We start from the raw sequence: 52,063 nt of genomic DNA, 5'->3' as shown, positions 1-52,063 counted from the left end.
TCGCGACCCGCTACGACAAGACCGCCGAGTCCTACCAGGCAGCCGTCGCCCTCGCATCGCTCCTGATGTGGGCGTGACAATTGAAGACAACCCCTCGGGCGCGGTCCGCCACGAGGGCAAGCGGACGGCCGGCGGACGCGTCACCGACACCCTTGTCGTCGATCTCGCGCGCGTGGAGGGCGCCATCGAACGCATCGTCCTCGCCGCCTCCACGGACAGCGGGACGTTCGGGCAGGTCCCCGGCCTCTACATCGAGGTCACCGACGCGACCTCCGGCCAGGTCGTCGCCCGCTTCGACACCCCCGGCGCGACCGTGGAGACGGCCTTCGTGCTCGGTGAGCTCTACCGCCGCCAGGGTGGCTGGAAGTTCCGTGCCGTCGGCCAGGGTTACGGCAGCGGACTCGAGGGCCTGGCAACGGACTTCGGCATCACCGTGGACGAGCCGCAGCACGCCGCGCCGGCGACGGCCCCGGCTCCGACGACGGCCCCCCTGGCCCCGCCGCCCCCTCCCGCTCCGGCGCCCGCGACCATGCCGCCGCCCGCTGCTCCACCCGCTGCTCCCCCCGCGCCCGCCGCCCAGCCGGTCCGCCTGTCCAAGGTCACCCTCACCAAGGCGGCCCCTTCCGTCTCGCTGGCCAAGCAGGGCGGCAGCTCCGGAACCCTGCGGGTGAACCTCAACTGGCAGGTGCGCAAACAGTCCCCGGGCCGCATCGGCCGGTGGGGCGGCGGCCCGAACCTCGACCTCGACCTGGGCGCCCTGTACGAACTCGCCGACGGCCGCAAGGGAGTCGTCCAGGCCCTCGGCAACGCCTTCGGCTCGCTCCACCGGCCGCCGTACATCCACCTCGACGCCGACGACCGCACCGGAGCCATGGCGAGTGGCGAGAACCTCTCCGTCAACCTCGACCACACGCGGGACTTCCGGCGGGTCCTCGTCTTCGTCACCATCTACGAAGGCGCCAGGTCATTCGCCGACCTGCACGCCACCGTCACCCTCCAGCCGCAGTACGGCGCCCCCGTCGAGTTCTCCCTGGACGAGTGCACCGTCCCCTCCCCGGTGTGCGCGCTCGCCCTGATCACCAACACCGGCGGCGACCTCGTCGTCCAGCGCGAGGCGCGGTACCTGGTGCCGGAGCGCGGCGTGAGCCCGCAGCGGACCATGGACCAGGCCTACGGGTGGGGCATGAACTGGACGCCGGGCCGCAAGTGAGCGGGCTCAGCCCTCGTCGGGCACGGCGTCCGGGCGGACGTAGGTGCGGCCCTTCCAGGCCGCTCCGCGCCCGCGGTGGTGCCGCACCGCGGAGTCGACCGTCATCAGCAGGTACAGGAACGCGGTGAACGGCAGCAGCGGAGCGAGCCACAGCGGCTGCCGGTAGTAGCGCAGCATCGGCACGTACGTGCCCGCCATCACCGCCCACGCCAGCCCGCCCGTGGCCGCCGTCGCCGTACTGCCGCCCGCCACGCCCGCGACGACCGCGGCGGGCGGCACCAGGTACACCAGGGCGAGTCCGGCGACCGTACCGAGGAGCAGCAGCGGGCGGTGCCGCAGCTGGGCGTAGGCACTGCGCGCGACCATCCGCCACAGGTCGTGCAGCCGCGGATAGGGGCGCACGCTGTCCACCCGGTCGGCCAGCCCCAGCCACACACGGCCACCGGCGTGCTTCACCGCGCGCGCGAGCGCGACGTCGTCGATGACGGCATGCCGGATCGCGTCCGGGACGCGGGCCTCGTCCACCGTGCCCGCCCGGAGCAGGACACAGCCGCCCGCCGCCGCGGCCGTACGCGATCCCTCCCGGCCGATCCACCGGAAGGGGTACAGCTGGGCGAAGAAGTAGACGAACGCCGGGACCACGAGCCGCTCCCACGCACTCTCCACCCGCAGCCTCGCCATCTGCGACACCACGTCGAAGCCGCCGGTCCGGGCCGCCGCGACCAGCTCGCGCAGGCTGTCGGGGGCGTGCGCGATGTCCGCGTCCGTCAGCAGCAGATAAGCGGGCTCACGCGCGCGTGCCAGCCCGATGCCGTACCGCAGCGCCCACAGCTTGCCCGTCCAGCCGGCCGGCGGCTCACCGGGCGACCCGACGGTCAGCGGCAGTCCGCCGTGCCGCCGGGACAGTTCGCGGGCGAGGTCTCCGGTGCCGTCCGTGCTCCCGTCGTCCACCAGGAAGACCTCGGCCCGCCCCGGATAGTCCTGCGCCAGCAGGGACGGCAGGGCGGCGGGCAGCACCTCGGCCTCGTCGCGGGCCGGTACGACCACACAGACCGGCGGCCACGCGTCCGGTTCCCGGCGCCGCGGCAACCGGACGTCCGTGCGCCAGAAGAAGCCCTGGCCGAGCAGCAGCCAGCACCAGGCGGCCAGCGACACGACGGTGATCCACAGGAAGGTGCTCACGGCCGCAGTCTGCCCCACCGGACAGGCTCACAAGAGCGCATCGTCTATCGTGGCCGGGTGAAGATCGCGCTCATGGACTCCGGAATCGGCCTGCTGGCGGCCACCGCAGCGGTACGGCGCCTGCGGCCCGACGCGGATCTCGTGCTCTCCCTGGACCCCGACGGCATGCCATGGGGACCGCGCACCCCCGAGGACCTCACCCGGCGCGCACTGGCCGTCGCCGAGGCCGCCGCGGCCCACCGGCCCGACGCGCTGATCATCGGCTGCAACACCGCCACGGTGCACGCCCTGCCGACGCTGCGGGCCCGTCTGGAGCCCGGCATACCGGTCATCGGCACGGTCCCGGCCATCAAGCCGGCCGCGGCCGGCGGCGGCCCCGTCGCGATCTGGGCGACCCCCGCCACCACGGGCAGCGCCTACCAGCGCGGACTCATCGAGGCGTTCGCCGGCGACGTCCGGGTGACCGAGGTGCCCTGCTGGGGTCTCGCCGAGGCCGTCGAACGGGCGGACGAGACGGCCATCGACGCTGCCGTCGCCGCGGCAGCCCGGCTCACCCCCGACGATGTGACGACCGTCGTCCTTGGCTGCACCCATTACGAACTGGTGGCGGAACGTATCCGCACCTCCCTCCAGCGGCCCGTCGCCGCCCCGCTCGTCCTGCACGGCTCCGCCGGCGCGGTGGCCGCCCAGGCCCTGCGTCGTCTCGGTGAGGAGCCCGCGCCCGAGGCGTCCGCCGACGGCACTCTCACGGTCCTGCTGAGCGGCCGGCAGAGCGACCGGCTGCCCACGTCCGCGCTGCACTACGCCGAAGGGCGACTGCTGCCGCCCGTCGGCGCGGTCGCCGACCACAGGTGACACGCCCGGAGTGACGCCCGCCCCCGGCGGCCGACGCCCTGTCCGGGCCGTACGCATCTGTCACTGAGGCGTACGAATCCGTCTCCGGGCCGCGTGAGGCGGTCCGCGGGCCACACGAATCCGTCCCGGGGTGTGTGAAACAGCCTCCGGGCAGCGCCGAGGCCTGTGCGGTCGCGCCGAGGCCGGTGCGCATCGCACCTGAGCCCGGTGCGGGCCGCGCCGAGCGGTCACCCTCCGCGAGCGGGTACCACCTCAGCGAAACCTGAGTAACCTCGTGAACATGAGGGACCACCCCCACGCCGACGAGGGCCCCCAGCCCGACGTCTGGACCGGGCGCGCCACCAATCGCGTCCAGTGGCTGCTGGCGCTGGTCGGCGCCGCCTGCCTGGCACTCGGCATCGAGCTGGCTGTCGACTCGGCCTGGAACTCCGGCGTCGCCGCGCTCGCGATGTCCGTCGTGGGCTGCATCGCCGCCGGCCTGCTCGTCATCTTCGGCACGCTCGCCTTCGTGCACGTCGACCTCAAACTCGACAGGGAATGCCTGGAAGTGCGCTGCGGCCACATAGGGCTGCCGCGCCGCCGCATCCCGCTCTCCGCCGTGGCCGGCGCGGACTTCGCCGCCCTCGTCACCCCCCGGCAGTGGGGCGGCTGGGGATACCGCTGGCGCCCCGAGATGGGCACCGCGGTCGTCGTGCGCCGCGGCGAGGGCATCGTGCTGCGCCTGTGGGACGGCCACACGTTCACCATCACCGTGGACGACGCGGAATCAGCCGTACGGGTCATCAGGGACCGACTGCGGACGATCACACCGGGACCGGCTCGCTGACCCGTCCCGAGCGGGTCCGCCGAGCCGTACCGGGCCACGTCCGGGCCGTACGCGACCTTGCCGGGCTCCGTATTGCAAGGACGAACGGCCGGCACGCGGACTCACCCGGACGGGCGGTCGGCACGCGCAGGAAGCGGCGGCGGGCGCGGTGCCCGAACGGATCGCCCGCGGGCCGTTCAGAGCGGCGGCGTCGCCCCGGCGCCCGCCCACGGCCGGGCCGTCGCCCATCCCGCCAGCAGCCCCGCGCCCGCCGTCACCGCCGTGAAGCTCAGCGCGTTGCCCACCGAGGCGAGGGCGGCCAGCACCGTCAGGGTCACGGCCGCGGTCAGCGCGACCGGCGTGGAGCGAGGGGTGCGCCACAGCGCGTACAGCAGCCAGCAGAACACCGCGGCCAGCAGGAACAGTCCGACCGGACCCTGCTCCGCCGCCTGCTGGAGCGGAGCCGAGTGCGGTGTGCCGTCGGCCGACAGCAGCGGCGTCGGCCGGACCGAAGCTCCGAACCGGCCGGGACCGGCACCCAGGACGCCGTACCCGCCCGCCAGGTGCAGCGCGTCCCGCCACAGCCGCACCCGGTGCGGCGTCAACCGCTCCTCCAGCACCCCGGCGAGGCCGTCGGGCAGCGCGTCCGCGGCGACCGCCCACACCGTGCCCGCCACCAAGGCCGCCGCGACGGCGTACCCCACCAGCCACGCGCCCCGGCGGTGCGCCGAGCCCGCGGCCAGCGAACACGCCAGGACCACCGCGCCGGCCGCGCTTCCGGCCACCGACCCCAGCACGGCCCCGGCCGGCACGACCGTGCAGGCCAGCGCCCACAGCCCCAGCCGCCGTACCGGTACGGCCGTCGCCCAGGCCGCACAACACGCGGCCCCGGCGGCCAGCGCCAGGAGGGCGGCCGTGGCACCGGCGTGCCCGAGCGGGGCGGTGTACCAGGGACCGGGGGACAGCCCGGGCAGTGCCACCGCCAGCACGAGCCCGGCCACCGCGCCGGCGCAGGGCGCGGCCACCGGCAGCAGCGCCCCGGTGACCCGTCCCGTGGCGTAGCAGGCGGCCACGGCGAGTACCGCGAGCAGCGTGCCCTCGGGTCGCCCGTCGTGGGCCGCCGCGGTGATCAGCGACCACCCCGCGCAGGCTCCCAACAGGGCCATTCCCGTCCCGTCGGAAGCGCTTCTTCGTATGTCGCGGACGTCCACGCCGTACGTACCGGCCGCGGATCCCGTTCCCGTCGACCCCACCCCTCGCCCCTCGTACCCCGTCCCCGAGCTGTGGCAGGCCACGGCGGCGGGCCGGTCCGGCCGCGCCGCCGAGGCTGGGCACACCGTAACGGCTGAGAGGCGATTCGGGGACGAGTCCCCACAGAAACGCCGTGCAGCCCACCGGTCCCGTGCCGCCCTTCCGACCCGCACGGGCGGAGGCCACCGACCTCGGCCGGCGGCACGGTCGCGGGGCCGGCCGACCGGACCGCCATTGCGCGGCAGATGGCACCGACCAGCGACAACCGCCGGGTCACCGGCACCGAACCGCGCTGTCGGCGGTGATGTCGCCCGCCGTACACTCACCCGGGTGACCGTCACCGCAACTTCCGTGGACCAGCCGGACCAGCTCCAGCCGCAGCCCGCGCCCGGCGCGCGCGGCGGCCGGCTGCTGCGCCTGGTCCCGGCCGCCGCCTCCGCGCTCTGCGGGGTGCTGCTCTACGTCAGCTTCCCGCCGCGCACTCTGTGGTGGCTGGCCCTGCCCGCCTTCGCCGGCCTCGGCTGGGTGTTGCGCGGCCGGACCTGGAAGGCGGCCCTGGGGCTCGGCTACCTCTTCGGGCTCGGCTTCCTGCTGCCGCTGCTGGTGTGGACCGGTGTGGAGGTCGGGCCGGTGCCCTGGCTGGCCCTGGCCGCCGTGGAAGCGGTCTTCGTCGCCCTGGTCGCCGTGGGGGTCGCCGCCGTCTCCAGGCTGCCGGTCTGGCCGGTGTGGGCCGCCGCCATGTGGATCGCCGGCGAAGCGGTACGCGCGCGCGTGCCCTTCCGCGGCTTCCCCTGGGGCAAGATCGCGTTCGGTCAGGCGGACGGCGTCTTCCTGCCGCTCGCCGCGGTGGGCGGCAGCCCGGTGCTCGGGTTCGCGGTCGTACTGTGCGGATTCGGCCTGTACGAGGCGGGGCGGCTGATCGCCGAGCGGCCCCGGACCCGGGTCGTGCGGCGCGTCGCCGCGACCGCCGCGCTGCTGAGCGTCGCCGTACCTGTGGCCGGCGCGATCGCCGCCCGCGCGCTGGTGAGCGACAGCGCGGAGAAGGGCACGGCCACCGTGGCGGTCATCCAGGGCAACGTGCCGCGCTCCGGACTCGAGTTCAACGCCCAGCGGCGGGCCGTGCTCGACTACCACGCGCGCGAGACGCACAAGCTGGCCGTCGACGTCAGGGCCGGCAGGGCCGCGAGGCCTGACTTCGTCCTGTGGCCGGAGAACTCCTCCGACATCGATCCCTTCGAGTATCCCGACGCCGCCCTCGTCATCGAGCAGGCGGCGAAGGACATCGGCGTCCCCGTCTCCGTCGGCGGTGTGGTGGAGCGGGACGGCGAACTGCTCAACGAGCAGATCCTCTGGGACCCGGTCAAGGGCCCCACGCAGACCTACGACAAGCGGCAGATCCAGCCCTTCGGCGAGTACCTTCCGCTGCGCTCGTTCATCGGCGCGATCAACTCGAACTGGACCAGCATGGTCCACCAGGACATCAGCCCGGGCCGCAAGCCGGGCGTGTTCGACTTCGACGGCGTCAAGGTCGGCCTGGCCACCTGCTACGAGGCCGCCTTCGACTGGGCCGTACGGGACACGGTGACGCACGGCGCACAGATGATCTCCGTGCCGAGCAACAACGCCACCTTCGACCGCAGCGAGATGACCTACCAGCAGCTCGCCATGTCCCGCATCCGCGCCGTGGAGCACAGCCGCACGGTGACCGTGCCGGTGACCAGTGGGGTGAGTGCGATGATCATGCCGGATGGGCGGATCACTCAGAAGACCGGCATGTTCGTGCCCGCCTACCTCGTCCAGAAGGTACCGCTGCGCACCTCCACGACCCCCGCGACGAAGCTGGGCATCCTTCCGGAGATGGCGCTGGTGCTGGTCGCGGCGGGCGGGATCGGCTGGGCGGTCGGGTCCGGCCTGCGCGCCCGGCGCGCCGGCGCCGCGTAGCCGTACGGCCGTCGGAGGGCGGCCGGCACTCGCCGAACGGCCGCCGTACGACCACGACCGCCGGACACCGGCCGTACGGACCGTTACCAGGACCGCAGGTACGCCCCGGGGAGCGGGCAGGAGTGGCGGTGAGCGGGCAGGAGTGACCGGGGACGGGGGACCGGCCCCGCTGGGGTCGGCCCCACTAGGGTCGGATCATGGCTACTCCTGATTTCATCCGCACCCTACGGGCCTCCGCCGGTCAGCAACTGCTCTGGCTGCCCGGGGTCAGCGCGATCGTCTTCGACGACGAGGGCCGCGTGCTGCTCGGCCGGCGGACCGACACGCGCAAGTGGTCGGTGATCGGAGGCATCCCGGAGCCGGGTGAGCAGCCCGCCGCCTGTGCCGTGCGCGAGGTCTTCGAGGAGACGGCGGTGCACTGCGTCGCCGAACGGGTCGTGCTGGTCCAGGCACTGGAACCGGTCACCTACCCCAACGGCGACACCTGCCAGTACATGGACATCACCATTCGCTGCCGGGCGGTGGGCGGAGAGGCCCGCGTCAACGACGACGAGTCGCTGGACGTCGGCTGGTTCTCCGTGGACGCACTGCCCCCGCTCGACGAGTTCGGGCTCTTCCGGATCAAGCAGGCCATGTCCGACGCGCCCACATGGTTCGACCCTACGACTGTCGGTTGAAGTATGGGGCGTCGCCACATGTGGTGACCGTTGGGTTCCGCTTAGGGTCGGCACATGACCTCGCCCACCCCCCTGCCCGGCCCCGGCCCTCGTGTCCAGCCCCTCGCCCTCGACCTCGGCGGCCGTACCGCTCTGGTCACCGGTGCCGCCAGCGGCATCGGCCGCGCCTGCGCGCTGCGGCTCGCCGCCGCCGGGGCCGAGGTGCGCGCCGTCGACCGGGACGCCGCCGGCCTGGCCGAGCTGGCCGCACAGGCGGAACGGGCCGCCGGGCAGCGGGCCGGCGGCCTCGCGGGAACCGTCGTACCGCGGGTCGTGGACCTCACCGACCTGGACGCAGCCGAACGCGCCGCCGCCGGAACCGATGTGCTGGTCAACAACGCCGGGCTGCAACTCGTGCGCCCGATCGAGGAGTTCCCGCCCGAGGTGTTCCACACGGTGCTGACCGTGATGCTGGAGGCACCGTTCCGCCTCATCCGCGGCGCCCTCCCGCACATGTACGCGCAGGGCTGGGGCCGGGTCGTCAACGTGTCCTCCGTCCATGGTCTGCGTGCCTCGGCCTTCAAGTCCGCCTATGTGGCCGCCAAACATGGCCTAGAAGGACTGTCCAAGACGGCCGCGCTGGAAGGCGCTGCCCACGGAGTGACCTCCAACTGTGTCAATCCGGCCTATGTGCGCACCCCACTGGTCGAGAAGCAGATCGCCGACCAGGCCCAGGCGCACGGCATCCCCGAGGAGCGCGTGCTGTCCGAGGTCCTGCTGAAGGACAGCGCGGTACAGCGGCTCATCGAACCCGAAGAGGTCGCCGAGGCGGTGGCCTACCTGTGCAGCCCCCAGGCGTCCTTCGTCACCGGTACCTCCCTCGTCCTGGACGGCGGGTGGACAGCCCACTAACCAGCCCGGCCGCACCGGATCCGGCAGTTGTCCACAGGGCTGCCGGGCCGGGCGGCCGATACGGAATCCTGTGACCATGTCCCGCGAACACCTCCAGCCGGCACCCAGCGGCAGCGCCGAGGTCCCGTACCTCGACCTGCTGGCCCGCGACGCCTCCGCGGAGGCCTACGAGCAGCCCGTGCTGCTCGCCCGAGCCGAGGGCGAGCCGGCCGGCCGGATCGCCGCGCTCGAAGAGGCCAGACTGCTCGCCCTGCGCGTGCGCGCGGAACTGGAAGGGCGCCGGCGCCGCGAGGCGGAGCTGTCCGCGCTGTTCGAGACCGCCCACGACCTCGCCGGTCTCCGCGACCTGGACGCCGTCCTCCAGGCGATCGTGCAGCGCGCCCGCTCCCTGCTCGGCACCGACATCGCCTACCTGAGCCTCAACGACCCGGCACGCGGCGACACCTACATGCGGGTCACGGAGGGCTCCGTCTCCGCCCGCTTCCAGCAGCTGCGCCTCGGCATGGGGGAGGGGCTCGGCGGACTCGTCGCCCAGACCGCGCGGCCGTACGTCACCGACGACTACTTCCAGGACGACCGGTTCCAGCACACCCTCGCCATCGACGGCGGCGTCCGCGACGAGGGCCTGGTCGCCATCCTCGGCGTCCCCCTCATGCTGGGCCCGCACGTGATCGGTGTCCTCTTCGCCGCGGACCGGCGGGCCCGCATCTTCGAACGCGGGCAGATCGCCCTGCTCGGCTCCTTCGCCGCGCTCGCGGCAGCGGCCATCGACACCGCCAACCTGCTCACCGAGACCCGCTCGGCCCTGGCCGGGCTGGAGCGCGCCAACGAGATCATCCGGGACCGCAGCGCCGTCATAGAACGCGCCTCCGACGTGCACGACCGGCTCGCCGAACTCGTCCTGCGCGGCGGCGGGGTCCACGACGTGGCCGCGGCCGTCTCCCAGGTCCTCGACGGCACCGTGGAGTTCACCGAGGCGCAGACGGCACCGGCCGCGGCCCTGGAAGCATCCCGCGCCGAGGGCCACGCCGTACGGCACGGCAGCGACTGGATCGCCGCGGTGGCCGCCGGCGGCGAACTCCTCGGCGCGCTGGTCCTGCGCGGTCACCCCGGACTGGACCCGGTCGACCAACGCACCCTGGAACGGGCCGCGATGGTCACCTCGCTGCTCCTGCTCGCCCGCCGTTCCGCCGCCGAGGCCGAACAACGCGTGCGCGGCGAGCTGCTCGACGATCTGCTGGACGCGCGCGACCGGGACCCGCGCCTGCTGCGCGAACGCGCCAGCCGCCTCCACGCCGACCTCGACGCCACCCACGTCGTCCTCGCCGCCCGGCTCGACGGCCCGGCGGCCGACGCCGACGAGGAGGCCGCGGCACGTCGCCGGCTGTGGTCCGCCGCCTCCCACCTCGCCGCCACCCGGCACGGTCTGGCCGCCGCCCGTGACGGCGGCACCGTCCTGCTGATGCCCCTCGGCACCGGCGACACCGCCACCGAGGTCGCCCGCCGTGCCGCCCGCCAGCTGGGCACGGCCGTCCACCAGCCCGTCACGGTCGGTGCCTCGGCACCCGTCACCGCCCTCACCGCGCACCCCGAGACGGTGGCGGCCGCCTACGCCGAGGGCCGCCGCTGCCTGGACGCGCTGCACCTGCTGGGCCGGGCCGGTGACGGCGCGGCGGCCGAGGACTTCGGCTTCCTCGGCCTCCTCCTCGCGGGCGAACGGGACATCGCCGGCTTCGTCGACCGCACCATCGGCCCGGTGGTCTCGTACGACAGACGGCGCGGCACGGAACTGCTGCGCACCCTGGAGGCGTACTTCGCCGGCGGGACGAGCCCGGCCCGCACCAAGGACGCGCTGCACGTCCACGTGAACACGGTGGCGCAGCGGCTGGAGCGCGTGGGCCGCCTGCTCGGCGCGGACTGGCAGACCCCGGCCCGCGCCCTGGAAATCCAACTGGCGCTGAGACTGCACCGGTTGGCCACGCCGGGGCGGCCCTGACCGGCCTCCTCACGGAAGCCGGCCGGAGCCGTCCCGGGACGCCGTCCCGGTCAGACGGTAGGGGCCTGCGCGGCCGAGGCGGCCTTCGGAGCCTCCCCGCCCACACTCGCACCCTCGGCCTCCGTGAGGTCGCGGTGGCGTGTCTCCCGGGAGAGGGCCACCGCGACCAGGGTCAGTACGGCGGCGGCGATCACGTACAGGGCGATCGGAGTGGAACTGTCGTAGTCGGAGAGCAGCGCGGTCGCGATGAGGGGGGCCGGCGCACCGGCGGCGACCGAGGCGAACTGGGCGCCGATGGACGCACCCGAGTAACGCATCCGGGTGGCGAACATCTCGGCGAAGAACGCGGCCTGCGGTGCGTACATGGCCCCGTGCAGCACGAGTCCGACGGTCACGGCCAGCACCAGGTACCCGAACGACCCGGTGTCCACGAGTGCGAAGAACGGGAACGCCCACAGGCCGACACCGGCCGCGCCGAACAGGTAGACGGGCCGCCGTCCCACCCGGTCCGACAGCGCGCCCCAGGCCGGGATGACGGCGAAGTGCACGGCGGAGGCGACGAGTACGGCGTTGAGCGCGGTCTGCTTCGAGACGCCGGCCGAGGTGGTGGCGTAGACGAGGATGAACGCGGTGATGACGTAGTAGCTGATGTTCTCCGCCATCCGCGCACCCATCGCCACGAGCACGTCCCGCCAGTGGTGGCGCAGCACGGCGACGAGCGGCAGCGTCTCCGTCCCGCCGTCCTTCCGGGCCTCGGCCCGCTCCAGTGCCTGCTTGAAGACGGGGGATTCGTCGACAGACAACCGGATCCACAGACCGACGACGACGAGCACGCCGGAGAGCAGGAACGGGATGCGCCAGCCCCAGGTGCCGAAGGCGTCGTCGGACAGCACGGCGGTCAGCAGTGACAGCACACCGGTGGCCAGCAGCTGCCCCGCCGGGGCACCGGTCTGCGGCCACGAGGCCCAGAAACCGCGCCGCCGCGCGTCCCCGTGCTCCGACACCAGCAGCACGGCGCCGCCCCACTCACCACCGAGCGCGAACCCCTGTACCAGCCTCAGCGCGGTGAGCAGCACGGGCGCGGCGCTGCCGACGGTCGCGTGGGTCGGCAGCAGCCCGATGGCGAACGTCGCCCCGCCCATCAGCACCAGACTGAGCACCAGCAGCTTCTTCCGGCCCAGCCGGTCACCGTAGTGCCCGAACACGAGCGCCCCCAGCGGACGCGCCGCGAACCCGACGGCGTACGTCAGGAACGACAACAGCGTCCCGACCAGCGGATCGGAGTCCGGGAAGAACACCTTGTTGAACACCAGCGCGGCGGCGGATCCGTAGAGAAAGAAGTCGTACCACTCGATGGTGGTGCCGATGAGGGACGCGGCGACGATGCGCTTGAGACTGGACGGAGCTGGTGGAGCGGTTGCGGGCGACGACATCGGCACCACTTCCTGGGGTGTGACGGGGACGTTTGCGTGTCGCCACACCGTAGGAATCCGCAGGTCAGACGCACATGTGGCGGGGCAACATAGTTCGGGGGTCGGCTATGCGTGCGGCCACCATGCCGGCTCGTGGAAAGACGGTTCAGGGAACCGATGGTGGTCGAAACGGGTGCCGTCCGGGACGCGTAGTTCAGGGTGCATTTGGCTTGGGGGTGGGTTCTCGCTCGCCGGGCCGCGCTTTAGGCTGCGACCGCTCCGGAGTCTGGTGATCATTTGGAGGGTGTGCAGGATGAACCGAGCTCTCATGACCGCATTGGCGGCAGCAGCGTTGGTCGTGTCCGGGGGCAGCACCACCGCCTCCGCTCACGATGCCCCGCCGCGAACCACGCACGGTCCTTGCCAGTACACCCGGACCCCGGACGAGCCGGCGGCGCGGTGGGTTCCCCTGCCGCCCGACCCGCGGCACACCCCCAGTCACGGCACGGTCGGTATGGCTGTCCGGACCAGCCAGGGCCCGCTCCCACTGAGTCTGGACCGGGCGAAGGCGCCGTGCACGGTCCAGAGCTTCGTGCACCTGGCGCGGCACCGATTCTACGACCGTACGGTGTGCCATCGGCTGACGGCGTATCCGACGCTGAAGGTCCTGCAGTGTGGCGACCCGACCGGCACCGGCGAGGGTGGGCCGGGTTACGAGTACAAGGACGAGCTGCCGGTGGACCTGCCGCCGGCACCGAGCGATCCGACCGGCGTCCGTCGCCTTTACGGGCGCGGTTTGCTGGCGATGGCCAACGCCGGGCCGAACACGAACGGTTCGCAGTTCTTCGTCGTCTACGGCGACTCCGCGCTGCGACCCAACTACACGGTGTTCGGCACCGTCGGTGCAGCCGGCCTGAAGACGCTCGACAAGATCGCTGCTGGTGGTATCGAGCCGACTACGCAGGACCCGGCGCCCCTCGACGGCACGCCCGTGCTGCGGACCGAGCTGCACAACGTCCGGCCGTCGTGGCGGCCCTGATGAACTACGGTGCCGTCACCGTGGGTCCAGCGTGTCTGGTCTCACGGTGACGTGAAGGAGCCGTTGCCGACGTCCGCGCTGGGAGTTGGTTCACATGTAGGCCAGGCCGCCGCCGTTCGAGTCGATGACCACTTGCCCTCCTAGGATCTTCGTGGTGCGACTTCTGGGAGTGGAATAGGGTGCGGGCCCTACGCCGCCGAGGACTGGTTCATGTGGCCGGCACGGCGGCGCCCGCTGCGGCGCGAGCGTGGTTCGGCGAAACGCGGAGGACGTCGTACGGCGAGCGCCGAGCGGCGGGTCGCGGGCCGCCTCCGTTCGCGACGTCGTGCAGGACCGGTGGCGCGATCAGGCCTCGGCCACCGGCGTCACGGCCCGCGACGAATGTGTCAGGAGGTCTTCCGAAGCCGCCGAGGCGGCCGATACCCGCATCGACGTCGAGCTGACGGTTCAGGACGGCACGCTGGACGTCTGGCTCGGCCTCGACAGGGTGGACGTCCGGGCGGCTTGCGACGATTTCGCCCGCCTGCTGCCGCACACCCTCCCGTACACCGACGGCCTGGTCGGTGACGACCATGTACTGCTGCGCCTGCACGGCGATCTCGATACAGATCCCCTTCATCCCTTGGCCGCCGCAGGCATGGATGCCTGGGCCCGGCCGACGCCGGGACGGCGAAAACTTGGTATGCGGAGCCGACGGGACCAGGTAACGTCTTGCTCATGTTCTTCCAGACGCCGATTTACGAGTGAGAGCGTGATGGGCTCCTGCTGACGTCCTTCGACGTCGCCGTGTCCGTCCCCCACCGATGAATCCGTAGATCACTTCACAACATTCCGGGAGAACCCGTGAGCAAGAACATCAACAACCCCGTGGGCATGGGCGGCGGCCAGCGCAAGAAGCTGTCCCGCGCCGAACGGCGAAACAACGGTCCGCACCGCAACCTCGACCGCCAGGGTGCCGCCGACCAGAAGACGGAGCTGGTGCGCAAGATGCGCGAGAAGGCAGGCACAGCCGAGGGCGCCGGGCAGACGGGCGACAACACCGCACAGAGCTGACGCACCGCCACCGCAGGGCGGCACCGCACGGAGCAGGGCCCGGACCGCGACACGTGGTCCGGGCCCTGCTGACGTACCGGGCGCGGCCTGCCCCGCTCAGCTCTCGGCCGAGCACCCGTGTCTCAGCCGACCAACCGGGGCAGCCGCAGATCCAGGAGCCACGTCACCGCCACCACCCCGAGCTGCACCAGCAGCGACGCCACCAGCGCGTTCCCCGCGCCCAGCCGTGACGGCCCCAGCTTCAAGGGCGCCTATATCGGCCTCGGGGAACATCGGTACAGCGGTTAACGCTAAGCCGGTGCTCATGGTCCCTACCACAGGCCCGGCGGCAAGGTTCGGTAGAAGATCCCTGAGCGGCTGCAGGCGCCGATAGCGTCGCGTTCATGCCAGTAAGTTCCTGACCGATGAGCAGGCGGCGTCGTACGGCAAATTCAACGAGGAGCCGACCCGGCCGGAGTTGGAGCGGTTCTTTTTCTTGGACGACGAGGATCGCAAGCTGATCGCGAAGCGGCGTGGGGACCACAGTCGGCTCGGGTTCGCTCTCCGGATGTGCACCGTGCGTTACATCGGCCGGTTCCTCCCGGACGACCCGCTGGACGTGCCGTGGGTCGTGGTCGAGCACCTGGCCGCGCAGCTCGGCATCGAGGATGTCTCGTGCGGTGAAGCGGTACACCGAGCGCAAGCCGACGGCGTACGAGCACGCATGGGAGATCCGGGACGCCTACGAGTACCGCGAGTACGAGGACGCGGAGTGGTCGCGCCGGTTCCGTACCTTCCTGCACGGGCGGGCGTGGACGCACGCCGAAGGGCCGGTGGCGCTGTTCAACCAGGCGGTGGGCTGGCTGCGCCGTCACCGGGTACTGCTGCCCGGGGTGAGCGTGCTGGCCCGGCAGGTGTCGGAGGCCAGGAAGGTCGCCGAGAAGCGGCTGCACGCCACGGTCGCAGGAGCCGCCCGCCGCGCCGACCCGGCGCTGCCCGGCGAGTCGGTGGCGACGCTCAAGACGCCGGAGGGCTCGCGGTTCTCGGAGCTGGAGCGGCTGCGCCGGCCGCCGACGCGGACGACCGGGACGGCGTTCGCCCGCGCGCTGGAACGCGTGGACGAGATCGGCGCGTACCGGCTGGGGCGGCTGAGGCTGTCGCAGATCCCGCCGAACCGGATGGCGGCGCTGGCCCGGTACGCGCTGGGGTCGAAGGCGCCGCTGCTGGAGCGGGCGGCGGAGCCGAAGCGCACGGCGATGCTCACCGCGGTGATGCGGCACCTGGAGGCGAAGGCGATCGACGAGGCCCTGGACCTGTTCCAGGTCCTCATGGCCACCCGGCTGCTGAACACGGCGAAGCGGAAGACGGAGAAGGAACGGCTGTCGACGCTGCCGCAGCTGGAGAAGGCGTCGCGCACGCTCGCGCGGGCGGCGAAGGTGCTGTTCGAAGAACTGGAGCTGGTCGAGGAGCACGGCGGATCTGGACGTGGCCGCGCTGTGGGTGGCTCTGGAGGAGGTCGCCCCACGCGCCGCCGTGATGAGCGCCGCGGCCACCGTGGTGACCCTGGTGCCTGAGGACGAGAACACGACCGACGTCGCGATGCGGGCCGCGCTGGCGACCCGGTACGCCACGGTGCGCCCGTTCCTCGCTCTGCTGGGCGAGTCGAAGGCGCTGGACGCGGCGAGCGCCGGGAAGCGGGTCCTGGCCGGGGTGCGCGGGCTGCCGGCGCTGGCGCGACGCAAGGTGGGGGTCAAGCCTCTGCTGCCGCCCGAGGTGGACGACAAGCTCGTGCCGCCCGCGTGGCGCAAGGCGGTGTACGCCAACCCCGACCTGCCGCAGGGCGCGGTGGACCGGGACGCGTACGTGGTGTGCGTGCTGGAGCAGCTGCACCGGGCCCTGAACAACCGCGACGTCTTCGCCTCGCCCTCACACCGCTGGTCCAACCCGCGGGCCCGCCTGGGACGCGGTCGAGGAGGACGTGCTGCGCGGCCTGGACGCCGGATGGAAGCAGCTCGCCGAACGACTGGAAGAGGCGGGGCCAGCGGCGAAGGTCTCCATCGAGGTGCAGGACGACGGGCGAGTGAAGCTGAACGTCGACAAGCTCGGCGCGCTCGGCGAGCCGAAGTCCCTGACCTGGCTGCGCAAGCGGGTCGAGAAGATGCTCCCGAAGTTCGACCTGCCGGACCTGCTGTTCGAGGTTCACGCCTGGACCGGCTTCCTCAACGCCTTCGTCCATCTCGGCGACGGCACCACCCGGATGAAGGACCTGTCCACCTCGGTGGTCGCGCTGCTGGTGTCGGAGGCGTGCAGCATCGGTCTGGCGCCGGTGGCAGATCCCGGCTACGAGGCACTGACCCGGGCCCGGCTCGTGCACGTCGACCAGTACTACCTACGGGCTGACACGATCGCCGCGGCTGATCGAGGCCCAGGCCGCCGTGCCCATCGTGAAGTTCTGGGGCGAGGGGCTGCTTGCCTCGGTGGATGGGCTGCGGTTCGTCGTCCCTGTGCGGACCGTGAGCGCGGCGCCGTCGCCGAAGTACTTCGGCTTCAAGCGGGGCATCACCTGGCTCAACGCGGTCAATGACCAGGTCGCAGGCATCGGGCAGATGGTGGTATCGGGCACCCCGCGCGACTCCCTGCACATCCTGGACGCGCTGCTGAACCTGGACGGCGGGGTGAAGCCGGAGATGGTGGCCACGGACAACGCCTCATACTCCGACATGGTGTTTGGCCTGTTCAAGATTCTCGGCTACAACTTCAGTCCGCGGTTCCGCGACCTGGACGACCAGCGGTTCTGGCGGGCCACCATGCCCGGCGTCGAGACGGGCACGTACGGCGCGGTGGAGGACCTGGCGCGCAACCGCGTGAACCTGCACAAGGTGATCACGCACTGGCCGGACATGCTGAAGGTCGCCGGTTCCCTGGTCACCAACCAGGTCCGCGCCTACGACCCACTGCGCATGTTCGGGCGTGAGGGGCGCCCGACTCCGCTGGGTGCGGCGTTCGCCGAGTACGGGCGGATCGCCAGGACCGAGCACCTGCTGCGTGTGGTCGACCCGGTCGACGACACCTACCGGCGGCGGATGAACCGGCAGCTCACCGTGCAGGAATCCCGCCACAAGCCGGCCCGGGACGTGTGCCACGGCAAACGCGGCACCATCCACCAGGCGTACCGCGACGGGATGGAGGACCAACTCGGCGCGCTCGGCCTGGTCCTCAACGCCATCGTGCTCTGGACCACCCGCTACATCGACGCCGCCGTCGCCCAGCTGAAGGCCGAGGGCCACGAGATCCGTGACGAGGACATCGCCCGGCTCTCCCCGCTCAAGCACCGCAACCTGAACCTGCTCGGCCGCTACAGCTTCACCGCCAGCGTCCCAGCCGCCGGCGCCCTGCGTCCGCTGCGCGACCCGGATGCGCCCGAGCTGGACGAGGACGAAGAGGGCGAGGAGTGAGCACGAGGGCGCTGCGTCCCGGTCGGCGCTCAACCTGATGCGTACCTACATCATGGTTGGCATCGACCCGCTGGCTGGGGAGGCTGGACCGCTTGCCCAGAGTTGGCCGGGCCAGCGGCGAGGACCGTGTCGAGTATGCCTCGCGACGTCTGCAGGTCCTTGATCGCGTGGGTGATGCGCTCGCGCTCGCGGCGTAGCTCCGCCACCACGTCGGAGCACACCGGCGCGAGGGCCGAGCCGTCATCACGGACGCACGGGAGGACCTGGGCGATGGTTGTGGTCGGAAGTCCGGCGGCGAGCAGGGTGCGGATGCGCCGGACGGTGTCCACGTCCGTGTCGGTGTAGACCCGATAGCCGCTCGGCAGCCTCGTCGGCGCCAGCAGGCCCTGCTCCTCGTAGTAGCGCAGCAGCCGCTCGCTGACCCCGGTCCGGCGGACCATCTCCCCGATGCGCATGTGATCTGCACCTCACCGCATTGACTCTCACAGCGATGTGAGACTTTAGCGTTCCGGTCATGAATACCAGCACCGCGCCCCTGGAGACCGAGACCACCGTCCCCTCAGTACGGCACTGCGGCGCCGCCCTGGCGGTCCTGACCGCCTGTGTATTCGTCGTGGGCACTGCCGAGTGGGTCATGGTCGGGCTGCTGCCGGAGCTGTCGGCCGACTGGCACCGTCCGCTGCCGACGGTAGGTTCCTTGGTGACGTGGTACGCCCTGGTCGTCACGGTCGCCGGGCCGCTGGTGACGGTGGGGATGCTGCGGCTGGCGCGGCGCCACGCACTGCTGGTGCTGCTGGGCGTGTTCGTCGCCGGCAACCTCGCCGCGGCCCTGGCAGGCAGCTTCAACGCCCTGGTGGCGGCCCGGATGCTGACCGCGCTCACCCACAGCACCGCCTTCGCCACGGCGATGGTGATCGCCGTGGCCATGATGCCGGCGGCCCGCCGTGGGCGCGCCATCGCCGTCGTGACGGCCGGCTGGAATCTGGCAACGGTCCTCGGTGCACCGCTGGGCACCTGGATCGGTGACCACTACGGCTGGCGCATCACCTTCTGGGCCATCACGGCTCTCGCCGCTCTCGTCCTTTGCAGCGTGACTGTGCTCGTCAAGCCACCCGCTCTGCGCGAAATCCCTCGCCCTCTGGACGAGGTGCGGGGCCTGCTCCGGCCCCGGGTAGGACTGGTGCTGACGATCATCGCGGTCGCCCAGGCCGCGCTGTTCACCGCCTACACCTACATCGCGCCTCTCCTGCAGCAGGTCAGCGACTTCACCGCGTCCGCCGTCACCACCCTGCTCGCTCTGTTCGGGCTGGGCGCGGTAGCCGGCAATGTCCTCGGCGGCCGCCTGGCCGACCGCGCCCCGTGGGCCGGACTGTGCTCGCTGCTGGTCGCCCTGGCCGGTGTGCTCGCCGCCTTTAGCTTCACCAGCCGCATCCAGTGGACGTCGGCCTTCACCGTGCTCGTCCTCGGTGTGGTTGCCGCCGCCCTCATCCCACTGCTGCAGGAGAGGGCTCTGGCCGCCGCACCCGCAGCGCCCACCCTGGTCACCGCGATCAGCGCCTCCGCGTTCAACCTCGGCGTCGCCGGCGGCTCCCAGCTCGGCGGATATGCCCTCACGACCGGCCTGTCCCTCACCGATCTTCCCTGGACCGGCGCCCTGCTCGCCGCTGGCGCCGTGCTCATCGCGGCCGTCACTGCCCAGAACCATCACACCCGCCAGCAGTGATCACCTACTGCCGTACATCCGAAGGAGACACGAAGATGTCCGTTCCCCTGCCCGCCTCCAGGCTCGGCCGCATTGTCCGCGGCACCGGCCCCGGTCTGCTTCTCGCCCACGGCGCCGGCGGCGGCATCGACGCCAACTACGGCCCCATCATGGACACCCTGACCGCCGAGCACACCGTGATCGGCCCGGACTATCCCGGCAGCGGCCGCACCGAACGCTCCGAAGAACCACTCACCCTCGACGGCCTCGCCGACGAACTGGTCGCCACCGCCGTCGAAGAAGGCATGAACACCTTTGCCATTGCCGGGTACTCGCTGGGCAGTCCGGTCGCCATCCGGGCCGCGACCCGCCACCCCGACCGCGTCACCGCCCTGGTCCTCACCGCCGGCTTCGCCCATCCCAACCCGCGCTTCCTGCTCGCTGCCAAGCTGTGGCGTGACCTACTCCGCGCCGGGGATCTGGAGCAGCTGGCCGCCTACGTCTCATTGATCGGTCTCAGCGCACCTGCTCTGGAGGCCATCGGTCAGGACGACCTCGACACCGCCCTCAGGACCACCGCAGCCACCATCCCGCCCGGCACGCCGGAGCACATCGACCTGATCATCGACCACGTCGATGTCCGCGCCGACCTCGCCACGCTGACCGTGCCGACCCTCGTCATCTCCACCACGCTCGACCAGCTCGTCACCCCGCAGCACCACCGGCAGCTCGCCGATGCCATCCCGGGAGCACGCTACGCCGAGGTCGCAGCCGGCCACCTGCCGTTCGTCGAGCAGCCTGCAGAATGGGGCGTCCTCATCCGCGACTTCCTTCGCGACTGTCACACCTGACGGCCGCCGGGCAGCCTGCCGGCGACCTCCTCGGTGACGTCGTCGGCAGGCTGGCTGTCCTCAAAGGATCGTTTGACGACAGGCCGCCGGAGCGTCCGATGAACCCGTGCAATCGGCGGGTTCGAGGCGGCGCGAATCCAATCAGATCCGATGGCGATTGCTGACAGGCGTTGACGACAGATAGGGACCATTCCTCCATACGGAAGAGGCCCTCGGTGGCGAACCTGGTCTACAAGCGGGTCTCGACGGACCAGCAGTCCACCGCCCGGCAGAACCTCGTCCTGGACGAGGCTGGCATCGAGGACCCGATCGTCTTCGAGGAGGATGGCGGCACCTCGAGCCGCCTCCACCCGCTCCAGCGCCCGAAGTTCCGCGAGCTGCTGACCTACGCACGGCCAGGTGACACCGTGCACATCTCCGAGATGTTCCGCCTCGTCCGCGGCACCGGCCACATCCTCGACGTACTCGACGTCCTCCACCGCGACCGCCTCGCCCTGCGCATCCACGACGGCGCCTTCTCCGCCATGGCCCTCACCGCCCGCCACCCCCGCACCGGCGAGCTGCTGTCCACCGTGAAGTTCATGGTGCGGACCCTCGCCGCCGCCGGCGAACTCCAGCGCGACCTCCGGCGCGAGCTGACCTACGACGGACTGCGCGCCGCCGAGACCAAGGGCAGCAAGGGGACGTCGCCCCGCCTTGGCGGCCGCGAAGACCGCCGACGTGCGCGCCGCGTACCTGGAAGGCCGGTCCATCGCCGCCCTCGCCCGTGACCACGGCGTCAGCCGCGGTGCGATCCGCACGGCTGTCGCCGACCTTCTGCCCGACCGCATCGCCACCGAGAAGGTGCCGAGGCGGCACGCGTGGTGGACCGGGACGGCGCGGTGCTGCTCGACATCCCCGACGACGGCGGGGCGGGCCGCCCCGAGGTGCTCCGCGGCGACCTGCGCCGGATCCTGCTCGACTCCCTGCCCGACGGATCGGTCCAGTGGGGACACAAGGTCACCGGTGTCCGGTCCCTCGGCGAAGGCCGACACGAACTGACTTTCGCCGACGGCTCGACCGTCACCAGCGGTCTTCTCGTCGGTGCCGACGGAGCGTGGTCGAAGGTCAGGCCGCTGCTCTCCGACGCCGAGCCGGAATACGTGGGCACGACGTTCGTCGAGACCTACCTCTACGACGTCGACAGGCGGCACCCGGCGACGGCCGAGGTCGTGGGCAGGGGCGCCATGTACGCACTCGCTCCGGGAAGGGGGATCGTCGCGCACCGCGAGGCGGGGGACGTCCTTCACACCTACGTCGAGCTGAACCGCTCGGCCGACTGGATCGCCGGCATCGACTTCACCGACGCCGCCGCGGCGAGCGCACGGATCGCGGCCGAGTTCGACGGGTGGGCTCCGCACCTCACCGCGCTGATCACCGACGGCGAGACCGCTCCGGTCGCGCGCATGATCCACACGCTGCCGGACGGACATCGGTGGGACCACGTGCCAGGGGTGACGCTCCTCGGTGACGCCGCCCACCTGATGCCGCCGTCCGGTGACGGCGCGAACCTGGCGATGTTCGACGGTGCCGAGCTCGGCAAGGCGATCGCCGCCCACGCCGACGACGTCGAAGCGGCACTCACCGCCTACGAAGAGGCCCTGTTCCCGCGCAGTGAGACCTTCTACGCGGACGCGCGCGAAATACTGGACCTCTGCCTCGGCGACCGCGCGCCCTTCGGCTTCATCGACTTCTTCGGTGGTGACCGGCAAACGCGGTAGCGGCGGGCTTCGGTCCAGGGGCGCGCCTGCAAGCCGCTCGGGTCGTCCGCAGGGGCGGAGGGGGCCGCCAGGGTCGGGACGCTCGCCTTGGAGGGGGTGCGGGGTGCCATCACTGCGCATCCGACACGCATCCGACAAGCAGCTCCGGACCACCGGCCGACCCCGTTGCCGGTTGTGAGTCGGCACGTTCGGATGCCGCTGTCGGTTCGGTGCCGGCTTCCCGCCCGAGTGTGCGGTGGGACGGCAGGTCTCGGCCCGGATCGGACGACTCGTCATACCGTTCGGCGGTGGTGCCGATGAGGCTCGCGGCGACCGATGTGGGGGAGTGTCGTCCGGGACGCGTAGTTCGCTCCGGTGTGGTGGCGCGGGGCTGGCCCCCGTGCCGCTTCGGTGCTGACGAGGCCGTCTGCTGCGACTGAGCGCAGGCCGGCGCCCTTTGGCCCTGGTGCCGACCCCCCGGTGCCGGGCGGCCGTTTCTGACTGGCGGTGAGTCAGGCGGTTCGTGCCGATTCGCTACGAAGATACCTGTCTCGGTGATGTGTGCCGTATCACTCCTCTAGAGGTCGTCCAAGTTGTCTTAGTCACAGCGGATATGTCCCTTTGGCGTCCATGCTGGGCGGGGACGGCGGCTCCCGAAGTGGAGCCCCTCGGCATGGGCGGGAGCTTCCGAAGTGGCCCATGCCGCAGCTCCCGTGACGTTCCCCTCGCTACCCCTGGAAAGGTGCCCCTCATGGCCGCTTACCTCTGTCCTCCTGCCGTGATACACGGCGAGCACGCCGTGGAGACCAGCCAGATCGTGGCGGAGGTGCGCGACCGGCACCCGCACGCGGCGTGGGCTCCGCGGATCGACGGCATCGCGGCCGGCACGGGCATCGAGACCCGTGGGTGGATGCTGCCGCTGGAGACCGCCGTCGCGCCCGGTGACGGCAGCGGCCTGCGGGCCGTCGGCATCGGGCCGGCCCAAGAGGCGCTGGCCCGCGACGGGTTCACCGAGCAGGACGCGCACCGCGTGATCGCCGCCCTGGAGGCGATACCCGCGCCGCAGACCGTCCAGGAACGCACCGCGCCGGCCTGGGAGGCCGTGCAGTCCTACGGGGAGCGTGCGGCGCGCGGGGCCCTGCAGATCGCGGGGCTGGACGCCGCAGACGTCGACTGCCTGATCACCAGTCACTCCACCACCCCGGCGCTGCCGGGACTGGACATCGCCCTCGCCAACAGGCTCCCGCTCCGCAAGGACGTGATGCTGCTGCCGGCCACGCAGTGGGCCTGTGTCGCGGGCACCCGTTCCCTGGCCCTGGCGGCGGATCTGGTGGCCGCGGACCCCGACCGGGTCGTCCTGGTCGTGATCGCGGAGGCGTTGAGCACGACCTACCAGCCCGCGGACGACACGCTCGAGTCCCTGATCGTCCGGCTGCTGTTCGCGGACACCGCGGTCGCCGCGGTGGTCACGGGCCGCCCCAGGCGCGAGTCGGTGCTGCGGCTGGACGCCGCCTGGCACCACACCCTGCCCGGCACCCAGGACCTGCACCGCCTGGACACACGGGCGGACGGCACCCACTTCGTGATGGACCGGCGCGGGCCGCGCGCCGTACAGGAGACGGTCACCGCGATGTGGGAGTGGCTGCGCCTCCGTTACCGGGACGACCCCGACTCCTGGCACCCCGACGTGCTGCTCGCGCACCCCGGTGGGACCCGGGTACTGGAGTACATGGAGCAGACGATGCCCGAAGCGTGGCCGTCGGGGCTGCTGGACTACAGCCGGGACAGCTACACCAGCGGCAACCGCGGAGGCGCCGCCGTGTTCGACATCCTCAGGCGGGCGCACGACGCCGGGCAGAAGCCGGGCGATCGCGCCGTAGTGTACGCGGCGGCACCTGGCCTCACCGCCACCGCCCTGGAAGGGGCGTGGGTGTAGGGCGAGCCCACGCCACCCGTACCGGCGAGGGGAGCGCCCGCGTCACCGGCCACGCCACCGGTAGCGCCGAGGGCGTCGGCCGTACCGTCGGTGGCGCGACGCCGCCGCCCTCGCCGCGCTCCGGGACGCCGCCCCCGCCCCGCGTCACCTTGCGACTTCCGCCCAGACCACCTTGCCGGTGTCCGTCCACCGCACCCCCCACCGGCTGGTGAGCCTGTGCACGACGTGCAGGCCACGCCCGCCGTCGTCGAGGAGGCCGCCCCGGCTCAGACGCGGCCTGCCGTTGCCGGTGTCGCCCACCTCGCACAGCAGACCGTGACCGGTTCTGATCAGCCGTACCGTGATGGGTCCGGTGGCGAAGCGCACCGCGTTCGTGACCAGCTCGTCGATCAGCAGCGGCACGTCGTCCCGGGTGTCGTCCCTGGCCTGCCATCGCCGCAGCAGAGCGGAGACGTACGCGCGGGCACGGGCGGGCGCGTCGTCGCGGGCCGGTAGCCGCCAGGTGACGGTGTCCCCCTTGCGGTAGCCGATCATGCGCGCGAACAGCAGGGTCACGTCGTCGCGCCGGCACACGGGCGTCAACGAGGAGACGACGTGCCGTGCGGCCTGCTGCAAGGCGTCCCAGGGGTGCACCGTGGACACGGCATCCGCGAGTCTGCCGATGCCCTCGTCGATCGACAGGGCCGGATCCTCCACCAGGCCGTCGGTGTAGAGGGCGAGCAGGGAGCCCGGGGGTGTGTCGAACGTGTGCACGTCGAACGGCTCCCGCAGCGCGAACTCCGCGCCCAGTCCGGGGTGGGGGCGGACGGCGAGCGGGCCCGCCTGTCCGTTCGCGAGCACCAGGATCGGGGGGAGGTGGCCGGCGCTGGAGAGAGCCACGCGGTGGCTGACCGGATCGTAGAGGGCGATGCAGCAGGTGGAGCCGAGGGCGCTGTAGCCGGCCGCCAGCCCGGACTCCGCGTCGTCCAGCAGCGTCACGGTCTCGTCCAGGTGCTCCAGCACCTCGTCGGGTGCCAGCCCCGCGGACAGCAGCGCACGGGCCTCCATGCTCAGCTGGCCCATGGTCGCCGCGGCTCCCAGGCCGTGGCCGACGACGTCACCGACCACCAGCGCGGTACGGCCGTCCGGCAGCGGGAAGCTGTTCACCCAGTCGCCGCCGACGCCCGCGCTGTCGGGGGTGGCGGGCTGGTAGACACTGGCGATCTCGACGGTGTCGCCGCCGGTCCGCGGGAGCAGCCGGCGCTGCAACGCCAGCACCTGCGTGTGCTCGCGCTGGTGCTGACGGGCCAGGTCGACGTGGTGGGCGGTCCTGGCCACCAGTTCCTGGAGGTCCAACAGCTCGCTGTCACGGAAGGGGCGGTCCGTCCGCCGCCAGACCTCCGCCACGCCCAGTACGACGGGCGGTGCGCCGTCCAGGACCAGCGGTATGCAGGCCACGCTCGCCGACCGGTCACCGGGAACCAGGGCACGGATCACCCGCGGACTGCCGAGTACCCGTTCCACCGTCTTCCGGTCGGGTATGACGATCGCCTGCGGGGCGTCGTCCCGGCGCACCGCCTGCGCCAGCAGGCGACTCGCGTCGCTCGGGAGGTCGTCGCCCGGAGTCACGTAACCCTCGGGCCACGCCCGGTCCGGCACCAGGGCCGCCCGCCGTAGCCGGATACGCCCTTGCGCCCGCTCGGTGACTCCCTCGCCCGTCCACACGGCGAAGTCGAGGTCGACGGCGGCCACGTCTCCCCAAGCCAGCAGGGACTCCGCCAGCGACTGCGCGGTCTCGCCGATGTCCAGCGAGGTGCCGATCGCGGTCTCGGCGGCGTACAGATGCAGCCTCCGCGCCATGGCGATCAGGGAGACGGTCAAGCCCTCCTGAGGCGCCGCTGCGGGCAGGATGCTCATCGAGACCACCAGCTCCGACCCGTCGCCGCGCCGCAGGCGCTGGATCCGGGCCACGTGCGCCTCGCCGATCTCCAGGACCTGCCGCAACCGCCGTGTGACCGTCGGTACGTCTCCGGGAGGCAGGAGATCGAGGAAATAGCTGCCGGCCACGGCGCCCAGACCCGCGAACACGGGGGCGTCCAGATTGCAGCGGGTGATCCTCAGATCCCGGTCCAGGTTGACCGCGCCGAGAATCTGGTCCTGACGGTCGGCTGCCGGGCTGTCGGGTACGCGTGGTCGGGCGCTCCGGTCGTCCTGCGCCTCGGCGGGCCCGCCCGCCGATGACGCTCCGCCGCGCGGGATGTAGCGCCCCAGAGCGCCGCTGACCAGTTCGAACGGCGAGGAGGACGAGGGGGAGGGTGTGGAGTCCATGCGGCTCTCTCGGCAATCCCCGGCGCACCGCCGGGACCGTACTCGGACCCGTGCGACGGGGCCCCGAGATCCCTCACCGCACACCTCATTGAATAACACCGGTGGCCGCTTCGCCCACACCGACCGGACGGCGCGATCCGCACCGACGGTGAGGCGATTCTTCCGGCGGACAGTACGCGTGAGTGAACGGGAAGGGTCAGGGTTCCCTGAGGACAGCCGGGCCACGCCCCCGGTCCGTGCGGGTACCGGGGGGGCGTGGCGTGTACTCGGGCCGGTCCGGTACGAGCGGCCCAGCCGGTGTGGGGGTGCGCCGAACGGTGGAGGCGCCCGCCGTCCCTTCAGGGTGTGGAAAGGAAGTTGATGCCGGACGGCTTGCGGCTCGCGACCACCGTCCCCTTCGGGTCGCGCACGCCGCTCTGCGCCGCCGACCAGGACTCGGCGCCCGCGCTGCCCGCCCAGACGTCCCCGGAGACACCCCGGCCGTTGTCACCGTTCGCGGGCGTGGACCAGAAGATCTGGCCGGTCCTCGCGTCGGCCATCCAGGAGGAGGGCTTGGCGGAGTCCTCGTCGACCTTGAACTCCTCCAGCCCCGGCCGGGACGGGTCGAGGTCGCCGACGTGCATGGCATGCCGTCCTTGCCGCCGCCTCGTGGGCGCCGTCCGGACATGCGGGGCCTGCCGCCGGGTGTTGCCATGAGGAGAGGGAGTGCCACCCGCGTTCCGGCGCTCGCCGGCGCATCGCCCCCGGCCGGCACGCGAGGAAGGAGCAGTGCCGTGACACGGTCGGCTCCGTCCGCCGCCCCGCTGCCCGCATGCAGCAGGGAGAGGCCGTCGGTATCGCCGTCGCCGTCCCCCCGCCGCCGCCCACCGGGGCGACGGGCGCGATGTTCACCGCCGGCGGCCCGCTGCTCCGCACGGCGCGGGCGTGCGGAGCGGGCGCCGTGATCACGGTGCTGCCGTGCAAGCAAGCGGCGTACGCGCTCTGTCTCGGCGGCCCGCGAGACGGCGCGGTCTCCCCGCGCTGTCCTCGTCGCTGCGGCGGGCTTCCCGCCCGCCCCGCCTCTGCGTCGTACCCGGCACGTCATCGGGCATGGCAGCGGCGACGGCCACCGCGCCGCGGCTCCCGTTCGCAGGGTGCTGCCGGTCGTGCTCGGCGGTGCCGCGGTGACCCCTGTGACGGCCCTCACCGCCGTGGTCGGCTCCGGAACCGGCGAACTGCTGCCGCCCGGGCGCGCCGTACCACCGGTGGGCAGGCCGGCCGCCCCACCGGACACCCGGTCCGATGACAGCCCCGAGTGCCGGCCGGGGCGGACACGCACGCTGGAGTTCCTGATGACGTCACACCCACCGCCCAGGTCGCCGCGCTCCACGGCACCGGAGCCCATGTCCGAGGCGGCCTTCCGCGACCTGTACCGCCGACTGCGGGCACAGGCCCAGGGCGGCGGAGGCCACCGGCGCGGGGCGCTGGACCGGCTCACGCCAGAGCGAGTGATGGCGGCCGTGGCCGAGGTCCGGAGCGGACGTACCGTGTCGCTGGCCGCACCCGTCGAGACCCGGTCGGCTCCGGACAGCCCGGAGCCGGCGACCCATCGCATGACCGCACCGGCGCGCGGGGAGACGGGTGGGCACGGACTGCGTTTCGCCCGGGACCGGTTCGCCATGAACGTGCACGGCGACGTCGACAGCCACCTCGACGCGCTCTGCCACGTGATCTTCGACGGCGAGCTGTACGGCGGGGTACCGGCGAGCACGGTGACGCCCGAGGGCGCCGGCACGCTCACGCTCGACCTGGTCAGCGACGGCATCGTCGGGCGCGGTGTCCTCCTGGACATCCCGCGCCTGCACGCGGTGCCGTGGCTCGAACCGGGGGAGCAGGTGACCGCCGAGGACCTCGCCGCGGCCGAGACCGCGCAGCGGGCGAGGGTGGGACCGGGCGATCTGCTGTTCGTCCGGGTGGGGCACCGGCTGCGGCGCCGGACCCTCGGCGCCTGGGACGTGACCGAGGCGAGGGTGGGACTGCACCCGACGGCCATGAGTTTCCCGGCCGGACGGCAGGTGGCCGCCCTGGGATCGGACAGCAACAGCGACTGTGCGCCGAGCGCCGTGGCCGAGGTCCCGTTTCCCGTGCACGTGCTGGCCGTCAACGCCGTGGGGCTGCATCTGCTCGACTACCTGGACTTCGAGGAACTGGCCAGGGTGTGCGAGCAGCGGGGCCGCTGGTACTTCCTGTGCGTGATCGCCCCGTTGCGGCTTCCGGCGGCCACCGGCTCCCCGGTGAACCCGATCGCGGTCGTGTGACCGGGCCGGCGCGCCCCCGCTCCAGGTGCCGCACGACCGGACTCCGCGTACGTTCGAAGAGGGGAGGACGGCAACAACCAGACATCCGCACGAGCGAGGACGGTGGTTGCTTGTGGACGCCCTGCCCCCTTACGACGTCATCGTCATCGGTACCGGCGCCGGCGGCGGCACACTGGCACACCACCTCGCCCCGTCGGGCAAACGCGTGCTCGTCCTCGAACGCGGCGACTACCTGCCACGCGAACGCGACAACTGGGACTCCACGGCCGTCTTCGTCAAGGCCAAGTACCGGGCTCCGGAGTTCTGGCTGGACCAGCACGGCAACGAGTTCCCGCCCGAGGTGAACTACTACGTCGGCGGCAACACCAAGTTCTACGGCGCCGCGCTGTTCCGGTTGCGCCCCGAGGACTTCGGCGAACTGCGCCACTACGACGGCATGTCTCCTGCCTGGCCGATCGGTTACGACGACCTGGAGCCGTACTACACCCAGGCGGAACACCTCTATCTGGTGCACGGCCGGCACGGCGAGGACCCCTGGGAAGGGCCGAGCAGTGCGCAGTACGCCTGTCCGCCGGTAGAACACGAGCCCCGCATCGAGCAGTTGAGCCTCGACCTGGAGAAGCAGGGACTGCACCCCTTCCACCTGCCGATCGGGGTCGACCTCACCCAGGACGAGTCCGGCCGGGCCACCCGCTCCAGCGCCTGCATCCGCTGCAACCGGGTGGACGGCTTCCCGTGTCTGGTCCTCGCCAAGTCCGACGCCCAGGTGATCTGTGTCGAACCGGCCGTCCAGCACCCCAACGTCACGCTGGTGACCAACGCTCGCGTCACGCGACTGGAGACCGACCCCACCGGGCGCAGCGTCACCTCCGTCGTCGCCCAGCTCCCGGACGAGGAGGAGGCCCGGTTCTCGGCCGACATCGTGGTCGTGGCCTGCGGAGCCGTCAACTCCGCGGCGCTGCTGCTCGCTTCGGCCAACGACCGGCACCCGCGCGGACTGGCGAACAGCTCTGATGTGGTCGGCCGGCACTACATGCGCCACAACAACCTTGCGCTGATGGCCGTTTCGAAGGAGCCCAACGACACCCAGTTCCAGAAGACCCTCGCCCTGCACGACTGGTACCTGGGCGCGGACGACTGGGACTACCCGCTCGGCGGGATACAGATGCTCGGCAAGTCGGACACCGAGCAGATCCACGGTCAGGCCCCGCGCTGGGCCGGAACCGTGGCGCCGGACCTGCCCTTCGAAGTCCTGGCTCATCACGCCGTCGACTTCTGGCTGTGCGGAGAAGACCTGCCACAGCCGGACAACCGGGTGACCCTGGAGGACGACGGCCGTATCCGTCTCACCCTCGACGAGAACAACAACGTCGCCGGCCTCAAGCGCCTGCGGCACAAGCTTCAGCACATGCTCGGTCGTCTCGGCATGCACGAGCACCACCTGCTGTCCCGCAGCATCTACCTGCACAAGGGCATGCCGATCGGTGCCACCGCACACCAGGCCGGCACGGTGCGGTTCGGCACCGACCCGGCGTCCTCGGCGCTGGACGTCCACTGCAAGGCGCACGACGTGGACAACCTCTACGTCGTCGACACGAGTTTCTTCCCGAGCATCGGTGCGGTCAATCCGTCCCTGACGGCCATCGCGAACGCCCTTCGTGTGGGCGACCACCTGCTGGATCGGCTCCGCTGACCGACAGCCCGCGCCACGCCTCCGACCGGGCGTAGCCCCTCAGCCATGCAGCGCAACACCGGGCGCCGGACCGTGCGGACGTCCCGGCGATGTGTTCGTCTGACGATTGAACCCCTCCGGGCCCGGGCCGGCCGGCCCGGCACGTAGTGGAGGAGCGGGACAACGTGAGTTCCACCGAGGGCGCACCGCAGATCGCGATCCCCGCGCATCTGCTGAAGGGCCAGAAGGCACTGGTCACCGGCGCGAACTCCGGAATCGGCAAGGCGACCGCCGTCGCGCTGGGCCGCGCCGGGGCCGACGTCGTGGTGAACTACGTGGCCGGCCGCGAGGCGGCGGAGAAGGTGGCCGAGGAGATCACCGCCTCCGGGGTCCGGGCCGCCGCCTACGAGGCGGACGTGTCCGACGAGGACCAGGTCGTCGCCATGATGAACCGGATGGTCCAGGAATTCGGCACCATCGACATCCTCGTCGCCAACGCGGGACTCCAGCGCGACGCGCCGGCCACGGAGATGACCCGCGCCGAGTGGCAGAAGGTTCTGGACGTCAACCTCACCGGCCAGTTCCTCTGTGCCCGCGAGGCGGCCAAGGAGTTCCTGCGTCGCGGGGTCGTCCCGGAGGTGTCGCGCGCGGCCGGGAAGATCATCTGCATGAGCTCGGTGCACCAGATCATTCCCTGGACCGGTCACGTCAACTACGCGGCGTCGAAGGGCGGCGTACAGATGATGATGCAGACGCTGGCCCAGGAACTCGCCCCGAAACGGATCCGCGTGAACGCGGTCGCCCCCGGGGCCATCAAGACACCCATCAACCGGAGCGCCTGGGACACCCCGGAGGCGCAAGAGGATCTCATGCGGCTGATCCCCTACAAGCGGATCGGTGACTCCGACGACATCGCCAACGCCGTCGTCGCCCTCGCCTCCGATCTCATGGACTACGTCGTGGGGGCCACCCTGTACGTGGACGGCGGAATGACCCTCTTCCCCGGCTTCGCCACCGGCGGCTGACCCCCCACCAGCGTTCGTCCTCTGGAAAGGCCCCATGCACACGGTCCTGCTGCTGACGGGCGTGCCGGCGCAAACGCTTCCGGCCAGATCCATGATGGCCTTCACCCTCGCCTCCCACATCATCCTGGTGCCTCTGGGCGTCGCACTGCCGCTGATCACGCTCATCATGCACGGTTACGGTCTGCGCCGTGACGACGCGACCGCCCTGCTGCTGGCACGGCGGTGGTCGGCCGTCATGGCGGTCCAGTTCGCCATCGGAATCGTCACCGGTACCGTGCTCTCCTTCGAGTTCGGGTTGCTGTGGCCGGGCATGCTGGGCCGCTGGGGCGACGTGTTCGGCATCGGGTTCGGGGTCGAGGCCTGGGCTTTCTTCCTGGAAGCCGTTCTCATCGCCATCTATCTCTACGGCTGGCGACGGCTTCCCTCCCGGACCCACTTCCTGCTCGGTCTGCCCCTGCCCCTCGCGGGCCTGCTCGGCGCCTTCGGCATCCTGGCCGCCAACTCGTGGATGAACACCCCGCAAGGTTTTACCCTCGACTCCGCCGGCAACCCCGTCGACGTGAAGATCTGGAAAGCGGTCTTCACGCCCATGTTCGGCCCGCAGTTCTGGCACTTCGTCGTGGCGATGCTGGTGACGGCGGGCTATGTCGTGGCCGGCGTCTACGCGGTCGGATGGCTGCGCGGCCGCCGGGACCGCTACCACCGCCTCGGCTTCACGATCCCCTTCACGCTCGCCGCCGTGTTCACGCCCGTGCAGTTCGTGCTCGGCGATTCCATCGCCCGGCAGGTCTTCCACAAACAGCCGGTCAAGTTCGCCGCGATGGAGATCGTCTGGAAGACCGACACGCACCAGCCGGAATACCTCTTCGGCCGGCTGCACCCGAACGGCAGCATCTCCGGCGGCATCCGGATCCCCCAACTCGACTCGATCCTCGCCGGGTTCCGCCCGGACACCAAGGTGACCGGACTGACGTCCGTGTCCGCGAACGACCGGCCGACGGCCACTCAGGCCACCATCGCGCACTGGGCCTTCGACACCATGGTCGGGATCGGCTCCGCGCTGGTGCTGCTCGCGTTCTGGTACGCCGCACTCTGGCTGCTGCGCCGCAGGCTGCCCGGATCGCCCTGGTTCTTCCGGTGTGCGGCCGTGGCCGGGCTCGCCTCCGTCGTCGCCGTCGAATGCGGCTGGATCACCACCGAAGTCGGACGCCAGCCCTGGATCGTGTACCAGAACATGCGGGTCGCCGAAGCCGTGACAGCCACGCGCTCCAGCAGCCTGTGGATCATGTTCGCAGTGATCGTCGTCGTGTACCTCTTCGTCTTCGGATCGTTCCTCGTGGTCCTGCTGAAGATGCGGTCGCACTGGCGGCTCGCCGATCGGACGGGCGGACCGCCGGCACCCAAGGAGCCACCCGAGACGGACACACCGTACGGGCCGCGCTCCGCCGGGAGCCGGCTGTGATCGCCGGGGTCATCGCCGTCGTCCTGCTGCTCGCGATCGCCGCCTATGCCTGCGGTGGCGGCACCGACTACGGAGCCGGCTTCTGGGACCTGACGGCGGGCGGCGCGGAGCGGGGCAAACGTCCCCGATGGCTGATCGACCACGCGATGGCTCCCGTCTGGGAGGTCAACAACGTCTGGCTGATCTTCGTGCTCGTCATCATGTGGACGGGCTTCCCCGTCTTCTTCCAGCAGGTCTTCACCACGATGTGGCTGCCCCTGGCCCTGGCCGCCGTGGGCATCGTGCTGCGCGGCGCCGGCTTCGCCCTGCGCAAGCCCACGCGGCGGCTGGCCGGCCGGCGCCTGTACGGAGCGGTCTTCGCCGTCTCGTCGCTGCTGACACCGTTCTTCCTGGGAGCCTCGGCCGGGGGAGTGGCATCCGGCCGGGTGACCTCCACGACGACGGCGTCGACGGATGCCTGGGCCAATCCCACCTCCCTGTTGTTCGGTCTGCTCGCCATCGCCGCCACGGCATCGCTCGGCGCCGTCTTCCTCGCCGCGGACGCCCGGCGCTTCGACGCGCCGGACCTGGACGCCTACTTCCGCCGACGGGCCCTGGGCGCCCTGGGCGCCCTCGCCGTCCTGGCCGTGACCACGTTGATCGTCACCCATGGGGACGCGCCGCACGTGTGGCACGGGCTCACGCACGGCGTGGGGCTGGTCCTCGTCGTGGTGGCGGCGCTCGGCACTCTCGCCACCGCACGGTCGTTGACCCGTCGTTCCGGAGCCTGGTCGAGGGTCACGGCGGTCGGTGTCATCGCGTCGGCCGTCCTCGCCTGGGGCATGGCACAGCGCCCCTACCTCGTCCCGACCTCCCTGACCGTCGCCGACGGCGCGGGCGCGCACACCACACTGCGCTGGCTGGGCCTCGTCACCCTCGTCGCGGTCGTGCTCGTCATCCCCGCGGTCGCGTTCCTCTACTGGCTGGACACGCATGGCGAACTGGCGGAGCTCACCGACGCCGACCTGCGGCGCGCGGGTACCGGTGACGAGGGCTGACCACAGGGCGGCCCGGCACCCCCCGGGCGCCCTTCCGCGGACGGGCGCCCGGTGACCGAGGACGACATCCTGCTGGGCATCGGCCTGACCGTGGCCCTCGCCGTCGGGTGCCAGATTCTCGCGAGCCGGTTGCGGGTCCCGGCGTTGATCCTGCTGCTGCCGGCCGGATTCGCCGCGGGAGCGCTGACCGACGACGTCCGATCCGACAACCTCCTGGGCCCGGCCTTCTCACCCCTGGTGTCGGTGTCGGTGTCGGTCATCCTCTACGACGCCGGGCTGGGACTGGACCTGCGCCACCTCAAGGGCGCGACCCGCACGGTCGTGCTCAGGCTGATGGTGCTCGGCGTGGTGCTCACGTGGGGGTGTGTGTTCGGCCTGGGGCCGGCCCTGTTCGGTGTGCCGCTGGCGGTGGCCAGCATGATCGGGATCATTCTCGTGGTGTCCGGGCCCACCGTCGTCGGTCCGCTGCTGGAGCACGTCCGGCCGTCGGACCAGGTGCGGCGGGTGCTGATGTGGGAAGGGTCCCTGATCGATCCCGTGGGGGGCATTCTCGGCGCCGTCGTGTTCCACTCCCTCGTCTCCGGTGGACTTCAGACCGGTCACTTCCGCTTCGTCGCGTTCTTCGCCGGGACCGCCCTCGGACTCGCCGGCGGCGCGATCGGTGTCGCCCTGCTGTGGTTCACCCTTCGCCGGCTCCGCCTCGGCGAAACGCTCGGCACGCTCGCCCAACTGGCGACGGTCGTCGTGGTGGCCGCGGGCTGCGACATGGTGTACGACGACACCGGACTCATCGCCGCGATCGTCACCGGGCTGACCGTCGCGAACCTGCCCGGACTCGACATGCCCACACGCAGACCGTTCTTCGAGACGCTCGTCCAGCTGATCATCGGCCTGCTGTTCATTTCCATCTCGGCCACGGTGACGCCGAAGTCCGTCGTACCTGTACTGCTGCCGACGCTCGTGCTCGTCATCGTGCTCATCGCGGTGGTCAGACCCCTGGTGGCCCTGCTGTCCACCCAGGGGACGAATCTCGTGGCGGGCGAACGCGCTTTCATCGGCTGGATGGCCCCTCGCGGCATCGTGGCCGCGTCCACCGCCACGACCTTCTCCGCCTCGCTCACCGACGCGGGACTGCGAGGCGCCGGCAAGATCCTTCCCGTCACCTTCCTGGTGATCGTGGGTACCGTCGTGGTCTACGCGCTCACGGCGAGACCGGTTGCCGGCCGGCTGGGCGTCACACGGCCCGAGCGGGCCCGACCGCTGCTGGTGGGTGGTGACCCCTGGGTCGTCGATCTGGCGCGGGCGCTGCGCACCGCCGAACTCGACGTGCTGATGTGGGCGGGCGGCGCGCAGGAGCGGCAGAGGATCACGCAGGCGGGGATCGAACTGGTCACGGGGGAGCTCATCGCCGTGGCCACCGATCCGCAGGCCCGGCTGGAGGGGGTCACCGCGGTCTTCCTGCTCACGGCCGACGACGACTTCAACGCGCTCGCCTCGATCGTCATGGCGGACAGCGTCGACGGCCCGGTCTACCGCGTCGGGCCGCCCCCCGGCGGCGAGGGAGCCGTCGCCCCGTACACCGTAGGCAGAACGCTCTTCGGTCCGGAGCTGGTCCGCCATGTCGTGACCGACCGACACGAGCGGGGCGCCCGCTTCCATGTGCAGCCCGCGCGGACGCCGCGCCTCCCGGGGTACGACGTCCTGTTCGTCGTACGGCGTGACGGCCGGCTGGAACCCGTCACCGAGGCTCTGCCCGCCCCGGGGGCGCAGGACGACACGCTGGTGCTTCTCGGACCCGCACCGCCGACAGGCTGAACAGCAGCCGTACTACCGCCGGTCCAGAGCCTCGTTCAGGGTCAGGGCGGCGTCGATGAGGGCGAGATGGGTGAACGCCTGCGGGAAGTTGCCCAGCTGACGGCCCGTCGGGTCGATCTCCTCCGAGTACAGGCCCACATGGTTGGCGTACCCCATCATCTTCTCGAACACCAGCCGCGCCCGGTCGGTCCGACCAGCCCGCGCCAGGGCGTCCACGTACATGAACGTGCACAGCGAGAAGGTCCCTTCCGAGCCCCGCAGGCCGTCGGGCGAGGCCTCGGGGTTGTAGCGGTAGACCAGGCTGTCGCTGACCAGCTCCTCCTCCATGGCGTCGAGGGCCGACTCCCACATCGGATCCTCCGGGGTGACGAACCCGACCGTCGACATGCGCAGCAGCGAGGCGTCGAGCACGTCGCTGCCGTAGTGCTGGACGAAGGCCTGACGCCGCTCGTTCCACCCCTTGCTCATGATCTGCTCGTAGATCGCGTCCCGCGCGCTGCTCCAGCGGGCGGCGGCGGCCGGCCGGCCGTTCGACTCGGCGAGCCGCAGCGCGCGGTCGAACGCCACCCACGACATGACACGGCCGTAAGTGAAGTCCTGTCGACCGCCGCGGGTCTCCCACAGGCCCTCTTCCGGCTGGTCCCAGTTGTCGGCCAGCCAGTCGAGGTCCGTCAGCAGCGAGGTCCAGCCGTGGTGCCCCACCTGGAAACCGCGCTGGTGCGCGAAGTACACGCTGTCCAGGGCCTCGCCGTAGATGTCCAGCTGGAGCTGTGCGGCGGCGCCGTTGCCGATCCGCACCGGGGCCGAACCGGCGTAGCCCTCCCAGTGTTCGAGGGTGTACTCGTCCAGGTCGGAGGAGCCGTCCACCCGGTACATGATGTTGAGCGGGCCGGAGCCCCCGTCGCAGCCGGCCCGTTCGCTGACCCGGTCGCCCAGCCATCTGATGAAGCCCCTGGCCTCGTCCGTGAAGCCCAGGCCCAGCAGGGCGTACACCGAGAAGGCGGCGTCGCGGACCCAGGTGAACCGGTAGTCCCAGTTGCGCTCACCGCCCAGTTGCTCGGGGAGGGCTGCCGTCGGGGCGGCCACCACGGCGCCGCTCGGGGCGTAGGTCATGAGTTTCAGCGTGACAGCCGAACGTTCCACCGTCTCCCGCCAGCGCCCCGAGTACCGCGACTGGCTCAGCCAGGTGCGCCAGAACGTGACGGTCTCCTCGAAGAGCCGCTGGTACTCGGCGAGCCGTATCTGCCTCGGCGGCCCGTCGGCGGCCGACTCCAGAACCAGTCCGCGCTGCTGGCCCGCCCGCAGGGTCAGCGAGAGGTGCAGGTCGTCCCCCCGGTTCACGAGAACGTCCGCCAGTCGCTCGTCCTCCGGCTCACGCACGGGATGCACGGTGAGTTCCATGCCGTCCTCCGCGGCGAACACCGCTCCGTGTTCTGTGATGTGCAACCGGTGGGCCGTGCGGCCGTAGTCGAAACGCGGGGCGATGTCGACTTCGAACGTCATGCTGCCGCGCACGCAGCGGACCATGCGGACCAGCCGGTGACTGGCTGTGGCCGTCGCCCCGGTCACGGGCATGAAGTCCAGCACTTCCCCGGCGCCCGCCTCCGTCATGAACCGGGTCACCAGGACCGCCGTGTCGGGAAGGTACAACTGCTTGGTCGCATACGTCACGTGCATCGGCCGGACCGTGCAGTGCCCGCCCTTGTCCTTGTCCAGGAGCGCGCCGAACACGCTGGGCGAGTCGAACCGCGGGACGCACAGCCAGTCGACCGCCCCGTCCGTGGTCACCAGCGCCGATGTCTGAAGATCACCGAGCAGGCCATGGTTCTCGATCAGGGGGTAGTCATTCATCGGGGCGCTCCTTCCGCCGTCCGGTTCACCCGAATGATCCCTCGATCAGCCTAAGTCGCAGACACGGTCACGGCCTGCCGCGGCCGGCCCGCGTCATGGACACTGGTCGCGGACGGTGACCGGATCACCGTCCCTGGCGCTCCGTGGTGGCACGGCGGGCCGCGCGACGCCAGACCCATCGCTGCGAACGCAGGGTGAGGACCCCGACGATCACCAGCACGGTCACGTTGAGCAGCAACTGCACCAGCGACCCCCGTGCCTGGTGCCAGTCGGCGAAGGCGAGCGAGACGGAGATGTCCGAGGCGGCGGGGATCGTGGTCACGGAGATGAAGACCCCGAGGAGGGCGCTACCGCGTGCCTCGGCGAGCGAGACGATGCCCACGACGCCGGCGAGGACGGCGACGGCGACGGAGAAGAAGTCGGGCGTGTCGATGAGGTGGGACACGGGCCGCAGACCCAGCTCGAATGCCGTCGACTGCAGGCCGGCAGCCCGCACCATCGCCGCGAATCCCAGTGTGACCACGATGGCCAGCGAGAACCCGGCTGCCAGGGCACGCGCCCCTTTCCGGACCGGGCGACGGTTCCGGTGGTCGAGGCCGAGGGCGATGCTGGTGATCGCGCTGTACTCCGGACCGACCACCATGGCCGCCACGATGAGGATCTGTGAGTTCGTCACGATGCCGACGCTGCCGATGAGCGCCGCGATGACCAGGAACAGGTAGAAGGACGGTGGATAGGTCCCCTCCTTCCGGATGCGGGCCTCGACCGCGGCCCACAGCGGCGCGTGCACGAGCGCGCTCGGCTGTTCGGCCTCGATCCGCTCGGCGTGCCGCGAGAAGATCACCTCGACGTCGTCGACGGCGATCGACCCCGCGTGGGAGACGCCCAGCTCGCGGAGGTCGCCCAGGACACCGTTCGCGGCGCCCTTCACCACGTCGCACTCGAGCACGTCGCCGTCCGGCACCCGGGCCGCTCTGACGACCACGAGGTTGAGCACACAGTCGTCGGAGGCGAGCAGGTCGACGGCCGACTGGGTGAGGGCGGCCGGCATGACCATACGAAAGTGAATGAGATCCATCCGCACCTCCTGTGAGGAAATGTCGACGAGTCACCGGCCGCCCGAGTCCTCGGACGAGAGGGAACGCGCACCCGTCGGCCCGCCGCGGCGCGGACTCGGGCCCGGGCCGGCCGGCCCGCCGGGATCCGCTACCGGCCCGACTCGCGGACAGCCCGCACCGCGGCCGCCATGACCTGTTCCGGGCTGCCCGACGCGTCGACGGTGATGCCCGGTTCGTCGGCGTGCAGCGGTTCCAGACTGCCGTACTGGGAGTCGAGCAACTCAGCCGACATGAAGTGCCCCTCGCGGTGTGCCATGCGTTCCGCGGCCACCTCACGATCGAGAGCCAGATGCACGAACCACAGGTCGGCTCCCGTACGCCGGAACTGATCGCGGTACGCCCGCTTCAGTGCGGAACAGGACACGACACCACCGTGTCCGCTCGACACAGTGGTCCGTATCCACTCCGTGAGCGCCGCCAGCCAGGGCAGCCGATCGCTGTCGTCGAGAGGCCGTCCGGACGCCATCTTGGCCCGGTTCGCCGCGGAGTGGAGGTCATCACCCTCCAGGAACGACACACCGAGCAGGTTCGCGAGCCCCGCTCCGACGGTGGACTTGCCGGACCCGGACACGCCCATCACGATCACGACGCGCGAACCGCCGAGCACTTCGGCCAACGGACCTCCCAGGTGTCGGCAGGGCACCGGTATCCCTCCACTATCACCCCACACAGCCCGTGCCGAGTGTGTGAACCGTCCTGAGGGGACCTGCCGGCTCCGCACCCCGGCTGCCCCGGTCGTCAAGGCTCGGGTCACCGCGGACGACTTCCGTCGAGCCGCCCGACGGGGCTGCGGGCCGGATACCGTTCACGCCGGCCGAACCGACGGTCCTGCCCGGGGCGGCATCGCGACGGATGTTCCGTGGTCCTGTGCACGCCATGGGGCAGCTGTGCCCCTGACGGTCGTATCCGCCATGCGTGTTCGACCGGCCTGACGGACAGTTGTGGCGGGACGACGTCCCCGGCAGCTCCCCGTCCCGGTACCAGGAGGCTCGATGCCCGCATCACGGTCCGTGACCGCGCTCACCGGCGTCATCGTGCTCGGTCTCACGCTGGCCGCATGCCAGGACCAGGTCTCCGGTCAGATCGCGGCGTGGAACGGTGCCAGGCTCGTGGAGACCATCTCGAACACCTCGACCCACGGCTGTCGCCGCTTCCGTGAGGAAGTGACACGGGTCGTCAACTACACGCAGAACAGCCTGCTGCTGTACACGACACCCGATTGCACCGTGCCGCCGGGCGGGGCGAGTATCTACCTGGACGCTCAGTCCTCGGACGAAGCCGTCAGGTCCACCGGCCTCTGGCGTAGCTTCTCCGTCGCCCCCGAGTGATGCCGTCGGCTCACCGGTCCTGCACCGGCGGGTGAACACGGCCGCCGGTGGATCGCGGAACACGCCACGGTTCGAGATCCGGGCAGTGGGACGACCGCATACCTCGAGACCTGCGGCGCGCAGCGCCACACGGAGGGGCGGTCAGGCGGAACGGGAGGGCTCCGACAGCTCGGTGTTCCCGCGGATGACGGGCCGGTGGGCGGCTTCCACGGTGGGGTAGAGGAGGAACAGCGTGTCGAGGCCGAGAATGCGCAGGGTCTGCTGGTAGTGGTCGTCGAGCGCGGCCAGGCGCAAGGTGCCGTCGTGGTCATCGAGGAGACGCAACAGCAGGATGAGCATGCTGATGGCGGAGGAGTCGAGGTACCGGACGGTGGAGGCGTCCAGGATCAGGGTGCGGCACCCCTGCCTGACCAGGTCTTCGCATTGGGCGCCGACCAGGGACGCGTTGTCGTAGTCGATCTCCTCAGGCAGCTGCGCCACCATGGTGTTCCCGTGTTGCATCCGCACCGTGATCATGCTGAACGCGCTCCCGTCCCGACCCCGTTCGGTCCTTTTGTGTCCGCGGACACTCCTACCCCGGACCTGGTTCCCCACCCAAGGCGGCTGGTCGGGGCCCGATCCTACTCGGCGGCTCACGCCCGCCGAACGCGTCGATGGGGAAGGTCGTCCGTCATCCGAAGATGCGGGAACCTTCCCCATCCGACGACTTGCGCTCAGCCGGTTTCCTGGGACCAGGTAACGAGGGGCCGTTCAGCGGGACTCGTCGTAAGGGTCGCGGCTGCCGGACTTGGCCAGACCTCGGCTGATCATGTACCCGACGGAAAGGATCACGACGTAGAGCCATGCCTTGTCGGCGCGGAAGTAGTCGGCGTGGCCGTCCTCGGCTCCCACGACCATGGAGGCGATGAGCACCGCAACGACCGCGGCGAGATAGGCGAAGAACTCGGTGGTCTTGAAAGCGGCCTTCGTCTCGGTCGACAGCCGACGGGTGTGGTGGACGGGCGTGTCGGTGCCCGCGTGGAGGCCCGCGTTGCCGGCCGGGTTGACAGTGCTCATGAGAGGGCACCTCTCTTGTTGCGGGGAGCGCCTGATGCACTCCGCGGCGGGGGTTGTCGTCAAGATCGACGCTGTTTCTCACGAGTACCCGGATCGAGCGGGTTAAACGGCGTGTCAGGTCATGACCACGACAGTCGGCAGCGGATCGGCGAGGTGCCGACCACATCAAGGCGACGCCCCGTCGCGGCACTTGCGCACGCCGTCGCGTCCCGTCGCGGCGGACGCGGCCGGGCCGGCCCCGACGCGGCATCGGCTGATGGGCGACTCCGACGGTCTACGGCGTTCTTGTCGTCCCTTCCGGGTTACGGCCCGTCAGGTGTCGGTGCCGTTCGGCGGCCGGCGGCCGTTCGCTCGTGTACCGGAAGGACGAGGACCACGGCCCGTACGAAGGACGCGCGCGACTGGGCTCCCTCACCGACCGTGAGCGCGAGATCCTCGTCGCCATCGGCAAGGGCTGGACCAACGGCGAGATCGCCGCACACTTCGTCGCGTCCGAGACCGCTGTCAAGACGCATGTCGGCCGCGTCCTGTCCAAGATCGGCGCACGCGACCGCATCCAGGCCGTGATCTTCGCCTACGACCTGGGACTCGCCCGCCCCGGGACCGGATGAACGGACGGCACGGGGATGGGGCCCGCGGGCTCCGGGGCGGCACGGAGCAGCCGGGACGGCGGGGAGCCCCTCGCCGGGGCCCCCGCCCAGCCGTCGGCGCAGCCAGCGCGACCATCGCCTGGCACACGTCCCACCCGTCCGCCTCCGGCAGCCCATATCGACCACGGCCGCACCGACATCAGACGTGGCCGGCCGCAGCGCGGTGGTGCCCGTCGGGCGACGTCCTCGTCACGCAGGCCCCGCAGCAGCATGTCACGCAGGACGTGACCGTCCTCCATGACCAGGATCCTGTTGCGCGTGGTCCTCCCTCGGCTCGATGGAGATGTTCGTGGGGCCTGCGAGGAGCCGGTCGGGCAGCCACCAGGCCATGGCGCACAACCACAGGCCGAGCCAGCCGATGCTCAGCAGCCAGCCGCCGAGCACATCCGTGAACCAGTGCACCCCGAGGTAGACGCGGGTCAGCCCGACCAGCGCGCCCCAGCAGCCCGCGGCGGTGGCGAACAGTGTCCGCCCGCGCGGCTCGCGCAGGCATATCGCCGAGACCAGCAGTCCGGCGGCGAGGGCCGCCGTGGTGGTGTGCCCGGAGGGAAAGGCCCAGCCCGAAGCATGCGTACCCCAGTCCGCCCGGGGCGGACGGGCCCGTGCGACCAGTGTCATCACGCCGTATCGCACGGCCTGCCCGGAGGCCAGGCACAGGACGGCGAGGACGGCGGCGAGCAGGCGGTGACGCACGGTACGGGCCGCGACGATCCCGGCCAGCACGGCGAGCGCGTACGGGACGAGACCCGTCCCGGTGGCGGTGAGCCCGCGGGCCAGGGCCACGGCCACGTCGGGACGGTGGGCCACGGACCAGGCGTGCAGGCCTCCGTCGGTGAACAACGGGTGTCCGTCGCCGAACAGGCACAGGGTCAGTACGCAGAACCCCGCCAAGGCTCCGAGGCCGACGCTCGCCGCGAGATCGGCCACCTCGTCCCGGCTCACGACGCCACCAGCAGCGTACGCAGGCGGGTGGCCGTGACCTGCCGGACCAGCGTGTCCGCGGGGCGGCGCAGTACTGCCACGGCGAGCAGCGCGACCAGTGCGCCGACGGCGGCACCGGCCGCCACGTCGTGCGGATAGTGGACGCCGACCCAGACCCGGGACGCCGCCATCGCGCAGGCGGCGACGGCCGCGACCGCGCCGAGGCGACGGGAGACGGAGAACAGCGCCACCGCGGCCGCGAACGCGATGGCCGCGTGGTTGCTGGGGAATGACCAGTCGCCCGGTGCCGGACAGGCCTCGAGTGTGCTGACGTGCAGGCTCTGGCAGGGCCGCGCCTCGCGCACCACCAGCTTCAGGGCGGCGTCCACGCCGTACGCCAGGACCACGATCACCGGCACCGCCAGTGCCCGCACCGCCGTCGCAGCGGCGACGCGCCGGGCCCGCCACCAGCCGATGACCATGAGCAGCGCGAACACTGCGAGACCGTACGTCGACCAGGCCGACACCACGCCGTCCAGCCAGCCGGGGGAACGGTGGGCGAGGTCCACCACGTCGGTGTAGGCGGGACCGTCGATCGACGAGCCGCCGAGGGTGAGCGTCATCCGCGCGCCTCCTTCGCCTTCGCCTTCGCCGCGCGCCGGGAGCGGGACACCTCGACGGCCGGCGGAATCAGTGACACGGCGACGATCACCGCGACGATGGGCAGCAGATACCGGTCGACGTCGGGGACCGAGGACCCCAGTGCGTAGCCGGCGAGAGTCAGACCCAGGCTCCAGACCAGGCCGCCGGCCGCCTGCCAGACGGTGAAGGTGCGCGCGGGCACCTGAAGGGCTCCCGCCATCGGGTTCAGCACCGTCCGCACCACCGGCACGAAACGGGCGAGCACGATCGCCTTCGCGTACCCGTACTTCGCCAGCAGTTCCTCGGCCCGGTGCGCGCCTTCGCGCAGCCGGACCGAGGAACTGCGGGCGAGCAGCGCGCCCCCCGCTCTTCTCCCGAGCAGGTAACCGCACTGCGCGCCGGCGAGTGCGCCCACGGCGGCGGCGGCCAGCAGCGGTCCGAGCGACAGCCTGACCGGGCTGCCGGCCGTGCCCGTGCACAGCAGACCTGCCGTGAACAGCAGGGAGTCACCGGGCAGGAAGAAACCGACCAGCAAGCCGGTCTCGGCGAAGAGCACCACTGCGACGCCCAGCACGCCGAAGGCGGCCAGCAGCGAACGGGCGTCCAGCACGTTGACAGCCAGCTGCGACGATAGGTGGATGGGTGTGGTCATCGTCGTGAGCCCTTCGTGCTGACGCGACGGATACGGCGGTACGGCATCCGACCGGTGACTACAATTCTGTAGACGGTCTACTGAACTGTAGACGATGATGGGGTGAGGATCGTTCCCATGAGCGACACCAACGACGAGCGACGGCCGGCCGGCGAGCTGGAGGCCGCCGTCATGGCCGCACTCTGGGCCGCCGGCACACCGCTCACACCGGTCCGGGTACAGCAGGAACTCGCTGCCGACCTGGCGCGTACGACCGTGACGACCATCCTGTCCCGCCTGCACGAGAAGGGCGCCGTCGGCCGCGAGCAGCAGGGACGCGGCTACGCCTACTATCCCGTCCACGACGCGGCAGGGCTCACCGCGCGGCGCATGCACGGCGAACTCGACCGGGACACCGACCGCGAGACCGTGCTGGCCCGTTTCGTCGCCCAGCTCAGTCCGGACGACGAACAGGTGCTGCGCCGGCTGCTGGAGGCCGACCAGGCATGACCCTTCTGCTGCTGGTCCCCCTCCTGGCACCCTTGGCGGCCCCACCCCTGGCACGGCACGCCCTCGACCGCCTCGATCCCGTCACCGCGCTGTGGGCGGTGACCGCTTCCTCCCTCGCGCTGGCCGGGGCGTGCGTGACAGCCCTGGGCGTCGTCGTACTGACCGCACTGCTCGAGATCCCGGCGTTCGCCGCGCTCGGTGAACTCGTCCACCCCCTGCGCACCCTCTCGGACGGCGTCCTCGTCCCCGCCGCCGCGGCAGCGGCCGGTGTGCTCACCGTCGGCATCTGGACCCTCGGGCGCTCGGCCGTACGACAGGTCGGCGCCTTCCGCACCGCCCGCACCCAGGCCGACCGCCGCCCCGCCGCCGGCGACCTGTGCGTCATCGACTCACCTCACCCGGACGCGTACGCCCTCCCCGGCCGCCCGCACCGCATAGTCGTCACCACGGCCATGCTGCGCAGCCTCGACGCGGCCGAGCGCGAAGCCCTCTTCGCCCATGAACGCGCCCACAACGCCGGTGGCCATCACTACTTCCTCGTCGCCGCCGAACTCGCGGCCCACTGCCACCCCGCCCTGCGCGCGGCCCGTGCCGCCATCCGGTTCGCCGCGGAACGAGCCGCCGACGAGGCCGCGGCCACCGCTGTCGGGAACCGGCGCCTGATCGCCCGGGCCATCGCCCGTGCGGCCCTCGCCGGTCACGACTCCCGCTCCACGCGCCCGGCCTTCACCCCCGCCGCGACCACCGGCCCCGTTCCCCGCCGGGTCGCCGCCCTCCTCGCGGAGCCCGGCTCCCGCCCGCGCGCCACCCGCTGGATCGCCGTGCTCCTCGCTGCCTGCGCGGCTCTCTCCGTCACCGCGGCGACCGCCGGTGTGCTCACCGTCCATCACGAGGTGGAGGTCGCCCAGGGCGAGGAGAGCCCCTGACCCGGTCGGGCGCTCGCCGAGCGAGTCGACCCCATTCGTGACGGACGCCGTCGACGCGCGCCGGGACACCGGTGCGGCCGCATCCCGAGGCCCCGACGGCCCCGCTCCGGAGGCACCATGCGCACCCGCCCCTGTCCTCGCACCGGCGGACGTTCCGGGCGGAGCAGTCGTCGTACGGGTCCGCTCGCTGACGGTGCCCCGACGCGAGCGAGTACCGGGCGGGAGGTCGAAGAGGGTGGGGGAGCGGAGGGGGGGCCGCGTCGTGGCCGCGGGGGTCCTCCGGGCGCGGGGATGGTCAGTGGCCGGTGAAGACGGCGTCGCGGCGCTCGACGAAGGAGCGGATTCCCTCCTCTCCGTCGGCGGTCGACAGCAGCCGTGCGACATCGGGACGCAGCCGCTCGATCGCGGCGCCGTCTCCGTGCTCGCGGGACAGGTGGGCGGACCGCAGGACGGTCCTGACGCCCAGGGGGGCCGACTTCTCGCGATGACCCGGGCGATCCGGGTCGCCCGCTCGACGGCGGCCGGGCCGTCGGCCGCGATCTCCTGCACCAGGCCGATGCGGTGGGCCTCGGTGGCGTCGAACTCCTCGCCGGTTGGCCGACGACTCCGGGGCGCCGGTGATCATGCGGCACACGGCCTGCGACCACGACACCCACGCCCAGGTGGTCTGCTCCTCCTGCGGCGAGTCGCTGCACCACGAGGACATCGACGTGCGCACCGGCCCCGGTTACCCGGCCCGCCTGCTCGACGACCCCGGGATACGGGCCCGGTTCGACCGGAACGGCCGCCCGGAGGCGACCGCCGACCGGTGACGCCCGAGGGGCTCCTGACATACGGCCGGGCCGCACACCACTGCCCGGCAGCGGTCCCCGAACCGGCCGCGAAGGGCCGTAGCGCTCGTTCCGACCCCCGTCACCGCCGACAGGGCCGCCCTCCCGGCGGGCCGGGACCGGCGCGTCCCGTGCGGTGCCGGTGCCGGTGCCGGTGGCAGCCGGCCCGGATCGCCCGCGCTCCTGTGCACCGTCCCCCGAGGAGGCGTCCTGCGCGGCCGACCGGAGCTGGTCACCGGGCGCGGGCCGGCCTGAGGGCAGACGCTCTACGGGGTGGACGTCGCGCGGTGAACGCGCGCCCGGTACGGACGGTCCGGCCCGCGGACGAGGGCCGAACGGCCCTTCCGGGCACCCGCCGGCCCGCCGCAGAGTGGGGTGCTGTGCCCCCGGCACGCGTCGTCACCCACCGACCGCCTCCCTACCGACCCGGGGAAGGACCCAGATGTCCGTCGACACGCAGCAGGCGCCCGCCGAACCCACGGACGAGGAGCTCGCCACCCTGGACGCTCACTGGCGCGCCGCGAACTACCTCACCGTGGGCCAGATCTACCTCATGGCCAACCCGCTGCTGACCGAACCCCTGCGTCCCGAACACGTCAAGCCGCGTCTGCTCGGCCACTGGGGTACCTCTCCGGGACTCAACCTGGTCCACACCCATCTGAACCGTGTCATCAGGGCCCGGGGTCTGGACGCCGTCTGCATCTGGGGGCCCGGTCACGGCGGCCCGGCCGTCCTGGCCAACTCCTGGCTGGAGGGCTCGTACACCGAGACCTATCCGGACATCACCCGGGACGCGGCAGGCATGGCCCGGCTGTTCAGGCAGTTCTCGTTCCCGGGCGGGGTGCCCAGCCATGTCGCCCCCGAGACCCCGGGCTCGATCCACGAGGGCGGGGAACTCGGCTACTCCCTGTCCCACGCCTACGGCGCCGCTCTCGACAACCCGGACCTGCTGGTCGCCTGCGTGATCGGCGACGGTGAGGCGGAGACCGGACCGCTGGCCGCGTCCTGGCACTCCAACAAGTTCCTCGACCCGGTCCACGACGGTGCCGTGCTGCCGGTCCTGCACCTGAACGGCTACAAGATCGCCAATCCGACCGTGCCGGCCCGGATCCCCGAGACCGAGCTGGACGAACTGCTGCGTGGCTACGGCCATGACCCGATCCACGTCAGCGGTGACGAACCGACGGCCGTCCACCGCGCGATGGCCGCGGCGACGGACACCGCGCTCGACCGCATCACGGCGATCCAGCGCGCGGCGCGCGAGGACGGGGCCACCGCCCGGCCCCGCTGGCCGGTGATCGTACTGCGCACCCCCAAGGGCTGGACCGGCCCCGCCGAGGTCGACGGACTGCCGGTCGAGGGCACCTGGCGCGCCCACCAGGTGCCGCTCTCCGCCGTACGGGACAACCCCGAGCACCTGCGGCAGCTGGAGCAGTGGATGCGCTCCTACCGGCCCGGGGAACTGTTCGACGAGGACGGTGCTCCGCGCCCGGACGTGCTGGCCTGCGTCCCGCGGGGTGCACGGCGGCTCGGCGCCACCCCGCACGCCAACGGGGGACTGCTGCTGCGCGAGCTGCCCCTGCCTCCGCTGCAGCGGCACGCCGTGACCGTCGACAAGCCCGGCGCGAGCACGCACGAGCCGACCCGCGTGCTCGGTGACATGCTGGCCGACGTCATGGCGGCCAGCGCGGGCCGGCGCGACTTCCGGCTCATGGGCCCCGACGAGACCGCCTCCAACCGGCTCCAGGCGGTCTACACGGCCAGTGGCAAGGCCTGGCAGGCCGACGTCCTCGACGCCGACGAACATCTGGACCCGCACGGCCGCGTCATGGAGATCCTCTCCGAACACACCTGCCAGGGCTGGCTGGAGGGCTACCTCCTCACCGGCCGGCACGGGCTGTTCTCCTGCTACGAGGCCTTCGCCCACATCGTCGACTCGATGGTGAACCAGCACATCAAGTGGCTGCGCACCACCCGCCGACTGTCCTGGCGGGCCCCCATCGCCTCCCTCAACTACCTGCTCACCTCGCACGTGTGGCGCCAGGACCACAACGGCTTCTCCCATCAGGACCCCGGCTTCGTCGACCACGTCCTCAACAAGAGCCCGGAAGTGGTGCGGGTCTACCTGCCGCCGGACGCCAACACCCTGCTGTCGGTCGCCGACCACGCGCTGCGCAGCCGCGACTACGTCAACGTGATCGTCGCGGGCAAACAGCCCTGCTTCGACTGGCTGTCGATGGAGGAGGCGAAGATCCACTGCGCCCGCGGCGCCGGCATCTGGCAGTGGGCCGGCACCGAGGACGGCACGCGCGAACCGGACGTGGTACTGGCCTGCGCGGGAGACGTGCCCACCCAGGAGGTGCTGGCCGCCGCCCAGTTGCTGCGCCGCCACCTGCCCGAGGTGGTCGTGCGGGTGGTGAACGTCGTCGACATCGCCCGGTTGCTGCCGGCCGGGGACCACCCGCATGGCATGGGGGACTTCGAGTACGACGGACTGTTCACCGCGGACAAGCCGGTGATCTTCGCGTACCACGGCTACCCGTGGCTGATCCACCGCCTCGCCTACCGCCGTACCGGCCACCCGCACCTGCATGTGCGCGGCTACAAGGAGATCGGCACCACGACGACGCCGTTCGACATGGTGGTCCGCAACGACCTCGATCGCTACCGCCTCGTCATGGACGTCATCGACCGTGTTCCCGGCCTGGCGGTGCGGGCGGCAGCCGTACGGCAGCACATGGAGGACACCCGGCAGCGCCACCGGCTCTGGATCCGCGAACACGGCACGGACCTGCCCGAGGTGGCCGACTGGTCCTGGGACGGCTGAACCCTCCCGCCGGGCGAGCGAAGCAGGGCCGACCGGCCCTGGTGCCCGGGCCCACGGAAGAGGAAGGATCGGCGGGGAGAACCGCACACGCCACAAGGAGCGACCGATGGCTGAGCACGGGCCGGCCGGATCCGACCACCCGATCCGGGTCTTCCTCCTCGACGACCACGAGGTGGTACGGCGCGGGGTGCACGACCTGCTGGACGACGAGCCGGACATCACGGTGGTCGGCGAGGCGGCCACCGTCGAGCAGGCCCTGGTCCGCGTCCCCGCCCTCCGCCCCGACGTGGCGGTCCTCGACGTCCGCCTGCCGGACGGTGACGGGATCAGCGTGTGCCGGGAGTTGCGCTCCCACCAGCCCGACCTGGCCTGTCTGATGCTGACCTCGTTCGACGAGGAGGAGGCGCTGCTCGACTCGATCATGGCCGGCGCGTCCGGGTACGTCCTCAAGCAGATCCAGGGCTCGGACCTGGTGTCGGCCGTGCGGACGGTGGCCCGAGGGCAGTCGCTGCTGGACCCGAGCGCCACCACCAGGCTCATGGCCAGGCTGCGGGGCGGGCAGCAGGAGGCCGGACCGGAGGCGCTGTCCGGACTGACCGAGCGCGAGCGGGAGATCCTGGCGCTCATCGGCGAGGGCCTCACCAACCGGCAGATCGGCAGGCGGCTGTACCTGGCCGAGAAGACGGTGAAGAACCACATCTCGCGCCTGCTCGCCAAGCTCGGTGTCGAACGCCGTGTCCAGGCCGCTGTCATCGCCACCCAGGCCCAGGACCGGCTGCGCACCCGGGGACGCTGAGCGTCGCCTCCGCGGTCCGCGCCGCGGCCCCCGTCCGGTTCACCCCCTGCCCGGCAGCTCGGCGCCCCGCGACCGTCCCCGGAGGCGATCCGTACGGACACCCGGTCCCGGACGGGCGTGAGGAAGTCGGGGCCGCCTGCGAGAGGCGCTGGTGCTCGGCGGGATCCGTCACGAGCGTGCCCGGCCGGTCACGACCACACTCCAGCCGGGGGCTGCGATCGACCGGCGGTACGGCCGGGAGCGCCTGCCCGGTGTACACGACACGGCCGACAGGGGCCCTGCCCGGCAGACGCAGGCAGGCCTTCCTGCCGAGTGCGGGGGAGCCTCGGTCCCGAGGCACCGGACCGTCGTCCGCGCGGACCGCCCGGAAGGGGTGGCGCCGACCGGTCCTTCTGCCACCGGGAAAGGGGCGGCCCCGCGGCGGACGGCATCCGCGGGTGATCGCCGTGCCGTCGTCCGGCGTGATCCCGTATCGTCCCCCTCGCGGGACCCGGCTACCGTGGCAGGGGGCGGGGCGGCCGTATGCAGCGCACGGGGGGCTGGGAGGAACGGGCGTGGAAAGCTCCGAGGAGGTGCGCGCGGCAGGCGTGCGGCTGCCGCAGCTGAGGCTGGACGAGCTGCCGGCCGAGTCGCAGGCCCGCCTGGACGCGGCCCGCCGCACCCAGGACCGGGTGCACAGCCTGCTGGAGGCCGTGCTCTCCGTCGGCCGCGAACTGGACCTGGAACAGGCGCTCCGCGGCATCGTGGAGGCGGCGGCGGCCCTGGTCGACGCCGAGTACGCGGCGCTCGGCGTGATCGGCCCGGACGGCAGACGGCTGTCGGCGTTCATCACGGTCGGGGTCGGCGAGGAGGAGATCGCCCGCATAGGCCCCTACCCGGAGGGCCACGGCATCCTCGGCGAACTCGTCCGCCACCCCGAGCCCCTGCGGCTGTCGAAGCTCTCCGAGCACGCGGCGTCGTACGGCTTTCCGCCCCACCATCCACCGATGAACAGTTTTCTCGGCGTACCGATCCGGGTGCGCGACCGGGTCTTCGGCAACCTCTACCTGACCGAGAAGCGCGGCGGACGGCAGTTCGACGAGGACGACGAGTCGCTGCTGTCCACGCTGGCCGTGGCGGCGGGCGTGGCGATCGACAACGCCCGCCTGTACGAGGAGTCCAGACTGCGGGAGCGCTGGCTGGCGGCGACCGCGGAGATCACCAGCAGCCTGATGTCCGGCGCGGACCAGCACGAGGTGCTGGGGGTGATCGCCGAGCGGGCGCGGGACATCACCGGCGCGGCCCTGGCCACGCTGGCCATCCCCGTGCGGGACACCGGCACCCTCGCGGTGGAGCTGGCCATCGGCCGCGAGGCGGAGGCACACCGTGGCCTCCTGCTTCCCGTGGAGGGCACCCTCACCGGGGCGGCCTTCACCCTCGGCGCGTCCGTGAGCAGTCCCGACGTCGCGCACGACCGACGGATCAGCGCGGGCCCGCAGCGGTTCGCCGGTCTGGGCCCGGCCGTGGCCGTCCCGATCGGCCGTGAGGACCGCGTGCGGGGGGTGGTCCTGCTGGCCCGGGAGGCGGGTGCCAGTGACTTCTCCGACAAGGAGACCGTGCCGCTGAAGGGATTCGCCGCGCAGGCCGCCGTCGCGATGGAACTCGCCGAGCGCCGCCGGGACGCCGAACAGATCGCGCTGCTGGAGGACCGTGACCGGATCGCCCGCGATCTGCACGACCTGGCCATCCAGCGGTTGTTCGCCACCGGGATGACGCTGCAGAGCGCGGGCCGGTTCATCGAGCACCCTCAGGCCTCGGAGCGGGTGCTGCGGGCCGTGGACGACCTCGACGACACCATCAAGATCATCCGGTCGACCGTCTTCGGTCTGCGCACCCATGGCGTCGAGGAGGCGTCCGGGCTGCGAGCCCGTGCGGTGCGGGTGGCCGACGACGCGACACCGGTGCTGGGCTTCGCGCCCAGTGTCCGGATGGAGGGCCTGCTCGACACCCGTGTACCGCAGGAGATCGCCGACCATGTCGTGGCCGTCCTGTCCGAGTCCCTGGCCAACATCGCCCGCCACGCGCACGCCGACCGCGCGGACGTGGCGTTGGAGACCGACGGGACCGAGGTACGGCTCACCGTCACCGACAACGGTGTCGGCGTCCCTGCCGGGGGCCGCCGCAGCGGTCTGCGCAACATGACGGAGCGGGCCCGGAACCTGGGCGGGGACCTGGAACTCGTCCGCCCGCGGGACGGGGGCACCCGGCTCGTGTGGCACACGCCCCTGACGCGGACGACGCCACCCTCGCGGGGCTAGGTGTGCTGTCCGGAGAGGTTGGTGACGCGGCTGGCTGGGGTGTGGCCGCCGATGCCGGTGTGGGGTCGGTGGTAGTTGTACCAGTCCAGCC

The 52,063-nt window shown here is 71.8% G+C and carries 41 protein-coding genes and 4 pseudogenes; 29 read left to right on the top strand and 16 right to left on the bottom strand.

The window, feature by feature from the left end; genetic code table 11:
* The first annotated feature begins 73 nt into the window (after positions 1 to 73).
* A complete protein-coding gene (locus ACF1BE_RS33770; protein WP_392202814.1) occupies positions 74 to 1,210 on the top strand; it encodes a TerD family protein in 1,137 nt (378 codons plus the stop codon).
* Positions 1,211 to 1,216: 6 nt separating this feature from the next.
* On the opposite strand, the gene ACF1BE_RS33765 is transcribed toward ACF1BE_RS33770, so the two are convergent.
* The gene (locus tag ACF1BE_RS33765; RefSeq protein ID WP_392202813.1) at positions 1,217 to 2,410 is read right to left on the bottom strand and encodes a glycosyltransferase; all 1,194 of its coding nucleotides are present in this window, start codon (positions 2,408 to 2,410) and stop codon (positions 1,217 to 1,219) included.
* A 39-nt stretch (positions 2,411 to 2,449) separates the two neighbouring features.
* Here ACF1BE_RS33765 and ACF1BE_RS33760 point away from each other — a divergent pair, with 39 nt between their 5' ends.
* Both ACF1BE_RS33760 and ACF1BE_RS33755 read left to right on the top strand, forming a co-directional pair.
* Positions 2,450 to 3,247, top strand: coding sequence for a glutamate racemase (locus ACF1BE_RS33760; RefSeq protein ID WP_392202812.1), 798 nt, complete (start codon positions 2,450 to 2,452; stop codon positions 3,245 to 3,247).
* Between the two features lie 280 nt (positions 3,248 to 3,527).
* Positions 3,528 to 4,073 carry a hypothetical protein gene (locus ACF1BE_RS33755; protein ID WP_392202811.1) on the top strand — a complete coding sequence of 182 codons (546 nt, stop codon included), beginning with the start codon at positions 3,528 to 3,530 and terminating at the stop codon, positions 4,071 to 4,073.
* Positions 4,074 to 4,249: 176 nt separating this feature from the next.
* Here ACF1BE_RS33755 and ACF1BE_RS33750 read toward each other — a convergent pair whose 3' ends face one another.
* The gene (locus ACF1BE_RS33750; protein ID WP_392202810.1) at positions 4,250 to 5,218 is read right to left on the bottom strand and encodes an O-antigen ligase family protein; all 969 of its coding nucleotides are present in this window, start codon (positions 5,216 to 5,218) and stop codon (positions 4,250 to 4,252) included.
* A gap of 415 nt (positions 5,219 to 5,633) precedes the next feature.
* Here ACF1BE_RS33750 and lnt point away from each other — a divergent pair, with 415 nt between their 5' ends.
* From lnt to ACF1BE_RS33730, 4 genes are all read left to right on the top strand, one after another.
* Positions 5,634 to 7,244: an apolipoprotein N-acyltransferase gene (gene lnt, locus ACF1BE_RS33745; RefSeq protein WP_392202809.1), complete on the top strand. Its 1,611-nt coding sequence runs from the start codon at positions 5,634 to 5,636 to the stop codon at positions 7,242 to 7,244.
* Positions 7,245 to 7,441: 197 nt separating this feature from the next.
* Entirely contained in the window at positions 7,442 to 7,921 is a 480-nt protein-coding gene (locus ACF1BE_RS33740) for an NUDIX domain-containing protein (RefSeq protein WP_392202808.1), read from the top strand.
* A gap of 54 nt (positions 7,922 to 7,975) precedes the next feature.
* On the top strand, positions 7,976 to 8,812 hold the full coding sequence (locus ACF1BE_RS33735) for a 3-hydroxybutyrate dehydrogenase (protein WP_392202807.1): 837 nt from the start codon (positions 7,976 to 7,978) through the stop codon (positions 8,810 to 8,812).
* Between the two features lie 76 nt (positions 8,813 to 8,888).
* A complete protein-coding gene (locus ACF1BE_RS33730) occupies positions 8,889 to 10,808 on the top strand; it encodes a helix-turn-helix domain-containing protein (protein WP_392202806.1) in 1,920 nt (639 codons plus the stop codon).
* 50 nt (positions 10,809 to 10,858) lie between these two features.
* Here the strand turns inward: ACF1BE_RS33730 and ACF1BE_RS33725 are convergent, their stop codons facing one another.
* A complete protein-coding gene (locus ACF1BE_RS33725) occupies positions 10,859 to 12,241 on the bottom strand; it encodes an MFS transporter (RefSeq protein ID WP_392202805.1) in 1,383 nt (460 codons plus the stop codon).
* 493 nt (positions 12,242 to 12,734) lie between these two features.
* Here ACF1BE_RS33725 and ACF1BE_RS33720 point away from each other — a divergent pair, with 493 nt between their 5' ends.
* Positions 12,735 to 13,259 carry a peptidylprolyl isomerase gene (locus tag ACF1BE_RS33720; RefSeq protein WP_392202804.1) on the top strand — a complete coding sequence of 175 codons (525 nt, stop codon included), beginning with the start codon at positions 12,735 to 12,737 and terminating at the stop codon, positions 13,257 to 13,259.
* Positions 13,260 to 13,467: 208 nt separating this feature from the next.
* Here the strand turns inward: ACF1BE_RS33720 and ACF1BE_RS33715 are convergent, their stop codons facing one another.
* Positions 13,468 to 13,851 carry a hypothetical protein gene (locus tag ACF1BE_RS33715; RefSeq protein ID WP_392202803.1) on the bottom strand — a complete coding sequence of 128 codons (384 nt, stop codon included), beginning with the start codon at positions 13,849 to 13,851 and terminating at the stop codon, positions 13,468 to 13,470.
* Between the two features lie 251 nt (positions 13,852 to 14,102).
* On the opposite strand from ACF1BE_RS33715, the gene ACF1BE_RS33710 reads away from it, so the two are divergent.
* Positions 14,103 to 14,312 (top strand): DUF6243 family protein, encoded by a 210-nt coding sequence (locus tag ACF1BE_RS33710; protein ID WP_392202802.1) that lies wholly within the window; start codon positions 14,103 to 14,105, stop codon positions 14,310 to 14,312.
* A gap of 122 nt (positions 14,313 to 14,434) precedes the next feature.
* Here the strand turns inward: ACF1BE_RS33710 and ACF1BE_RS33705 are convergent, their stop codons facing one another.
* On the bottom strand, positions 14,435 to 14,557 hold the full coding sequence (locus ACF1BE_RS33705; RefSeq protein ID WP_392202801.1) for a hypothetical protein: 123 nt from the start codon (positions 14,555 to 14,557) through the stop codon (positions 14,435 to 14,437).
* 152 nt (positions 14,558 to 14,709) lie between these two features.
* On the opposite strand from ACF1BE_RS33705, the pseudogene ACF1BE_RS33700 reads away from it, so the two are divergent.
* Positions 14,710 to 17,746: pseudogene (locus tag ACF1BE_RS33700) on the top strand (Tn3 family transposase).
* Between the two features lie 50 nt (positions 17,747 to 17,796).
* Here the strand turns inward: ACF1BE_RS33700 and ACF1BE_RS33695 are convergent.
* Positions 17,797 to 18,201 (bottom strand): MerR family transcriptional regulator, encoded by a 405-nt coding sequence (locus tag ACF1BE_RS33695; protein WP_392202800.1) that lies wholly within the window; start codon positions 18,199 to 18,201, stop codon positions 17,797 to 17,799.
* 59 nt (positions 18,202 to 18,260) lie between these two features.
* Between ACF1BE_RS33695 and ACF1BE_RS33690 the strand changes: the two genes are divergently transcribed.
* From ACF1BE_RS33690 to ACF1BE_RS33670, 5 genes and pseudogenes are all read left to right on the top strand, one after another.
* Positions 18,261 to 19,469: an MFS transporter gene (locus ACF1BE_RS33690; protein WP_392202799.1), complete on the top strand. Its 1,209-nt coding sequence runs from the start codon at positions 18,261 to 18,263 to the stop codon at positions 19,467 to 19,469.
* Between the two features lie 35 nt (positions 19,470 to 19,504).
* On the top strand, positions 19,505 to 20,299 hold the full coding sequence (locus ACF1BE_RS33685) for an alpha/beta fold hydrolase (RefSeq protein WP_392202798.1): 795 nt from the start codon (positions 19,505 to 19,507) through the stop codon (positions 20,297 to 20,299).
* A 215-nt stretch (positions 20,300 to 20,514) separates the two neighbouring features.
* Positions 20,515 to 21,069, top strand: coding sequence for a recombinase family protein (locus ACF1BE_RS33680; RefSeq protein WP_392202797.1), 555 nt, complete (start codon positions 20,515 to 20,517; stop codon positions 21,067 to 21,069).
* A 69-nt stretch (positions 21,070 to 21,138) separates the two neighbouring features.
* Positions 21,139 to 22,059, top strand: a pseudogene (locus tag ACF1BE_RS33675) (FAD-dependent oxidoreductase); the annotation flags it as partial.
* Between the two features lie 730 nt (positions 22,060 to 22,789).
* On the top strand, positions 22,790 to 23,974 hold the full coding sequence (locus ACF1BE_RS33670) for a type III polyketide synthase (protein WP_392202796.1): 1,185 nt from the start codon (positions 22,790 to 22,792) through the stop codon (positions 23,972 to 23,974).
* A 144-nt stretch (positions 23,975 to 24,118) separates the two neighbouring features.
* On the opposite strand, the gene ACF1BE_RS33665 is transcribed toward ACF1BE_RS33670, so the two are convergent.
* Together ACF1BE_RS33665 and ACF1BE_RS33660 are read right to left on the bottom strand one after the other, a co-directional pair.
* A complete protein-coding gene (locus ACF1BE_RS33665; RefSeq protein ID WP_392202795.1) occupies positions 24,119 to 26,281 on the bottom strand; it encodes a SpoIIE family protein phosphatase in 2,163 nt (720 codons plus the stop codon).
* Between the two features lie 347 nt (positions 26,282 to 26,628).
* Positions 26,629 to 26,907: pseudogene (locus ACF1BE_RS33660) on the bottom strand (rhamnogalacturonan lyase); the annotation flags it as partial.
* 756 nt (positions 26,908 to 27,663) lie between these two features.
* Between ACF1BE_RS33660 and ACF1BE_RS33655 the strand changes: the two are divergent.
* The 6 genes from ACF1BE_RS33655 (at position 27,664) to ACF1BE_RS33630 (ending at position 35,589) form a co-directional block, all read left to right on the top strand.
* Positions 27,664 to 28,578 carry a cyclase family protein gene (locus tag ACF1BE_RS33655; RefSeq protein ID WP_392202816.1) on the top strand — a complete coding sequence of 305 codons (915 nt, stop codon included), beginning with the start codon at positions 27,664 to 27,666 and terminating at the stop codon, positions 28,576 to 28,578.
* 106 nt (positions 28,579 to 28,684) lie between these two features.
* Positions 28,685 to 30,271: a GMC oxidoreductase gene (locus ACF1BE_RS33650; protein ID WP_392202794.1), complete on the top strand. Its 1,587-nt coding sequence runs from the start codon at positions 28,685 to 28,687 to the stop codon at positions 30,269 to 30,271.
* A gap of 164 nt (positions 30,272 to 30,435) precedes the next feature.
* Positions 30,436 to 31,275 (top strand): SDR family oxidoreductase, encoded by an 840-nt coding sequence (locus ACF1BE_RS33645; protein ID WP_392202793.1) that lies wholly within the window; start codon positions 30,436 to 30,438, stop codon positions 31,273 to 31,275.
* A 34-nt stretch (positions 31,276 to 31,309) separates the two neighbouring features.
* Complete coding sequence (locus ACF1BE_RS33640; RefSeq protein ID WP_392202792.1) at positions 31,310 to 32,737, top strand: cytochrome ubiquinol oxidase subunit I; 1,428 nt, start codon at positions 31,310 to 31,312, stop codon at positions 32,735 to 32,737.
* A complete protein-coding gene (locus tag ACF1BE_RS33635; RefSeq protein ID WP_392202791.1) occupies positions 32,734 to 33,774 on the top strand; it encodes a cytochrome d ubiquinol oxidase subunit II in 1,041 nt (346 codons plus the stop codon). The genes ACF1BE_RS33640 and ACF1BE_RS33635 overlap by 4 nt, the downstream gene beginning before the upstream one ends.
* Before the next feature lie 51 nt (positions 33,775 to 33,825).
* Entirely contained in the window at positions 33,826 to 35,589 is a 1,764-nt protein-coding gene (locus ACF1BE_RS33630) for a cation:proton antiporter (protein WP_392202790.1), read from the top strand.
* Positions 35,590 to 35,601: 12 nt separating this feature from the next.
* Here the strand turns inward: ACF1BE_RS33630 and ACF1BE_RS33625 are convergent, their stop codons facing one another.
* The 3 genes from ACF1BE_RS33625 to ACF1BE_RS33615 form a co-directional block, all read right to left on the bottom strand.
* Positions 35,602 to 37,440, bottom strand: a complete 1,839-nt coding sequence (locus ACF1BE_RS33625) for a glycoside hydrolase family 15 protein (protein ID WP_392202789.1) — start codon at positions 37,438 to 37,440, stop codon at positions 35,602 to 35,604.
* Positions 37,441 to 37,564: 124 nt separating this feature from the next.
* Positions 37,565 to 38,518: a DUF389 domain-containing protein gene (locus ACF1BE_RS33620; protein ID WP_392202788.1), complete on the bottom strand. Its 954-nt coding sequence runs from the start codon at positions 38,516 to 38,518 to the stop codon at positions 37,565 to 37,567.
* A 128-nt stretch (positions 38,519 to 38,646) separates the two neighbouring features.
* Positions 38,647 to 39,165, bottom strand: a complete 519-nt coding sequence (locus ACF1BE_RS33615; protein ID WP_392202815.1) for a gluconokinase — start codon at positions 39,163 to 39,165, stop codon at positions 38,647 to 38,649.
* Positions 39,166 to 39,550: 385 nt separating this feature from the next.
* Between ACF1BE_RS33615 and ACF1BE_RS33610 the strand changes: the two genes are divergently transcribed.
* Complete coding sequence (locus ACF1BE_RS33610) at positions 39,551 to 39,886, top strand: hypothetical protein (protein WP_392202787.1); 336 nt, start codon at positions 39,551 to 39,553, stop codon at positions 39,884 to 39,886.
* Positions 39,887 to 40,027: 141 nt separating this feature from the next.
* Here the strand turns inward: ACF1BE_RS33610 and ACF1BE_RS33605 are convergent, their stop codons facing one another.
* Positions 40,028 to 40,402: an STAS domain-containing protein gene (locus ACF1BE_RS33605; protein WP_392202786.1), complete on the bottom strand. Its 375-nt coding sequence runs from the start codon at positions 40,400 to 40,402 to the stop codon at positions 40,028 to 40,030.
* 234 nt (positions 40,403 to 40,636) lie between these two features.
* Positions 40,637 to 40,942: a hypothetical protein gene (locus ACF1BE_RS33600; RefSeq protein ID WP_392202785.1), complete on the bottom strand. Its 306-nt coding sequence runs from the start codon at positions 40,940 to 40,942 to the stop codon at positions 40,637 to 40,639.
* Positions 40,943 to 41,340: 398 nt separating this feature from the next.
* Between ACF1BE_RS33600 and ACF1BE_RS33595 the strand changes: the two are divergent.
* Positions 41,341 to 41,553, top strand: a pseudogene (locus ACF1BE_RS33595) (response regulator transcription factor); the annotation flags it as partial.
* 252 nt (positions 41,554 to 41,805) lie between these two features.
* On the opposite strand, the gene ACF1BE_RS33590 reads toward ACF1BE_RS33595, so the two are convergent.
* Genes ACF1BE_RS33590 through ACF1BE_RS33580 form a run of 3 tightly spaced genes read right to left on the bottom strand, consistent with a single transcriptional unit; the run spans position 41,806 to position 43,807 of the window.
* On the bottom strand, positions 41,806 to 42,534 hold the full coding sequence (locus ACF1BE_RS33590) for a phosphatase PAP2 family protein (protein ID WP_392202784.1): 729 nt from the start codon (positions 42,532 to 42,534) through the stop codon (positions 41,806 to 41,808).
* Complete coding sequence (locus ACF1BE_RS33585) at positions 42,531 to 43,136, bottom strand: phosphatase PAP2 family protein (protein WP_392202783.1); 606 nt, start codon at positions 43,134 to 43,136, stop codon at positions 42,531 to 42,533. The genes ACF1BE_RS33590 and ACF1BE_RS33585 overlap by 4 nt, the downstream gene beginning before the upstream one ends.
* The gene (locus ACF1BE_RS33580) at positions 43,133 to 43,807 is read right to left on the bottom strand and encodes a DedA family protein (protein ID WP_392202782.1); all 675 of its coding nucleotides are present in this window, start codon (positions 43,805 to 43,807) and stop codon (positions 43,133 to 43,135) included. Before ACF1BE_RS33580 ends, ACF1BE_RS33585 begins: the two co-directional genes overlap by 4 nt.
* A 117-nt stretch (positions 43,808 to 43,924) precedes the next feature.
* Here ACF1BE_RS33580 and ACF1BE_RS33575 point away from each other — a divergent pair, with 117 nt between their 5' ends.
* From ACF1BE_RS33575 to ACF1BE_RS33550, 6 genes are all read left to right on the top strand, one after another.
* Positions 43,925 to 44,296, top strand: coding sequence for a BlaI/MecI/CopY family transcriptional regulator (locus ACF1BE_RS33575; protein ID WP_392202781.1), 372 nt, complete (start codon positions 43,925 to 43,927; stop codon positions 44,294 to 44,296).
* Positions 44,293 to 45,222: a M48 family metalloprotease gene (locus ACF1BE_RS33570; protein ID WP_392202780.1), complete on the top strand. Its 930-nt coding sequence runs from the start codon at positions 44,293 to 44,295 to the stop codon at positions 45,220 to 45,222. Before ACF1BE_RS33575 ends, ACF1BE_RS33570 begins: the two co-directional genes overlap by 4 nt.
* Before the next feature lie 593 nt (positions 45,223 to 45,815).
* Positions 45,816 to 46,034 (top strand): hypothetical protein, encoded by a 219-nt coding sequence (locus tag ACF1BE_RS33565; RefSeq protein WP_392202779.1) that lies wholly within the window; start codon positions 45,816 to 45,818, stop codon positions 46,032 to 46,034.
* Positions 46,035 to 46,494: 460 nt separating this feature from the next.
* Positions 46,495 to 48,879 (top strand): phosphoketolase, encoded by a 2,385-nt coding sequence (locus ACF1BE_RS33560; protein ID WP_392202778.1) that lies wholly within the window; start codon positions 46,495 to 46,497, stop codon positions 48,877 to 48,879.
* Between the two features lie 106 nt (positions 48,880 to 48,985).
* A complete protein-coding gene (locus ACF1BE_RS33555; protein WP_392202777.1) occupies positions 48,986 to 49,675 on the top strand; it encodes a response regulator in 690 nt (229 codons plus the stop codon).
* A 554-nt stretch (positions 49,676 to 50,229) separates the two neighbouring features.
* Entirely contained in the window at positions 50,230 to 51,972 is a 1,743-nt protein-coding gene (locus ACF1BE_RS33550; RefSeq protein WP_392202776.1) for a GAF domain-containing protein, read from the top strand.
* Positions 51,973 to 52,063 lie beyond the last annotated feature (91 nt).

Origin of the sequence: Streptomyces sp. NPDC014991, from assembly GCF_043080665.1 — a bacterium.
In the GTDB taxonomy this organism is placed as follows: domain Bacteria; phylum Actinomycetota; class Actinomycetes; order Streptomycetales; family Streptomycetaceae; genus Streptomyces.
The sequence above is the reverse complement of the archived record's forward strand: the minus strand, read 5'-3'. Positions and strand labels throughout refer to the sequence as shown.

Coding starts and splice junctions, on each gene's coding strand:
- ACF1BE_RS33560 (WP_392202778.1), top strand. CDS start 46,495: ATGTCCGTCGACACGCAGCAGGCGCCCGCCGAACCCACGGACGAGGAG.
- ACF1BE_RS33640 (WP_392202792.1), top strand. CDS start 31,310: ATGCACACGGTCCTGCTGCTGACGGGCGTGCCGGCGCAAACGCTTCCG.
- ACF1BE_RS33580 (WP_392202782.1), bottom strand. CDS start 43,807: ATGACCACACCCATCCACCTATCGTCGCAGCTGGCTGTCAACGTGCTG.
- ACF1BE_RS33685 (WP_392202798.1), top strand. CDS start 19,505: ATGTCCGTTCCCCTGCCCGCCTCCAGGCTCGGCCGCATTGTCCGCGGC.
- ACF1BE_RS33610 (WP_392202787.1), top strand. CDS start 39,551: ATGCCCGCATCACGGTCCGTGACCGCGCTCACCGGCGTCATCGTGCTC.
- ACF1BE_RS33690 (WP_392202799.1), top strand. CDS start 18,261: ATGAATACCAGCACCGCGCCCCTGGAGACCGAGACCACCGTCCCCTCA.
- ACF1BE_RS33605 (WP_392202786.1), bottom strand. CDS start 40,402: ATGATCACGGTGCGGATGCAACACGGGAACACCATGGTGGCGCAGCTG.
- ACF1BE_RS33750 (WP_392202810.1), bottom strand. CDS start 5,218: ATGGCCCTGTTGGGAGCCTGCGCGGGGTGGTCGCTGATCACCGCGGCG.
- ACF1BE_RS33725 (WP_392202805.1), bottom strand. CDS start 12,241: ATGTCGTCGCCCGCAACCGCTCCACCAGCTCCGTCCAGTCTCAAGCGC.
- ACF1BE_RS33695 (WP_392202800.1), bottom strand. CDS start 18,201: ATGCGCATCGGGGAGATGGTCCGCCGGACCGGGGTCAGCGAGCGGCTG.
- ACF1BE_RS33625 (WP_392202789.1), bottom strand. CDS start 37,440: ATGAATGACTACCCCCTGATCGAGAACCATGGCCTGCTCGGTGATCTT.
- ACF1BE_RS33720 (WP_392202804.1), top strand. CDS start 12,735: ATGGCTGTCCGGACCAGCCAGGGCCCGCTCCCACTGAGTCTGGACCGG.
- ACF1BE_RS33665 (WP_392202795.1), bottom strand. CDS start 26,281: ATGGACTCCACACCCTCCCCCTCGTCCTCCTCGCCGTTCGAACTGGTC.
- ACF1BE_RS33600 (WP_392202785.1), bottom strand. CDS start 40,942: ATGAGCACTGTCAACCCGGCCGGCAACGCGGGCCTCCACGCGGGCACC.
- ACF1BE_RS33620 (WP_392202788.1), bottom strand. CDS start 38,518: ATGGATCTCATTCACTTTCGTATGGTCATGCCGGCCGCCCTCACCCAG.
- ACF1BE_RS33570 (WP_392202780.1), top strand. CDS start 44,293: ATGACCCTTCTGCTGCTGGTCCCCCTCCTGGCACCCTTGGCGGCCCCA.
- ACF1BE_RS33735 (WP_392202807.1), top strand. CDS start 7,976: ATGACCTCGCCCACCCCCCTGCCCGGCCCCGGCCCTCGTGTCCAGCCC.
- ACF1BE_RS33555 (WP_392202777.1), top strand. CDS start 48,986: ATGGCTGAGCACGGGCCGGCCGGATCCGACCACCCGATCCGGGTCTTC.
- ACF1BE_RS33655 (WP_392202816.1), top strand. CDS start 27,664: ATGTCCGAGGCGGCCTTCCGCGACCTGTACCGCCGACTGCGGGCACAG.
- ACF1BE_RS33585 (WP_392202783.1), bottom strand. CDS start 43,136: ATGACGCTCACCCTCGGCGGCTCGTCGATCGACGGTCCCGCCTACACC.
- ACF1BE_RS33740 (WP_392202808.1), top strand. CDS start 7,442: ATGGCTACTCCTGATTTCATCCGCACCCTACGGGCCTCCGCCGGTCAG.
- ACF1BE_RS33755 (WP_392202811.1), top strand. CDS start 3,528: ATGAGGGACCACCCCCACGCCGACGAGGGCCCCCAGCCCGACGTCTGG.
- ACF1BE_RS33670 (WP_392202796.1), top strand. CDS start 22,790: ATGGCCGCTTACCTCTGTCCTCCTGCCGTGATACACGGCGAGCACGCC.
- ACF1BE_RS33575 (WP_392202781.1), top strand. CDS start 43,925: ATGAGCGACACCAACGACGAGCGACGGCCGGCCGGCGAGCTGGAGGCC.
- ACF1BE_RS33730 (WP_392202806.1), top strand. CDS start 8,889: ATGTCCCGCGAACACCTCCAGCCGGCACCCAGCGGCAGCGCCGAGGTC.